This window comes from Pseudomonas sp. S12(2018) (assembly GCF_024355235.1).
In the GTDB taxonomy this organism is placed as follows: Bacteria; Pseudomonadota; Gammaproteobacteria; order Pseudomonadales; family Pseudomonadaceae; genus Aquipseudomonas; species Aquipseudomonas palmensis.
This window is the reverse complement of the sequence record NZ_QLAD01000002.1, coordinates 682237-738734: the sequence shown is the minus strand read 5'-3', so window position 1 is coordinate 738734 and position 56498 is coordinate 682237. Positions and strand designations below refer to the sequence as shown.

General features: G+C 64.6%; 51 protein-coding genes, 1 tRNA gene and 1 pseudogene (1 of these 53 running past the window's edge). 32 read left to right on the top strand and 21 right to left on the bottom strand.

The genetic code is table 11. The features are described from left to right. From DN388_RS07230 to gdhA, 9 genes and pseudogenes are all read left to right on the top strand, one after another. A pseudogene (locus tag DN388_RS07230) lies at positions 1–854 on the top strand (DUF2345 domain-containing protein); the annotation flags it as partial. Next, a complete protein-coding gene (locus DN388_RS07225) occupies positions 851–5536 on the top strand; it encodes an RHS repeat-associated core domain-containing protein (RefSeq protein WP_254998099.1) in 4686 nt (1561 codons plus the stop codon). The pseudogene DN388_RS07230 and the gene DN388_RS07225, both read left to right, overlap by 4 nt. Next, positions 5537–5887: a hypothetical protein gene (locus tag DN388_RS07220; RefSeq protein ID WP_146095045.1), complete on the top strand. Its 351-nt coding sequence runs from the start codon at positions 5537–5539 to the stop codon at positions 5885–5887. Positions 5888–5913: 26 nt separating this feature from the next. Next, positions 5914–6522, top strand: coding sequence for a hypothetical protein (locus tag DN388_RS07215; protein WP_254998096.1), 609 nt, complete (start codon positions 5914–5916; stop codon positions 6520–6522). A 14-nt stretch (positions 6523–6536) separates the two neighbouring features. Further along, complete coding sequence (locus DN388_RS07210) at positions 6537–6794, top strand: hypothetical protein (protein ID WP_253086770.1); 258 nt, start codon at positions 6537–6539, stop codon at positions 6792–6794. 110 nt (positions 6795–6904) lie between these two features. Beyond that, on the top strand, positions 6905–7543 hold the full coding sequence (locus DN388_RS07205) for an SMI1/KNR4 family protein (protein WP_254998092.1): 639 nt from the start codon (positions 6905–6907) through the stop codon (positions 7541–7543). Positions 7544–7760: 217 nt separating this feature from the next. Continuing rightward, complete coding sequence (locus DN388_RS07200) at positions 7761–8024, top strand: PAAR domain-containing protein (protein ID WP_054916267.1); 264 nt, start codon at positions 7761–7763, stop codon at positions 8022–8024. A gap of 120 nt (positions 8025–8144) precedes the next feature. Then, positions 8145–9809, top strand: coding sequence for an energy-dependent translational throttle protein EttA (ettA, locus tag DN388_RS07195; RefSeq protein WP_043860207.1), 1665 nt, complete (start codon positions 8145–8147; stop codon positions 9807–9809). Positions 9810–10074: 265 nt separating this feature from the next. Next, the gene (gene gdhA, locus DN388_RS07190) at positions 10075–11412 is read left to right on the top strand and encodes an NADP-specific glutamate dehydrogenase (protein ID WP_043860208.1); all 1338 of its coding nucleotides are present in this window, start codon (positions 10075–10077) and stop codon (positions 11410–11412) included. Here gdhA and DN388_RS07185 read toward each other — a convergent pair. The 4 genes from DN388_RS07185 to DN388_RS07170 all read right to left on the bottom strand — a co-directional run bounded on the left by DN388_RS07185 (position 11409) and on the right by DN388_RS07170 (position 14892). Beyond that, positions 11409–11897, bottom strand: coding sequence for a GreA/GreB family elongation factor (locus DN388_RS07185; protein ID WP_254998088.1), 489 nt, complete (start codon positions 11895–11897; stop codon positions 11409–11411). The two genes, gdhA and DN388_RS07185, sit on opposite strands and share 4 nt — an antisense overlap. Positions 11898–11964: 67 nt before the next feature. Next, positions 11965–12315, bottom strand: a complete 351-nt coding sequence (locus DN388_RS07180; protein WP_043860210.1) for a hypothetical protein — start codon at positions 12313–12315, stop codon at positions 11965–11967. A 155-nt stretch (positions 12316–12470) separates the two neighbouring features. Next, the gene (locus tag DN388_RS07175; RefSeq protein ID WP_054916264.1) at positions 12471–14324 is read right to left on the bottom strand and encodes a DUF4105 domain-containing protein; all 1854 of its coding nucleotides are present in this window, start codon (positions 14322–14324) and stop codon (positions 12471–12473) included. A 79-nt stretch (positions 14325–14403) separates the two neighbouring features. Then, positions 14404–14892: a DUF3015 domain-containing protein gene (locus DN388_RS07170; protein WP_043860212.1), complete on the bottom strand. Its 489-nt coding sequence runs from the start codon at positions 14890–14892 to the stop codon at positions 14404–14406. Between the two features lie 276 nt (positions 14893–15168). Between DN388_RS07170 and DN388_RS07165 the strand changes: the two genes are divergently transcribed. The 5 genes from DN388_RS07165 to DN388_RS07145 all read left to right on the top strand — a co-directional run bounded on the left by DN388_RS07165 (position 15169) and on the right by DN388_RS07145 (position 19909). Further along, positions 15169–17607: a Lon protease family protein gene (locus tag DN388_RS07165; RefSeq protein WP_043860213.1), complete on the top strand. Its 2439-nt coding sequence runs from the start codon at positions 15169–15171 to the stop codon at positions 17605–17607. Positions 17608–17823: 216 nt separating this feature from the next. Further along, positions 17824–18165 (top strand): hypothetical protein, encoded by a 342-nt coding sequence (locus DN388_RS07160; RefSeq protein WP_043860214.1) that lies wholly within the window; start codon positions 17824–17826, stop codon positions 18163–18165. A 109-nt stretch (positions 18166–18274) separates the two neighbouring features. Beyond that, a complete protein-coding gene (locus DN388_RS07155) occupies positions 18275–18763 on the top strand; it encodes a TIGR00645 family protein (protein WP_043860215.1) in 489 nt (162 codons plus the stop codon). Between the two features lie 136 nt (positions 18764–18899). Then, on the top strand, positions 18900–19205 hold the full coding sequence (locus DN388_RS07150; protein WP_043860216.1) for a DUF6482 family protein: 306 nt from the start codon (positions 18900–18902) through the stop codon (positions 19203–19205). Between the two features lie 86 nt (positions 19206–19291). Then, positions 19292–19909 (top strand): FKBP-type peptidyl-prolyl cis-trans isomerase, encoded by a 618-nt coding sequence (locus DN388_RS07145; protein WP_043860217.1) that lies wholly within the window; start codon positions 19292–19294, stop codon positions 19907–19909. Positions 19910–19988: 79 nt separating this feature from the next. Here the strand turns inward: DN388_RS07145 and DN388_RS07140 are convergent, their stop codons facing one another. The 3 genes from DN388_RS07140 to DN388_RS07130 all read right to left on the bottom strand — a co-directional run bounded on the left by DN388_RS07140 (position 19989) and on the right by DN388_RS07130 (position 21780). After that, the gene (locus tag DN388_RS07140) at positions 19989–20237 is read right to left on the bottom strand and encodes a hypothetical protein (protein ID WP_043860218.1); all 249 of its coding nucleotides are present in this window, start codon (positions 20235–20237) and stop codon (positions 19989–19991) included. 133 nt (positions 20238–20370) lie between these two features. Further along, entirely contained in the window at positions 20371–20712 is a 342-nt protein-coding gene (locus tag DN388_RS07135; RefSeq protein ID WP_043860219.1) for a zinc ribbon domain-containing protein YjdM, read from the bottom strand. A 99-nt stretch (positions 20713–20811) separates the two neighbouring features. Continuing rightward, positions 20812–21780, bottom strand: a complete 969-nt coding sequence (locus tag DN388_RS07130) for a polyprenyl synthetase family protein (RefSeq protein WP_043860220.1) — start codon at positions 21778–21780, stop codon at positions 20812–20814. A 253-nt stretch (positions 21781–22033) separates the two neighbouring features. Here DN388_RS07130 and rplU point away from each other — a divergent pair, with 253 nt between their 5' ends. From rplU to DN388_RS07105, 5 genes are all read left to right on the top strand, one after another. Continuing rightward, complete coding sequence (rplU, locus tag DN388_RS07125; protein ID WP_038614793.1) at positions 22034–22345, top strand: 50S ribosomal protein L21; 312 nt, start codon at positions 22034–22036, stop codon at positions 22343–22345. Positions 22346–22378: 33 nt separating this feature from the next. Continuing rightward, positions 22379–22636, top strand: a complete 258-nt coding sequence (rpmA, locus tag DN388_RS07120; RefSeq protein WP_010225698.1) for a 50S ribosomal protein L27 — start codon at positions 22379–22381, stop codon at positions 22634–22636. A 191-nt stretch (positions 22637–22827) separates the two neighbouring features. Next, positions 22828–24051, top strand: coding sequence for an Obg family GTPase CgtA (gene cgtA / locus DN388_RS07115; RefSeq protein WP_043860221.1), 1224 nt, complete (start codon positions 22828–22830; stop codon positions 24049–24051). A gap of 75 nt (positions 24052–24126) precedes the next feature. Continuing rightward, a complete protein-coding gene (proB, locus tag DN388_RS07110) occupies positions 24127–25245 on the top strand; it encodes a glutamate 5-kinase (RefSeq protein WP_043860222.1) in 1119 nt (372 codons plus the stop codon). Positions 25246–25249: 4 nt separating this feature from the next. Further along, positions 25250–25711, top strand: a complete 462-nt coding sequence (locus tag DN388_RS07105) for a CreA family protein (protein ID WP_043860223.1) — start codon at positions 25250–25252, stop codon at positions 25709–25711. Between the two features lie 107 nt (positions 25712–25818). Here DN388_RS07105 and mksF read toward each other — a convergent pair whose 3' ends face one another. Genes mksF through mksB form a run of 3 tightly spaced genes read right to left on the bottom strand, consistent with a single transcriptional unit; the run spans position 25819 to position 30618 of the window. Continuing rightward, entirely contained in the window at positions 25819–28653 is a 2835-nt protein-coding gene (mksF, locus tag DN388_RS07100; protein WP_054916262.1) for an Mks condensin complex protein MksF, read from the bottom strand. After that, positions 28650–29351: an Mks condensin complex protein MksE gene (gene mksE, locus DN388_RS07095; RefSeq protein WP_043859813.1), complete on the bottom strand. Its 702-nt coding sequence runs from the start codon at positions 29349–29351 to the stop codon at positions 28650–28652. Before mksE ends, mksF begins: the two co-directional genes overlap by 4 nt. Then, positions 29341–30618, bottom strand: coding sequence for an Mks condensin complex protein MksB (gene mksB, locus DN388_RS07090; protein WP_043859814.1), 1278 nt, complete (start codon positions 30616–30618; stop codon positions 29341–29343). The genes mksE and mksB overlap by 11 nt, the downstream gene beginning before the upstream one ends. A 166-nt stretch (positions 30619–30784) precedes the next feature. On the opposite strand from mksB, the gene DN388_RS07085 reads away from it, so the two are divergent. Together DN388_RS07085 and rimI are read left to right on the top strand one after the other, a co-directional pair. Continuing rightward, positions 30785–31567 (top strand): hypothetical protein, encoded by a 783-nt coding sequence (locus DN388_RS07085; RefSeq protein ID WP_043859815.1) that lies wholly within the window; start codon positions 30785–30787, stop codon positions 31565–31567. Then, entirely contained in the window at positions 31560–32015 is a 456-nt protein-coding gene (gene rimI / locus DN388_RS07080; protein WP_116052767.1) for a ribosomal protein S18-alanine N-acetyltransferase, read from the top strand. Before DN388_RS07085 ends, rimI begins: the two co-directional genes overlap by 8 nt. A 4-nt stretch (positions 32016–32019) precedes the next feature. Here the strand turns inward: rimI and DN388_RS07075 are convergent, their stop codons facing one another. After that, positions 32020–32343: a hypothetical protein gene (locus tag DN388_RS07075; RefSeq protein WP_043859817.1), complete on the bottom strand. Its 324-nt coding sequence runs from the start codon at positions 32341–32343 to the stop codon at positions 32020–32022. A 118-nt stretch (positions 32344–32461) separates the two neighbouring features. Here DN388_RS07075 and can point away from each other — a divergent pair, with 118 nt between their 5' ends. Next, positions 32462–33100: a carbonate dehydratase gene (can, locus tag DN388_RS07070; RefSeq protein ID WP_043859818.1), complete on the top strand. Its 639-nt coding sequence runs from the start codon at positions 32462–32464 to the stop codon at positions 33098–33100. Positions 33101–33188: 88 nt separating this feature from the next. Here can and DN388_RS07065 read toward each other — a convergent pair whose 3' ends face one another. Then, the gene (locus tag DN388_RS07065; RefSeq protein ID WP_043859819.1) at positions 33189–34313 is read right to left on the bottom strand and encodes a hypothetical protein; all 1125 of its coding nucleotides are present in this window, start codon (positions 34311–34313) and stop codon (positions 33189–33191) included. A gap of 87 nt (positions 34314–34400) precedes the next feature. Here DN388_RS07065 and DN388_RS07060 point away from each other — a divergent pair, with 87 nt between their 5' ends. Both DN388_RS07060 and DN388_RS07055 read left to right on the top strand, forming a co-directional pair. Beyond that, a complete protein-coding gene (locus DN388_RS07060; protein WP_054916259.1) occupies positions 34401–34994 on the top strand; it encodes a D-Ala-D-Ala carboxypeptidase family metallohydrolase in 594 nt (197 codons plus the stop codon). 96 nt (positions 34995–35090) lie between these two features. Then, positions 35091–36734 carry an AarF/ABC1/UbiB kinase family protein gene (locus DN388_RS07055; RefSeq protein ID WP_254998022.1) on the top strand — a complete coding sequence of 548 codons (1644 nt, stop codon included), beginning with the start codon at positions 35091–35093 and terminating at the stop codon, positions 36732–36734. On the opposite strand, the gene DN388_RS07050 is transcribed toward DN388_RS07055, so the two are convergent. Further along, positions 36721–37569, bottom strand: coding sequence for a LysR substrate-binding domain-containing protein (locus DN388_RS07050; RefSeq protein ID WP_043859822.1), 849 nt, complete (start codon positions 37567–37569; stop codon positions 36721–36723). The two genes, DN388_RS07055 and DN388_RS07050, sit on opposite strands and share 14 nt — an antisense overlap. Before the next feature lie 115 nt (positions 37570–37684). Between DN388_RS07050 and DN388_RS07045 the strand changes: the two genes are divergently transcribed. From DN388_RS07045 to DN388_RS07030, 4 genes are all read left to right on the top strand, one after another. Then, a complete protein-coding gene (locus tag DN388_RS07045) occupies positions 37685–38302 on the top strand; it encodes a LysE family translocator (protein ID WP_254998016.1) in 618 nt (205 codons plus the stop codon). Between the two features lie 112 nt (positions 38303–38414). Further along, positions 38415–38930: a sigma-70 family RNA polymerase sigma factor gene (locus DN388_RS07040; protein WP_043864306.1), complete on the top strand. Its 516-nt coding sequence runs from the start codon at positions 38415–38417 to the stop codon at positions 38928–38930. Beyond that, positions 38927–39868: a FecR family protein gene (locus tag DN388_RS07035; RefSeq protein ID WP_052504321.1), complete on the top strand. Its 942-nt coding sequence runs from the start codon at positions 38927–38929 to the stop codon at positions 39866–39868. The genes DN388_RS07040 and DN388_RS07035 overlap by 4 nt, the downstream gene beginning before the upstream one ends. Positions 39869–39944: 76 nt before the next feature. After that, on the top strand, positions 39945–42401 hold the full coding sequence (locus DN388_RS07030; protein ID WP_254998004.1) for a TonB-dependent receptor: 2457 nt from the start codon (positions 39945–39947) through the stop codon (positions 42399–42401). 116 nt (positions 42402–42517) lie between these two features. Here the strand turns inward: DN388_RS07030 and DN388_RS07025 are convergent. The 4 genes from DN388_RS07025 to DN388_RS07010 all read right to left on the bottom strand — a co-directional run bounded on the left by DN388_RS07025 (position 42518) and on the right by DN388_RS07010 (position 46638). Continuing rightward, positions 42518–42594: transfer RNA gene (locus DN388_RS07025), tRNA-Met, on the bottom strand. Positions 42595–42686: 92 nt separating this feature from the next. After that, positions 42687–45098 (bottom strand): TonB-dependent receptor, encoded by a 2412-nt coding sequence (locus DN388_RS07020; protein ID WP_229589128.1) that lies wholly within the window; start codon positions 45096–45098, stop codon positions 42687–42689. A gap of 95 nt (positions 45099–45193) precedes the next feature. Next, positions 45194–46120 carry a FecR domain-containing protein gene (locus tag DN388_RS07015; protein WP_254997989.1) on the bottom strand — a complete coding sequence of 309 codons (927 nt, stop codon included), beginning with the start codon at positions 46118–46120 and terminating at the stop codon, positions 45194–45196. Further along, positions 46117–46638, bottom strand: coding sequence for an RNA polymerase sigma factor (locus DN388_RS07010; protein ID WP_054916253.1), 522 nt, complete (start codon positions 46636–46638; stop codon positions 46117–46119). The genes DN388_RS07015 and DN388_RS07010 overlap by 4 nt, the downstream gene beginning before the upstream one ends. Before the next feature lie 234 nt (positions 46639–46872). On the opposite strand from DN388_RS07010, the gene DN388_RS07005 reads away from it, so the two are divergent. Further along, a complete protein-coding gene (locus DN388_RS07005) occupies positions 46873–48093 on the top strand; it encodes an MFS transporter (RefSeq protein WP_254997987.1) in 1221 nt (406 codons plus the stop codon). Positions 48094–48393: 300 nt separating this feature from the next. Beyond that, positions 48394–49551: an MFS transporter gene (locus tag DN388_RS07000; RefSeq protein ID WP_043864312.1), complete on the top strand. Its 1158-nt coding sequence runs from the start codon at positions 48394–48396 to the stop codon at positions 49549–49551. A 9-nt stretch (positions 49552–49560) separates the two neighbouring features. On the opposite strand, the gene DN388_RS06995 is transcribed toward DN388_RS07000, so the two are convergent. From DN388_RS06995 to DN388_RS06980, 4 genes are all read right to left on the bottom strand, one after another. Then, the gene (locus DN388_RS06995) at positions 49561–52017 is read right to left on the bottom strand and encodes a TonB-dependent receptor (protein ID WP_254997984.1); all 2457 of its coding nucleotides are present in this window, start codon (positions 52015–52017) and stop codon (positions 49561–49563) included. Positions 52018–52108: 91 nt separating this feature from the next. After that, on the bottom strand, positions 52109–53065 hold the full coding sequence (locus tag DN388_RS06990) for a FecR domain-containing protein (RefSeq protein WP_254997982.1): 957 nt from the start codon (positions 53063–53065) through the stop codon (positions 52109–52111). Next, a complete protein-coding gene (locus DN388_RS06985; protein ID WP_254997979.1) occupies positions 53052–53567 on the bottom strand; it encodes a sigma-70 family RNA polymerase sigma factor in 516 nt (171 codons plus the stop codon). Before DN388_RS06985 ends, DN388_RS06990 begins: the two co-directional genes overlap by 14 nt. Positions 53568–53677: 110 nt before the next feature. Continuing rightward, positions 53678–54676, bottom strand: coding sequence for a LacI family DNA-binding transcriptional regulator (locus DN388_RS06980; RefSeq protein WP_229589130.1), 999 nt, complete (start codon positions 54674–54676; stop codon positions 53678–53680). Positions 54677–54923: 247 nt separating this feature from the next. Between DN388_RS06980 and DN388_RS06975 the strand changes: the two genes are divergently transcribed. Then, the gene (locus DN388_RS06975; RefSeq protein WP_043864317.1) at positions 54924–56255 is read left to right on the top strand and encodes an MFS transporter; all 1332 of its coding nucleotides are present in this window, start codon (positions 54924–54926) and stop codon (positions 56253–56255) included. 13 nt (positions 56256–56268) lie between these two features. Next, positions 56269–56498: the beginning of an amidase gene (locus tag DN388_RS06970; RefSeq protein WP_058540628.1), read on the top strand. It continues 1126 nt past the right edge of the window; only the first 230 of its 1356 coding nucleotides appear in the window; the start codon lies at positions 56269–56271; its stop codon lies beyond the right edge, outside the window.

The window sequence follows — 56498 nt, the reverse complement described above, 5'->3', positions numbered from 1 at the left end:
CGGCCAAGACCGAACTGGTACTCCAAGGCGGCGGCAGCGCCAGTACCTACAACGCGGGCGGCATCACTCACGTAACTACCGGGCCATACACTGCGCACGCGGCGAACTTCGCCCATGTGGGGCCCAAGAGCCTGGCCGGGACCTTCCCCGAGCCGCCCAAGCCGGGCAAGGGCGATCTGGAGTTGCTGTACCAGTACGCCAACAGCAAAGGCGTGAAAACCGGCGACTACAACGTGACCGACGCACTGGGCAAATCGATCAAGGGCACGCTCGACGCCGACGGCTTCAACCTCGCCAGCGGTGCCGCCCTCGGCCCGCTGTGGGCCGACTTCGGCCTGGACCCGGCTGACACCTGGGCCGAAGCCAGCCACTTTGGCGCCAGCACGTGGCCGCTCAGCCCCTCACTCGACGATATCGCACCCGGCCAGCAATCAGTGGTCGGCGAGGTGCTGGGCGCGGCCAGGGATGGCCTGGAGAACGGCAAGGCACTGGTGCAGCAAGGCATGGACAAGGGCAAAGGACTGGTACAGGACGTTATGGCACAAGGAAAGACAATGGCCCAGGGCCTCATGGGCCCCGGTGGCTCTGCAGTGATGGACGATGGCAAGGCGCTTGCGGGCAGCGGGCTGCAACTGGCCAGAAGTGGCCAGGCGGCCTTGCAGCAGGCACAGCAGGTGGGCGCTGCACTCAAGGGCGAGCCTGCCGCGATGGCCGGCCTGGCCAGTAGCGTGGTGCCCGGCGCAGCGGCGTCGCTGGAAGCGGCAAGGGCGCTCAACACCTTGCCCGGTCTGGCCCAGCCGACCTTGCCGAGCAGCCCGGCCAAGGCTCTGGCCAGCCGCGAGGTGCTGGCATGAGCGAGTCCGCCAAACCCCGCGAACCCCAGGTCGCGGTCGCCCCGCTCAACACCATCGACGCCAAGGACGTGGGCCGCGGCGCCGCCGAATTCGACGCCTGGCTGCAATCGATCAGTGGTGGCACCGTCACCCTGGAACGCATCAAGTCCGTGGCCGGCGCCTTGCCGGTGGTGGGCAACATCATGGCCCTGGTGGATGCACTGGGGGACGTGGTCACCCTGGTCAAGAGCAAGCAGCGCGAGGTGCTGGACTGGGTCAGCCTGGGCATCAACCTGATAGGCGTACTGCCGGCACCGCCGACCATGGCGGCCGCGCGCATGAGCCTGCGCCCGACGTTGTTCCTGGTGCGCCAGGAACTGCGCAACAGCGCCAAGATGCTGCTGGGCGATTCGCTGATCCAGGTGCTGATCGGCCATTTGAACGCCACCATCGCCGGCACCATCGACGACTTCGTCACCCAGGCCAAGCCCAGGCTGGCCGAGATTCTTGACGCGGCGGGTGCGAAGGGCACCCAGATGTTCGGCGAAATCGCCGATGGCCTGGACGCCGTGGCCACCGGCCAGCTCGATGCCAGGAGCGACCGCACGGCGATGAGCCAGCAGTTGTCTGCGGCTGGCGACCAGCTCACGCACAGCCCCAGGGCGGCGATCAGGAATATCTTCGGTGCGATGCACAGTGCCTGCAAGGCTGCGGGCAAGGGGGTGGTGAACAGCGCCGTGAGCAAGCTGGTGTCGGATGACATCAAGGCTCAGGTACTGGCCCAGACCGGGCAGTTGCGCAAGCTGGGGCCGGAGTTGGCGCGCCAGTTGAACAGGCTGGCGGACCCGTCGCTGGCGATGAGCATCGGTTCGATGCTCAATGTGCTGGACGGCGCCGTGAAGGGCTTTCGCAAGCGCAACAAGAACGGGCAGTCGGGCGTGAGCAAGCCGGGCACCGTGACCCAGGTGGAACGGGAGAAACCCAAGGGGGAGCTGGGGGCGACGGCCAGGCAGCATGAGGCCGTGGCTTCGACCAGCCCGCTTCCAGATACCTGCCCGATCCCGCGCCCAGCGCCCAAGGCGCACTCAGGCAACCACATCAGCTTTGCCCTGGGTTCGGAATTCATCATCCATACCGACTTCAGCCTGCCGGGTGCATTTCCCATCGAGTGGCAGCGTATCTACCACTCGCGCCTGGCCGAGTACGACCAAGGCAACCTGGGCGCTCGCTGGGTCACGCCGTTCACCACCTGCATCGATGTGGTCGGCACGGGTCTACTGTTTCACGACTACGATGGCCGTAGCCATGCGTTCGACCTGCTCAAGGTCGAGAAGGCGCAGTACAACGCTATCGAAGACCTGCTGCTGGTTCGCAGTCGTGAAGACGAACTGGTGATCTGCCGCGGCTTCGTGCGCAAGGAACACTATCTGCGCGTGGGCGAGCGCTACTACCTGCAGAAGATCCTGTTGCAGAACGATGCCGGCTGCATGCTGCATTACGAGCATCGGCACGAGGGCCGGCCGGTACTGTCCGACATCATCACCTTTCAAGGCGACATGAGTGACGTGCTGCGTCACCTAGGCACCCTGATCGATGACCATGGCCGTATCACCGGCCTGTGGGAAATGCGTGACGGCCAACCGCTACGCCAACTGTGTGCCTATCACTACGATGCCCATGGCGACCTGGTCGCCGCGCAGGATGAACACGCAGGCACCTGGCACTACCACTATCAAAATCACCTGGTGACCCGTTACACCGACCGTACCGGCCGGGGCATGAACCTGGAGTGGAAGGGCAGTGCGTTCGATGCCAAGGCCATCCGCGAATGGGCCGATGACGGCAGCTACGAGTTGCACCTGGAGTGGGACAGCAACATTCGCCTCACCTACGTCACCGACGCCCATGGCCAGGAGACCTGGTACTACTACGACATCCTTGGACATCTGTACCGTGTGCGTTACCCCGACGAGCGCTCGGAGTGGATCTTTCGCGACGAGCGCAAGCACATCGTTCGGCATGTCCACGTCGATGGCAGCGAAGACCGTTACGACTACGACGAGCAAGGCAGCGTGGTGCGGCATATCCGTGCCGACCACAGCCAGGTTCACTTTGCCTACGACGACCGCCGTCGCCCGATCAGGATCCGCGACGCCGAGGCCGGTGTGTGGGAACGCCAGTACGACCTCAAGGGCAACCTCAGCGAAACCGTCGACCCGCTGGGCAACAAGACCGAGTTCGCCTACACACCCTCCGGTCTGGTCAAGGCGATCAAGGACGCCAACGGCAACGAAAAGGCGCTGGTGTACAACGACGCCGGGCAACTGGTCGAGTACACCGACTGCTCGGGCAAGACCAGCAAATGGGCCTATGACGATATCGGGCAGTTGGTGCAGTTCACCGATGCCGCCGGCAACAAGACCCAGTACACGTACAAGGCCGGCCAGCTCGCCCTGGTCATCCATCCGGACAAGACCGAAGAGCGCTTCGAGCGCGATGCCGAGAGTCGCCTGCTGGCCCACGTCGATGCCCTCGACCGCTGTACCACATGGACCTACACCGTCGCTGGCTTGCTGGCCGAGCGTGTGGATGCGGCCGAGAACACCCTGCGTTATCGCTGGGACAAACTGGGCCGCCTCACGGGCCTGGAAAACGAAAACGAAAGCCACGCCAGTTTCCGCTACGACCCGGTCGGCCGTCTGCTGGAAGAGAGCGGCTTCGACGGCCTCACCACGCGCTACCAGTACGACACGAACACTGGGCGCCTGACCTCCACCCACGTCGGGCAACGCCGCCTCGACGTCACCTTCGATCCCGTCGGCCGTCTCATTTCCCGCGTGGCCAGCCAGGGTGACCAGCGCGAGGAAGAAACCTTTGCCTACGACGGCAACGGCAGGCTGATCCAGGCCATCAACGCCGCGAGCAAACTGCAGTGGTTCCATGACGAGGCCGGCAACCTCGTTCGTGAACACCAGCACTACCTGGCCACCGGCACCCCGATGGTCGCGGTGTGGCAGCACGAGTACGACGCCCTCAACCTGCGTACCTCCACCACTCGTCCGGACGGGCACAAGGTCAGCTGGCTGACCTACGGTAGCGGTCATCTGTTGGGCATGACGGTCGATCAGCATGAACTGCTGGCCTACGAGCGCGATGACCTGCACCGCGAGGTTGTGCGGCATCAGGGCAACAGGTTGAGCCAGACTCAGGCCTGGGACCCGGCGGGGCGCCTGCAGGAACAGCTGCTGGGTAGCCAGGACGGCAAAGCGACCCTGCTCAAGCGCGAGTACCAGTACGACGCGGTAGGCCAGCTGACCGACATCCATGACACCCGGCGTGGTCATCTGGCCTACCAGTACGACCCGATTGGCCGCCTGTTGCAGGCCACCAGCCGCCTGGGAGTGGAGACCTTCGCCTTCGACCCGGCCGGCAACCTGCTGGATGACAAGCACCACGAGCCGACGCGGCCGCTGGAGCGTGCGCCCAGGCGTAACCGGTTGATGGACAACCTGCTGCGCGAGTATGCGGGCACGCATTACACCTATGACGAGCGGGGCAACCTGAGCCACCGGTTGCACAACGGTGTGCAGGCCCGGTTCACCTGGGACCTGTTCGACCGTTTGCAGGCTTACAGCGACGACAAGCTCAAGGTCGAGTACAGCTATGACGCCCTTGGGCGACGGTTGCACAAGCACTCGACGGCGCATTACTGGAACAAACCTGAAGCCGGTACTGGCTGGAACCAGCTGGAGCGAGCCAAGCGCCAGCGCGAACTGAACTGCGGCTTCACCCTGTTCGGCTGGGACGGCGACACCCTCGCCTGGGAAAGCTCGCCTGCGCAGGATGAAGGTGACACCGGGCGCACGGTGCACTACCTGTACGAACCCGGCAGCTTTGTGCCGGTGGCGCAGGCTCTGCGCAAGGCCCCGATACGGTTGTACAAGGAGCCGGACTGGAGCAACCGCCCCTACGACATCGACCAAGACCCGCTCTGGCAGCAAGCGGCCTCGCCACAACCCTTTGATGCGATTGCCTGGTACCAGTGTGACCACCTGGGCACGCCGATGGAGCTGACCGACCACAACGGCGACGTGGCGTGGTCGGCGCAGTACAAGGCGTGGGGTGAGGTGAAACAAGAACGTTCGGCCTGGGCGAAACAGGTGGGGTTGAACAACCCGATCCGCTTTCAGGGCCAGTATCACGACCATGAGACGGGTCTGCACTACAACCGGTATCGGTACTATGATCCGGCGGTTGGGCGGTTTGTTGGGCAGGATCCGATCAGCTATGCGGGTGGGTTGAACTTATTCGTATACGCACCAAACCCTATTGATTGGATCGACCCTTGGGGGCTGGCGCGGATCAAAAACGCAGTTGAGGGAGATAGGCGGCATCAGGAGTTTAATGCGGAAATGAGAATTAAGCATCCAAATGCCACTATTCAAAGTGAATGCTACTTACGGGACTCGAATGGCAGATCTGTGAAGGATCCTGAGACGGGAGAGCGACGTAGAGTTGATACTGCAATCATTGAAGGCGGCGCTGCCACAACTCATGAGGTTACTAGTATGAGCGCAGATAAACGCGATCAAATTGATAAGGAACGTCGGATTCGCGAAGCCGGTGGGGTGTTTGTCAAAGATCGAAGTACGGGGGAATTGGTCCCTGTATTAGGAATTTCAACAGTTGAAAGGAGAATCTAAATGTATTCGGATTATACAGTCTGGGATATTGACGGCGTGTTGGAGGCGTATCGTGAAGTTCCTGAGTGGAGAGAAAGTGTAGAGATTGGTTATAAGTCACTTTTTTTGTTTATGGAGAGAAATGGTCTTCTTAATTGTAAGGTGAGTAATGAACTGGGTGAAGTGGTTAAGCGCTCTATTAAAGCAAGCGAAATAACTGAAGAGGGGCGACTCCTAACACGAGGGCCAAAAAATCCAGTGGGGAAATGGATGAGATCTAAGGGGGGGCAGAAAAATCCTCCCGACATGAAAATTCTAGAAAAAGCACTAGCAGAAATACGCGCTAGTAAGGCTGCTGAAAAAAAATCTTGACTTTATGAGGTTTCGAGAGGGGCGGAATGCGGTTACTAAGAAATGATGTTAGGTCGGGTGATGTTTTTTATATTCCGGCCATGTCAAAAGATGGGCGTGTAGGCTTTGTTCTGGCACGGTTTATTGAACACGTTGAGTGCAATCTGGGTGCTCTGATAGAAGTATTCAAGAACTTCTATTTGAAACCACCGAAAAATATTCATGAGGTTGATTTATCAGAGAGATTGTTTCGCCCTATCTTATGCTCACTTCGGTTTTCCGAAATACCGAGGTGGAAGATTTTGTTCAGTGATCCAGAGTATGTAAGAGAGGATTCAAATTATAAGGATATAGTTATCGAGCTCCATTTAGAATGTTGGGTTGGTGGAAAGAGTGTTCCTAAAGCAATCGGGGATCGTGGTTTCTCTCGTTCTGCTAGTTGTGAGGGAGCGACTTGTTGGAGAATGCACCATATTATTTTTCGTGTGAATGCGCATCTGTCAGGAATTCTAGGTGGCCAAGATCAATTTTTGATGGAAAAACTTCCTGAAAATATGAGGATTGGTAACAGCGAAGCTGAGCAGAAAGTTATTGGCTTAGCTAACGAGGTGGGCACTTTGTTTAGGTCGTGGTCAACCAGGAAGAGAACTAAATAGAAGGATGAGTGCATTTGCTGGGCAGCCAGGACGGCAAATCGACCCTGCTCAAGCGTGAGTATCAGTGCGACCCGATTGGCCGCCTGTTGCAGGCTACCAGCCGGCTGGGGGTGGAGACCTTCGCCTTCGACCCGGCCGGCAATCTGCTGGACGACAAGTGCCACGAACTGACGCGGCCGCTTGAGCGTGCGCCCAGGCGCAACCGGTTGATGGACACCTGCTGCGCGAATATGCGGACACGCATTACACCTATGACGAGCGGGGCAACCTGAGCCACCGGTTGCACAACGGTGTGCAGGTCCGAAAGCAGTTACTGGCATGTGAACGAAAATACGAGCGACCTCATGCGGCGTGATCGACCAGGCCATAGCGTGCCAAGGAGTTGGATCTCAAATTCTGTTACATGATGGAGCCGTTTCAGGGTGTTACCGATCTGGCGTATTCGCAGGACAGCGCAGTGTCCTCAGACGTGTTGAAAACCTGCTTGAATCACTACTTGCTGCACGATGATCTTCTGGACGTGAGTCAGGGCCACCAATACAGTGCTCAACGCGGGATTCTTGTAGCCTCCAGTGATGGATTTCGAAACCGAATGTCAAAAACGCGTGTCATCGGCACAACGCTTTCTGCAATCGCTTCTGCAGAGAAGGAACTGAACAGAACGTTCCCCACATCCTTTTCCCGCTGGCTGCTTGCCAACAATGGACGGTCACTGGGTGGCCTGGTGGTGTTCCCCGTGTTCGACAGCCGAGACCCGAGGAAGACCTGGGACTCGATCGTCCGAAATTACACCGCAGGGTGGCAGGCGTGGCTGGAAAATTTCTCGCAATCGCCTGAGCGTTTTGCACCGCTGTTGCCCTTCGCAGAGTTTGGAACAGGTGATTATTATTGCTTCGATTATGACGCGCAAGGCGCCTCAGGCGAGCCTGCCGTGGTGTTGTGGGATCATGAAACGGGCAGTGCCCGCCGTGTTGCGGATGACTTTGAGCAGTGGCTGAGTAGCGTTGATCCTGCTCCTTAACGATCATCAGTAGCCCTGGATGGCTTGAATGTTTGACAGCGACTATGAGGATCTGGGCTGCCCAGCGTGATACCCGCTCGATGACGCCCGCGTTCCCACGACATGCAACGGCATGTTGATGTTCAGCCCTCTTCCAATCAGGCACCATCGGACGTGAGTGCAAAGGCCTGCACCTCCACACGTAATACATCCCATCACACAAGGACGGACCCACCTCATGAAAGACATTGTTCGCCTGGGCGATGCCACCACCCACGGTGGCGTGGTACTCGAAGCCTTTTCCAACACCAACCTCAATGGCAAGCCGATTGCCGGGGTAGGGCACAGCGTCAGTTGCCCCCTGTGCAAAGGGGTATTTCCCATTGCCGAGGGCAGCAGCACCTACAGCGTCGGCGGTACGCCCGTGGCGCTGGATGGCATGAAGACCGCCTGCGGCGCCGCGCTGATCGCCAGTGGCCCCAAGGGCGCAGTCATCAGCTAGGCATTGCCCGCAACGTGCACTTTCCCCCCCGGCCGCACCGCCAGTCGCGACGATGGCCGGGGTACCCAATTGTGTCTACAATCAGCTCCTTTGATTGACCTACTTACTGGAGCTCACGTTTTGGCTCAATACGTCTACACCATGCATCGGCTGAGCAAAGTTGTGCCGCCGAAGCGGGAAATCCTCAAGAACATTTCGCTGTCCTTTTTCCCCGGCGCCAAGATCGGCGTGCTCGGCCTCAACGGTTCGGGTAAATCCACCCTGCTGAAAATCATGGCCGGCGTCGACACCGAGTTCGACGGCGAAGCGCGTCCGATGCCCGATCTGAATGTCGGCTACCTGCCGCAAGAGCCGCAACTGGACCCCACCAAGACCGTGCGTGAGGTGGTCGAAGAGGCCGTCAGCGTGATCAAGGACGCCCAGGCCCGCCTGGACGAGGTCTACGCCGCCTATGCCGACCCGGACGCCGACTTCGACAAGCTGGCCGCCGAACAGGCCAAGCTGGAAGCGATCCTGCAGGCCAGCGACGGTCACAACCTCGAGCGCCAGCTGGAAGTCGCCGCCGACGCGCTGCGCCTGCCGGCCTGGGACGCCAAGGTCGAACACCTGTCCGGTGGCGAGAAGCGCCGCGTGGCCCTGTGCCGCCTGCTGCTGTCGGCCCCCGACATGCTGCTGCTCGACGAACCGACCAACCACCTGGATGCCGACTCGGTCGCCTGGCTGGAGCACTTCCTGCACGACTTCCCGGGCACCGTGGTCGCGATTACCCACGACCGTTACTTCCTGGACAACGTCGCCGGCTGGATTCTGGAACTCGACCGCGGCGCCGGTATTCCTTACGAGGGCAACTATTCGGGTTGGCTGGAAGCCAAGTCGGACCGCCTGGCCCAGGAGTCCAAGCAGCAGTCGGCCCATGAAAAGGCCATGAAGGAAGAACTGGAATGGGTGCGCAAAGGCGCCAAGGCCCGCCAGTCCAAATCCAAGGCGCGTCTGCAACGCTTCGAAGAAATGCAGTCGCAGGAATTCCAGAAGCGCAGCGAAACCAACGAGATCTACATCCCGGCCGGCCCGCGTCTGGGTGACAAGGTCATCGAGTTCAAGAACGTCACCAAGGGCTACGGCGACCGCGTTCTGATCGACAACCTGTCGTTCAGCATGCCAAAAGGCGCCATCGTCGGTGTGATCGGCGGTAACGGTGCCGGTAAATCGACCCTGTTCCGCATGCTGATGGGCAAGGAGCAACCGGACTCGGGCAGCATCGAGATCGGTGAAACCGTGCAACTGGCCTGCGTCGACCAGAGCCGCGAAGACCTGGACGGCGGCAAGACCGTGTTCCAGCAGATCTCCGACGGTTCCGACCAGATCCGCATCGGCAACTACGAGATTCCGGCGCGTACCTACGTGGGGCGCTTCAACTTCAAGGGCGGCGACCAGCAGAAGTTCGTCAAGGACCTCTCCGGTGGTGAGCGTGGCCGTCTGCACCTGGCGTTGACGCTCAAAGAGGGCGGCAACGTGCTGCTGCTCGACGAACCGTCCAACGACCTCGACGTCGAAACCCTGCGTTCGCTGGAGGAAGCCCTGCTGGACTTCCCGGGCGCCGCTATCGTGATCTCTCACGATCGGTGGTTCCTTGACCGTGTGGCTACCCACATCCTGGCCTACGAAGACGATTCGCAGGCGGTGTTCTTCGAAGGCAACTACACCGAGTACGAAGCCGATCGCAAGAAGCGCCTGGGTGAAGCCGCTGCCCAGCCGCACCGGGTACGGCACAAGAAACTGGCATGACCTTCACGGTCTTGCACTGAAACGGGGCCTTCGGGCCCCGTTATTTTTGCCTGGAATCCGGGTGAATCCTTCGCCGGCAAGGCCGGCTCCTACAGGGTTGTGCGGCCTGCTGTAGGAGCAGGCTTTGCCGGCGAAGGTGTATACATTTATAGAAATGCACCATTTATTTCCATAAAAACGACATTTTGCCCTGTTGCGGTGCGAGCGGTTCTTGGTAAAGTCCTGAAAAAACTAATAAGTCCAACTCTATCTGGTGAATGTCTAAATGATCGAATCCGTCGAAGACTTCCTCGCACGCCTGCAAAAACGCGACCCTGCCCAGCCCGAATTCCATCAGGCCGTGGAAGAGGTACTGCGCAGCCTATGGCCCTTCCTCGAAGCCAACCCGCACTACCTGCAGGCCGGTATTCTCGAACGCATGGTCGAGCCGGAGCGGGCCATTCTGTTCCGTGTGTCGTGGGTCGACGACAAGGGCAGGGTGCGTGTCAACCGCGGCTACCGCATCCAGATGAGCAGCGCCATCGGCCCATACAAGGGCGGCCTGCGTTTCCACCCTTCGGTGAACCTCGGCGTGCTGAAGTTCCTGGCCTTCGAACAGGTACTCAAGAATTCCCTCACCTCGCTGCCCATGGGCGGCGGCAAGGGCGGCTCGGACTTCGACCCCAAGGGCAAGAGCGACGCCGAAGTCATGCGCTTCTGCCAGGCATTCATGAGCGAGCTGTACCGCCACATCGGCGCCGACCTCGACGTGCCGGCCGGTGACATCGGCGTAGGTGGTCGCGAAATCGGCTTCCTGTTCGGCCAGTACAAGCGCCTGGCCAACCAGTTCACCTCGGTGCTGACCGGCAAGGGCATGAACTACGGCGGCAGCCTGATTCGCCCCGAAGCCACCGGCTACGGCTGCGTGTACTTCGCCGAAGAAATGCTCAAGCGCGACGGCCTGCGCATTGACGGTCGCCGTGTGGCCATCTCCGGCTCCGGCAACGTGGCGCAATATGCCGCGCGCAAGGTCATGGACCTGGGCGGCAAGGTCATCTCGCTGTCCGACTCCGAGGGTACCCTGTACTGCGAAGCCGGCCTGAACGATGCGCAGTGGGATGCGCTGATGGAGCTCAAGAACGTCAAGCGCGGCCGCCTGAGCGAGCTGGGCGGCGAGTTCGGCCTGGAGTTCCGCGCCGGCCAGCGCCCTTGGAGCCTGGCCTGCGACATCGCCCTGCCGTGCGCCACCCAGAACGAGCTGGACGCCGAAGACGCACGCACCCTGCTGCGCAACGGCTGCATCTGCGTGGCCGAAGGCGCCAACATGCCGACCACCCTGGACGCCGTGGACCTCTTCATCGAAGCCGGCATCCTGTTCGCCCCGGGCAAGGCCTCCAACGCCGGCGGCGTGGCCGTCAGCGGCCTGGAGATGTCGCAGAACGCCATGCGCCTGCTGTGGACGGCCGGCGAGGTGGACAGCAAGCTGCACAACATCATGCAGTCGATCCACCATGCCTGCGTGTACTACGGCGAAGAGAACGGCCGCATCAACTACGTCAAGGGCGCCAACATCGCCGGCTTCGTCAAGGTTGCCGACGCCATGCTGGCCCAGGGCGTGGTCTAGGGCTGCGGCTCGATGGCGACGACCTCGATCAGTTGATCACCCGCCGGTCGTCGCCACAGCACCTCGTCACCGGGCGCTGCCCCCAGCAGTGCCCGGCCCAGGGGTGACCCCCAGTTGATCAGGCCACTGGCGGCATAGGCCTGGTCTTCGCCGACCAGTTGCACTTCATGCTGGCGGCCTTCTTCATCGACAAACACCACCCGGCTACCGATCTGCACCTTGCTCTGCGAGGTGGCGGGTGCGGCCACCTGGGCGCTCTGCACGCGGGCGCTGAAGTAGCGCAGGTCGCGCTCGACCTCGGCCAGGCGTTGTTTGTCGGGGTCGCCCAGCAGCGTGCTGCGCAGGGTCTCCAGTTCGCTGACCCGCTGCTTGAGCAGGGTCAGGCCCTGGGCGGTGACGTGGTTGGGTTGTTCGCTGATGCGCCGCTCTACCGGTTGATTGGCCTGATCGGCGGCCTGGTCTTCGTTGACGAATGCTCGGCTCATGGTTGGCCTCCTTTGTAGGAAGACCATGATGCGCGGTCACCGGTTGCATCGAATGTTCGAGGGCGACCTATTGGCGTCGATAGGCGCGGGCGGCGTCGCGGTCCTTTTCCTGCTGCCACTGCTGGTCGCGCTCGTCCCAGTGGCGGCTGCGGTAGGTGTCCTGGTCCTGGCTCTGCTGCATGGCCTGGCACTGGCGAAAACCGTCGTCCCAGCCGGTCTCGTACTGGCGGTCGTGCAGATAGCGCGGCACGTCCTTGCGAAACTCGCCCATCATCACGCCTGCGGCCTGGTGGCCGCTGCTGCAACCGGCCTGGAAGCCGTCGGCGTAGGGGGCAGGGTAGCCTTGCTCGATCAGTTGATCGTGGGTGCTGGCGCAACCGCCCAGCATCATTGCCACCAGTACCCAGTGCCCGCGCATGTTCGAACTCTCCACCTGTTGGGGGGAAGTCTAGGTGCTGGTGTGTGCAAGAGAGGTCAAAAAGATGTCAGACAATTGGATCGCATCGCGGGTCAAGCCCGCTCCCACAAGGTTTCTCACTGCCCTTGTGGGAGCGGGCTTGACCCGCGATGACTTCAGTAGTTGTACCACTTCACCTCGAGCATCACCTCGTTCTGCGCCGTCGCCAGCTGGCTGAACTCGCGCCTGGCACTCAGGCGCAGGCCCAGGTTGCGCGACAGTTCCCACTGCTGGTTGAGGCTCAGGCTGCGGCGGACCTCGCCATTGGTGAAGTAGTCGCCCTTGGCCTCCAGGCTCAGGTTGCCCAGCCCGTTGCGCCACAGCACGCCGGTGTTGAACCCTGCCGCGGGTGCGATGAACCCGGCAAAGTCATTGTTGTGCTCCACCCGCACCGTGCCCAGGGCAAACCCGAGCATGTCCTGGCCCAACTGCCAGGTGCCCCCGGCGCCGCCATTCACATGGCTGACCAGCACCTCGTTCTCATGCTTGCCCAGCACCCGTTCCAACCCGCCGGCCACCTGCCACGACCACGGCTTGAGCAGGTCGTTGCGCGGCGTCAGCGAGCGGATCGTTGCCAGGTCCAGGCGCTGCACCTGCCAGTCGTTGTGTTCGTACTGGCGCACCTTCAGCTGCAGGATCTCGATCTGCGCGCCCAGCGGGAAGCCGTAGGCGTTGTCGTTGAGGTCGTGATAGGCCATGCGCAGCCCGTACTCGGCAAAGGCCCGGTCTTCTCGGGTACCCACGCCCAGCTGCCAGGTGCGCGACTCGTGGCCGTCCTCCGGCAGCCCGGGGCGTTCGATCTGCAACGGCGGTGGCGGGTTGCGGTTGATCGCGCGCAGCAACTCGAAGCTGCGCCTGGCCCGCTCCGGGTCGCGCTCCAGGCCATTGGCGCGGTAGCGCTCCAGGCGATAGGCGGCGTCCTGCACCAGCGCCTGGCGCTCGCGCGGCAGCTCGGTGAAGGCGGGGCTCTGCAGTTGCGCGGTGTCGGCGCTCACGGCCAGCACCTGCTGCTGTTCGGCATGGTCCAGCGGTTTGGCCCGCTCCAGCAGCTCGCGCTCGCGCGATGGACGGTAGTCGGTACGCGCCACCAGCCCGGACTGTTTCACCGCCTTGACCGTGTCGGTGGGGATCGCCGTGAGCGGGAACTGCGAGGTCAGGTCCAGGCTCGGCCGTGCCACCTGCAGCAGTTCGAGCAGGCGATACGAGCAGTTTTCGTCGAAGAAGAAATAGTCGAACTGGATCTGCTTGAGTTCCCAGATGTGCTCGACCATGCGCCCGGTTTCCTCGGGCGTGAGGTTCAGCCGGTACTCCCACAGGTCGCGGTTTTCCAGGCTGCGGTACTCGGACAGCTTCTCCTGGTAGGGCACCAGCGCGAACAGGCCGGGGTAGCCGCCCATCAGGCCCTTCCAGGCATACAGGATGCTGTTGTCGTTGCCCTCGATGTAGGCGCCGAAGTTGATCGCGTAGCTCAGCAGTGCGGTGTTGTCGCTCTGCACGTCGGCCTGGTCGATACGCAGCAGCGTGTGCCCGAACATCGACGAGGGGCTGTTCAGGTAGGCGGCCGGGAAGATCATCACCGCGCTGTGCGGCGACACGTCCGAGTACCACTGGGTGTAGGCCTTGCAGTCCGGCGCCGGCAGGTCGGTGAGCTGCAACTGCTCGCGCAGCCAGCGGGTGCGCGCCGGGAATACGCATTGCGCGTGCTGGTCGCCCAGGCTGGCCGGGGCGTACAGCGCCTCATAGGTGGCGCGCAGTTCCTGGTCAGGGTGGTGCGCACCGTCCTTGGCCAGGAAGAATTTGGGGTCGTCCACGTAGCTGCGCCATCCGCCGAGCTTGGCGGTTTCGTAATGGCCCAGGGAGATCCAGTAGCGGTCGTTGGCCAGTGCGTGCAGACGAGCATCGTCCAGCACGGTAGCAGCGTGCAGCGGGGCGCAGGCACAGAGCGCCAGGTAGGCAAGGCGTTTGAGCATGTCGGGCAACTACGTCTGAATGATGCCGATAGAGGCGGGCAAACAAACCCGCCCCGTGGTCGGGGCGGGTGTGCCGAGCTTAGGCCGGGGTTGCGTATTTGGCCAGACGGGCGTCGCTTTTCAGGACGGCGAGGGTGTTGGTGTGAACATCTTCAGCGGTAGCGTCGGCTGTGGTGAAGATTTCCTGGAAGTGCTGGTGGGTCACGGCCGCGAAGTGCGCACGGTCTTCCGGTGCGACGCCCAGTACCACCGCGTAGGTGGTCAGTGCTTCGCCCTGGCCTTGCGCCATGTCTTCGGACAGCTCGTTCATCATGCCATTCATGGCGAACCAGGATTTGCCGCCATAGGTCAGCGACGCATTGGTGGAGCAGCCGTTGGTGCCCGAGGTCATGCCGAAGGTGGCGTTGCCCGAGGTACCGTTGGTGGTGGATGCGAGGAAGTGAGCCGGCGTGCCGCGTTGGCCCTCGAACAGCATGTTGCCCCAGCCGCAGTCCGGGCCGCCTGGCGCCTGGGCCATGGCGTTGAGCGAAACCGCGGTGAACAGAGTACCCAGAAGAATCCGTTTCATAGCATTGTTCTCTTTCTGATGTTCAAACCAAAGGTCAGGGTTATCTGGCATGTCTGTAGGACTAGTTGCCAGGACGGGTCGGTTGTTTACCCAGCCGCGCAGTTTGGAGTTTAGGCACGATCTAAGGGTTCCGTGATTAATTGCAAAAGATTGCTTGAAATAATTGACGCGGAGCAGGTTTTCGACCCTGCGCGCTAAAGCGTTGAAGAGCCTTGCAAGCCGGGCGCAGGCGGCGCCAGAATGCCGTCATCCGCCCCGCCGAAGTAAGGAAGCCCGATGCCCGATCCTGTTGCTGCGAGCCTGCGTCTTGCGCCCGAAGCCCTGACCCGGCCGTTTTCCGCTGAACAGTTCGATTTTTCCACCACCAATGATCTGGAGCCCTTTCGCGGTGTGCTAGGCCAGGAACGTGCAGTCGAAGCCTTGCAGTTCGGCGTCGCCATGCCACGCCCCGGTTACAACGTGTTTGTCATGGGCGAGCCGGGCACCGGCCGCTTCTCGTTCGTCAAGCGCTACCTCAAGGCAGAAGGCAAGCGCCTGCAGACGCCGTCCGACTGGCTGTACGTCAACAACTTCGACGAGCCCCGCGAGCCCAAGGCGTTCGAGCTGCCGGCCGGCAGTGCCGGGGCCTTCATCGCCGATATCGGGGGCCTGATCGACAACCTGCTGGCGACCTTTCCGGCGGTGTTCGAGCACCCGTCCTATCAGCAGAAGAAAAGCGCCATCGACCGCGCCTTCAACCAGCGCTACGACCGTGCCCTGGATGTGATCGAGCGCGCCTCGCTGGAAAAGGACGTGGCCCTGTACCGCGACAGCAGCAACGTCGCCTTCACCCCCATGGCCGATGGCAAGGCGCTGGATGAGGCCGAGTTCGCCCAGTTGCCTGAGGCCGAGCGCGAGCGCTTCCACGAGGACATCGCCGCGCTGGAAGAGCGCCTCAACGAAGAGCTCGCCAGCCTGCCGCAGTGGAAGCGCGAGTCGAACAACCAGCTGCGCCAGCTCAACGAAGAAACCATCACCCTGGCCCTGCAGCCCTTGCTGGCCCCGCTGTCGGAGAAATACGCCGAGAACGCCGCGGTGTGCGCCTACCTGCAGGCCATGCAGGTCAACCTGCTGCGCACCGTGGTCGAGCAACTGGTCGACGACAGCAAGACCGACGCCGTGGCGCGCAAGATGCTCGAAGAGCAGTACGCCCCCAGCCTGGTGGTCGGCCATCACGCCAGCGGCGGTGCGCCCGTGGTGTTCGAGCCGCACCCTACCTACGACAACCTGTTCGGCCGCATCGAATACGGCAACGACCAGGGCGCGCTGTACACCACCTATCGCCAGTTGCGCCCGGGGGCGCTGCACCGCGCCAATGGCGGGTTCCTGATTCTGGAAGCCGAGAAGATGCTCGGCGAGCCGTTCGTGTGGGATGCGCTCAAGCGCGCCCTGCAATCGCGCAAGCTGAAGATGGAGTCGCCGCTGGGCGAGTTCGGTCGCCTGGCCACCGTGACCCTCACCCCGCAGATGATCCCGCTGCAGGTCAAGGTGATCATCATCGGCGCCCGCCAGCTGTACTACGCGCTGCAGGACCACGACCCGGACTTCCAGGAGATGTTCCGGGTGCTGGTGGACTTCGACGAAGACATTCCCATGGTCGAGGAGAGCCTGGAGCAGTTCGCCCAGTTGCTCAAGACCCGCACCAGCGAGGAGGGCATGGCCCCGCTGACCGCCGATGCGGTGGCGCGCCTGGCCACCTACAGCGCCCGCCTGGCCGAGCACCAGGGGCGCCTGTCGGCGCGCATCGGCGACCTGTTCCAGCTGGTCAGCGAGGCGGATTTCATTCGCCACCTGGCCAACGACGAGATGACCGACGCCGGGCACATCGAGCGGGCGCTCAAGGCCAAGGCCACGCGTACCGGGCGGGTATCGGCGCGGATTCTCGACGACATGCTGGCCGGGATCATCCTGATCGACACCGAAGGCGCGGCGGTGGGCAAGTGCAACGGCCTGACCGTGCTGGAGGTGGGCGATTCGGCGTTCGGCGTGCCGGCGCGGATTTCCGCCACGGTGTACCCGGGCGGCAGCGGCATCGTCGACATCGAGCGTGAGGTCAACCTGGGCCAGCCGATCCACTCCAAGGGCGTGATGATCCTCACCGGGTACCTGGGCAGCCGCTATGCCCAGGAGTTCCCCCTGGCCATTTCGGCCAGCATCGCGCTGGAGCAGTCCTACGGCTATGTGGATGGCGACAGCGCATCGCTGGGCGAGGCCTGCACGCTGATCTCGGCCCTGTCGAAAACCCCGCTCAAGCAGTGCTTTGCGATCACCGGCTCGATCAACCAGTTCGGTGAAGTGCAGGCGGTGGGCGGGGTCAACGAGAAGATCGAGGGCTTCTTCCGCCTGTGCGAGGCTCGTGGCCTGACCGGTGAGCAGGGCGCGATCATCCCGCGGGCCAACGTGGCCACGCTGATGCTCGACGAGCGCGTGCTGCAGGCGGTGCGCGCCGGGCAATTCCATGTGTACGCAGTCAGCCAGGCCGACGAGGCCCTGAGCCTGCTGGTGGGCGAGCCGGCCGGGCAGCCGAACGAGGAGGGCGAGTTCCCCGAAGGCAGCATCAATGCGCGGGTAGTCGAGCGGTTGCGGGTGATTGCCGAGATGATCAGCGAAGAGGACCTCAAGGAAGCCGAGAAGGAGCAGGCCGAAGAGGCGCTGGCGCAGGTGAAGCCTTCCTGACCGCGGTGGGTTCTTCGCCCGTAATGCCGGCTCCCACACGTGGGAGTCGGCATTACGGGCGAAGGGGGCAGTTCGGCGCACGGCACATGACCGCTCGGCGCCGACCGCTTGTCGCCGGCGGATTTCTTCTATCCTCAAGGCATGGACCGTCGTGCGCAAAAGGATCGAAACCAGCCTGGCCACAGGCTACGCAACGCCTCACCGAGGACCGTCGCCATGCCGCGTACCCTCAGCCTTACCCGTCAATGCCTGGGCCTGGTGACCCGCATTGAGTGCCGTATCCGCCCGCTGGCCGGTGACACCGGCATGTGGACACTGCTGTTCGCCGCCGGCATGGCCGGCGAGCAACCCTCCGCGATCAAGGCCCAGGGGCCGTTTCACGGGCCGTTCGTGGCCGAGTCGGTGCTCAGCGCGATTGTCGACAGCCTGACCCTGCACGGCTACCAGGTGGCCGACGACCCGCAGATCTGGTGCGTGCACCTGCAGGCGCAGCTGCGTCGCATCAACGGCGAACGGGTTCACCATGTGGGTGACCTGCAGTCCAACCCCGACACCTGAGCCGACCGGATCATCCACTGGCCTGTGGCAGCGTGTCGCGGGCTTTTCCTGTCACAGGTGGCTGCTATACTCGCGCTCGTTTTTTTCCAGCCACCTGGTGATCTGCTCAATGGAACGCTTTATCGAAAATGCGATGTACGCCTCGCGCTGGCTGCTCGCACCCATCTATTTTGGCCTGTCCCTGGGGCTGCTGGCGTTGGCGCTGAAGTTCTTTCAGGAGATCTTCCATGTGCTGCCCAACGTCTTCTCGCTGGCCGAGTCCGACCTCATCCTGGTACTGCTGTCGCTGATCGACATGGCCCTGGTGGGCGGCCTGCTGGTGATGGTGATGATCTCGGGCTATGAGAACTTCGTGTCGCAGCTGGATATCGCCGAAGGCACCGAAAAGCTCAACTGGCTGGGCAAGATGGACTCTTCCTCGCTGAAGATGAAGGTGGCCGCCTCGATCGTGGCGATCTCCTCCATCCACCTGCTGCGGGTGTTCATGGACGCGCGCAACATCGAGACCCAGTACCTGATGTGGTACGTGATCATCCACATGACCTTCGTGGTCTCGGCGTTCGCCATGGGCTACCTGGACAAGATGACCAAGCACTGACCTGCGGGGTATCACGCCTTGTCAGCCGCCCGTCCGTTGCATAACGGACGGGCGGTTGCGTTTCTGGCTTGTGCTTTGGTCGATGCTGTACAAAAAATGAACGGCCTGTGGAATGTTCCAGTAGCGAGGTATCGCAATGAACCTGCATGAACTGAACAGCGAGGCCAGGGCCGGCCGGGTGGACGAACTGAACCTGATCGCCATCGAAGGGGGGGACTTCGTGCTCGAGGCCCGGGTCAAGGGCAAGGCGCACCCGTTGCTGGATGCCAAGGGTGTACGTCTCAAGGTGCACTCGGTGGTCGATGGCCAGCGCCTGCTCAATGGCTTGCCCGCCGTGCCGCTGCACCTGGTGCACTGGTCGGTGCAGGACGAGATGTGCGGCCTGCACGGCACCCCCGAAGAAGACCTCAAGGTGCCGATGCCGCGACGTACTGCCTGGTAGCTGAACTGCTTTGCCGCAGTGTGCTAGGCTGCTTGCCCTTTTCACAGCGGGCGCGGCTTTTGTGCGCCCTGTAGCGGAGCAGAAACATGTCCGAACTCAACCTGTCCACCGACGAAACCCGCGTCAGCTACGGCATTGGCCGTCAGCTGGGTGGCCAGCTGCGTGACAACCCGCCACCGGGCGTCAACCTGGACGCGATCCTGGCCGGTCTGACCGACGCCTTCAATGGCCAGGCCAGCCGCGTCAGCGAAGAAGACCTGTCGGCCAGCTTCAAGGTCATCCGTGAAATCATGCAGGCCGAAGCGGCTGCCAAGGCCGAAGCGGCCGCTGGCGAAGGCAAGGCCTTCCTGGCCGAGAACGCCAAGCGTGACGGCATCACCACCCTGGCCTCGGGCCTGCAGTTCGAAGTACTGACTGCCGGTGAAGGCGCCAAGCCAAGCCGTGAAGACAGCGTGCGCACCCACTACCACGGCACCCTGATCGACGGCACCGTGTTCGACAGCTCCTACGAGCGTGGCCAGCCGGCAGAATTCCCGGTCGGCGGCGTGATCGCTGGCTGGACCGAGGCCCTGCAACTGATGAACGCGGGCAGCAAATGGCGCCTGTACGTACCGAGCGAGCTGGCTTACGGCGCCCAGGGCGTTGGCAGCATCCCGCCGCACAGCGTGCTGGTGTTCGACGTCGAGCTGCTGGACGTACTGTAATACCTCTTCGCCGGCAAGGCCGGCTCCTACAGGGTCAGCGCGTACCCGTGTAGGAGCCGGCCTTGCCGGCGAAGCGTTTTCAGTTCCACTGCGCGCCACCCCCAGGGCGCAACGCCCGGGCATAGCAGAACAGGAACAGATTCCTCACCAGCTCCTTGAGCACCACAGGCTCGCTCGAGTTCAACCCGTGAAGATCCAGGTCGCCCTGGTCGCGCAGTTCGCCCAGCGCGTCTTCTTCGAGCACGGCGCATACCTCGCCGGTTTCGCGGTGCAGGATGCGCAGGTACGGATGGGGGCGGTCAAGCCAGGCGTCTATCAGATAAGTCATGGCTATTCTCCTTGAAAGCGTTCAATGAGAATAATTCTTATTATCAAAATAGCAAGTGACTATTGGATTTTTCTTGCGATTACCGCCGGGCGGTAGGGTCGAGGCTGCGAGTGCAGCCCCGGGCAGGCAGGGGTCAGACCTTGCGCACGAATTCCGATTTCAGCTTCATCGGGCCGATGCCGTCGATCTTGCAGTCGATGTCGTGGTCGCCGTCGCACAGGCGGATGTTCTTGACCTTGGTGCCGACCTTGACCACCAGCGAGGTGCCCTTGACCTTGAGGTCCTTGATCACGGTGATGGTGTCGCCGTCCTGCAGGACGTTGCCCACCGAATCCTTCTTCACCGCTTCGTCGCTGGCCGCTTCGGCTTCACCGCTGGCCGACCACTCGTGGGCGCACTCGGGGCAGATCAGCTGGCTGGCGTCTTCGTAGGTGTATTCGGAGTTGCATTTGGGGCAGGGTGGCAAAGTGCTCACTACGGTTCCTCAGGACTACGTGCAGAAAACCCACATTGTATAGGGTTTTGCCGGCCAGAGGAAAAGCAGGCCCATCGAGCGATGGGCCGGGGCAGGGGATCAGTGCGTGCGGGCGACGGCGAATTCGCTGAGTTCGACCAGCGCATCGCGGTATTCGCTGGCCGGCAGCACGTCCAGGCAGGCGATGGCACGGGCCACGTAGTCACGCGCCATCTGTGCGGTGTACTCCAGCGCGCCGGCGGCCTCCACTGCGTTGCGGATGCTCTCCAGGTCTTCAAGGCCACCTTTCTGGATGGCCTGGCGCACCAGCGCCGCCTGCTCGGGGGTGCCTTCGCGCATGGTGTAGATCAGCGGCAGGGTCGGCTTGCCTTCGGCCAGGTCGTCACCGACGTTCTTGCCCAGGGTCTCTGCGTCGCCCTTGTAGTCGAGCAGGTCGTCGACCAGCTGGAAGGCCACGCCCAGGTGGTCGCCGAAGGTACGCAGGGCTTCGCGCTGTTCGTCGCTGGCGCCGGCCAGTGCGGCGGCGCTGTGGGTGGAGGCTTCGAACAGCATGGCGGTCTTGCCGCGGATGACGTCCATGTAGACTTCCTCGGTGGTGCTGGCGTCGCGAATGCGCGACAGCTGCAGCACTTCACCCTCGGCAATCACGCGGGTGGCCTTGGAGAGGATCTGCATGACCGGCATCGAGCCCAGCTCGACCATCATCTCGAACGAGCGCGAGTACAGGAAGTCGCCCACCAGCACGCTTGGCGCGTTGCCCCACAGGGCATTGGCGGTGGAGCGGCCACGGCGCATGCCCGACATGTCGACCACGTCGTCATGCAGCAGGGTGGCGGTGTGCAGGAACTCGATGGTGGCTGCCAGCAGGCGCAGGTCGTCGCCTTCGCGGCCCAGTGACTTGCCGCACAGCAACACCAGCAGCGGGCGCAGACGCTTGCCCCCGGCCGAGGTAATATAGTCGCCGATTTTCGATACCAGCGGCACACGCGAAGTCAGCTGCTTCTTGATGATCTCGTCAACGGCGCTGAAGTCGTCCGCTACCGCACGGTAGAAAGCTTGGGGTTGCATCGGCCACAGGTGCTCCATAAGGGTTGCGCGGCATGCTAGGTTGCGGGTCCCGGCGTGTCAAGGCGCACTGCCCGTGGGGTCAATGGCCACACTTGCAAGGCAAAGCTGGCTTGCGTACAATCGCGCACCCTGAACTTCCTGGGCAGCACCTGCCTTACGCAATTGCACTGGGCCGTTCCAGCCCTATGCAGCCATGCCAGCCAATACTCTTCCTATAAAGAGCTGGGTGAGCAGGATTATCGGAGAAATACCCATGTACGCAGTAATTGTTACCGGTGGCAAGCAGTACAAAGTCGCCGAAGGTGAATACCTGAAAATCGAAAAACTGGAAGTCGCCACTGGCGAATCCGTGACTTTCGACCGCGTTCTGTTGGTTGCCAATGGCGACGACGTGAACATCGGCGCTCCAGTCGTTGCTGGTGCCAAGGTTGTTGCTGAAGTGATCTCGCAAGGTCGTCACGACAAAGTGCGCATCATCAAGTTCCGCCGCCGTAAGCACCACATGAAGCGTATGGGCCACCGCCAGTGGTTCACCGAAATCAAGATCACCGGTATTTCGGCTTAATCGCCCAAATCCCCATTTCTGGAGAATTGAACCATGGCACACAAAAAAGCTGGTGGTAGTACCCGTAACGGTCGCGACTCAGAAGCCAAACGCCTTGGCGTGAAGATGTATGGCGGCCAGGCTATCATCCCGGGCAACATCATCGTGCGTCAGCGCGGCACCCAATTCCACGCTGGCTACGGCGTTGGCATGGGCAAGGATCACACCCTGTTCGCCAAGATCGCGGGTAAGATCAAGTTCGAAGTAAAAGGCGCCTTCGGTCGTCGTTACGTGAGCGTCGTTGCCGAGTAATCGCGCGATCGCTGGAAAAGCCCTGTCTCGCGACGGGGCTTTTTCGTTTGTGGGGTGAGTCTCTTGCAAAGCTGTTTGTATGGGCTGCCGGCGCTGGTGTTCTGGCCGTATCGGGGCCGCCGCGCTCACTTTTGCAAGAGCCTTATGTCTTTGTGTCACTCAGCTCGTCCAACTGACGAGAGGCGGTTTTTATGAAGTTTGTTGACGAAGTATCGATCAAGGTCAAGGCCGGTGACGGCGGTAACGGTTGCATGAGCTTCCGCCGCGAGAAGTTCATCGAGAACGGTGGCCCCAACGGTGGCGATGGTGGCGACGGCGGCTCGGTGTACATGGTTGCCGACGAAAACCTCAACACCCTGGTCGACTACCGCTACACCCGCCACTTCGAGGCCCAGCGCGGCTCCAATGGCGGCAGCACCGACTGCACCGGCAAGAAGGGCGACGACCTGATCCTGCGCGTGCCGGTCGGCACCACCGTGATCGACGCGGGCACCCAGGAAGTGATCGGCGACCTGGTCAAGGCCGGGCAGAAACTGATGGTGGTGCAGGGCGGCTGGCACGGCCTGGGCAATACCCGTTTCAAGTCCAGCACCAACCGTGCGCCACGCCAGACCACCCCGGGCAAGCCCGGCGAGCAGCGTGACCTGAAACTGGAAATGAAAGTGCTGGCCGACGTCGGCCTGCTGGGCTTGCCCAATGCCGGCAAATCCACCTTCATCCGTTCGGTGTCGGCCGCCAAGCCGAAAGTCGCCGACTACCCGTTCACCACCCTGGTGCCGAACCTGGGCGTGGTCAGCGTCGACCGCTGGAAGAGCTTCGTCATCGCCGACATCCCCGGCCTGATCGAAGGCGCTTCGGAAGGCGCCGGCCTGGGTATCCGCTTCCTCAAGCACCTGGCGCGTACCCGCCTGCTGCTGCACCTCGTCGACCTGGCCCCGCTGGATGAAAGCAGCAGCGCCGACGCCGCCGAAGTCATCGTCAACGAGCTGACCCGCTTCAGCCCGTCGCTGGCCGAGCGTGACCGCTGGCTGGTGCTGAACAAGACCGACATGCTGATGGACGACGAGCGCGACGAGCGCGTCAAGGAAGTGGTCGAGCGCCTGCAGTGGGAAGGCCCGGTGTACGTGATCTCGGCGATCTCCAAGCAGGGCACCGAGCAGCTCAGCCGCGACATCATGCGCTACCTCGAAGACCGTGCCGACCGCCTGGCGGCCGACCCGGCCTACCGCGACGAGCTGGCCGACCTCGACCAGCGCATCGAAGACGAGGCCCGTGCCCAGCTGCAGGCCCTGGACGACGCGCGCGCCCTGCGCCGTACCGGCGTCAAGAGCGTGCACGACATCGGCGACGATGATGACGATGACGACTGGGAAGACGACGAAGACGGCCCGGAAATCATTTACGTGCGCGACTGATTCGTTGCAGTACACTAAACGCCGCTTTTTCAAGCGGCGTTTTGGTATCTAAAGATCTCTATAGGTTGGAAGAAGATGCGGAGCAAGGTGACGGGTGCGCAGCGCTGGGTCGTGAAAATCGGCAGCGCGTTGCTGACGGCGGATGGCAAGGGCCTGGACCGCGCGGCGATGGGCGTGTGGGTCGAGCAGATGGTGGCCCTGCATGAGGCAGGGGTCGAGTTGGTGCTGGTCTCTTCGGGGGCCGTGGCTGCCGGCATGAGCCGCCTGGGCTGGAGCAAGCGACCGAGTGCGATGAACGAGCTGCAGGCTGCCGCCTCCATCGGCCAGATGGGCCTGGTGCAGGCCTGGGAGTCGAGCTTTGCCGAGCATGGCCGGCACACCGCGCAGATCCTGCTGACCCACGACGACCTCTCCGACCGCAAGCGTTACCTCAACGCCCGCAGCACCCTGCGTACCCTGGTGGAGCTGGGCGTGGTACCGGTGATCAACGAGAACGACACCGTGGTCACCGACGAGATCCGCTTCGGCGACAACGACACCCTGGCCGCACTGGTGGCCAACCTGGTGGAAGCCGACCTGCTGGTGATCCTCACCGACCGCGACGGCATGTTCGATGCCGACCCGCGCAACAACCCCGAAGCCCAGCTGATCTACGAGGCGCGCGCCGATGACCCGGCGCTGGACGCCGTGGCCGGCGGCACCGGTGGCGCACTGGGGCGTGGCGGTATGCAGACCAAGCTGCGTGCGGCGCGCCTGGCCGCGCGGTCGGGGGCGCACACCATCATCGTCGGCGGTCGCATCGAGCGCGTGCTCGACCGCCTCAAGGCCGGCGAGCGCCTGGGCACCTTGCTCTCGCCCGAGCGCGGCATGCTCGCGGCACGCAAGCAATGGCTGGCCGGGCACCTGCAGACCCGCGGCACCCTGGTGCTGGACGCCGGTGCGGTGCAGGCCTTGCGCCAGGCCAACAAGAGCCTGCTGCCGGTGGGCGTCAAGACCGTGCAGGGCAGTTTCCGGCGTGGCGAGATGGTCGTGTGCGTAGGGCCGGACGGCCTTGAGGTGGCCCGCGGCCTGGCCAACTATAGCGCGCTGGAAGCGCAGAAGATCATCGGCCAGTCATCCGAGGCCATCGAGGCCGTGCTGGGCTACAGCGCCGAGCCGGAACTGGTGCACCGCGACAACCTGATTCTGGTATGAGGAAATGAGCGTGATCAAAGGGATTTTTGCAGCCGCCTTGCTGGCCTTGCCGATGCTGGCCGGTGCGGAGGAAATCGGCCAGGTGTCGACGGTGTTCAAGTTCGTCGGGCCCAACGACCGCATCGTGGTCGAGGCGTTCGACGACCCCAAGGTGGAGGGCGTGACCTGCTACCTGTCGCGCGCCAAGACCGGCGGCGTGAAGGGTGGGCTGGGGTTGGCCGAAGACCGTGCCGAGGCGTCGATCGCCTGCCGTCAGGTGGGGCCGATTCGCTTCAAGGGCGAGCTCAAGGATGGCGATGAAGTGTTCAAGGAGCGCACCTCGCTGGTGTTCAAGACCATGCAGGTGGTGCGCTTTCTGGACAAGAAGCGCAACACGCTGGTGTACCTGGTGTACAGCGACCGCCTGATCGAAGGCAGCCCGCAGAACGCGGTGACAGCGATTCCGATTCTGCCTTGGGCAGAATAAGACCGCGTTTAATCCATCGCGGGTCGAGCCCGCTCCCACAGGTTCAATGGTGCCCTCTGTGGGAGCGGGCTTGACCCGCGATGGGGCCCAAAGGGCCCCCAAGGCCGTCAGATCGACGCCGGCTCAACCTCCACTTCCCGCACCTCGACCTTCACCTGATCGCGACGGCTGATGTACTTCCAGTCCGCCTCGTCGATGTAGATCCCGTTCGGCCCGCTACCGCCCTCCAGGTCGATTGCAACGTGCGCCGATACCTGCGGCTTCACGCTCGCCAGAATCGGCACGAAGCCCAACTGCAGGCTGGTCTCCAGCAATGCCGCCTGGTTGCGTTCGTCGATGTCGGCCGCCTCGTCCAGGTAGTACGGCAGGCGCACGCGCCCGGCCTGGTCGCGGTCCATCAGGTGCAGCAACAGGTACATGTTGGTCAGCGCCTTGATGGTCATGGTGGTGCCGTTGGAGGCCGCGCCATCGATGTCGGTATGGATGATCGGCTGGCCGCCTACCTTGGTGATCTCGAACGCCAGCTCGAACAGGTCCTTCAGGCCCAGTTGGTTGTGGTTGGCTGCCACCAGCCGCGCCAGGTACTCCTTGGCCTCTTCGTTCTTGTTGTCCTGCTCGGCGCTCTGGCTCAGGTCGAACACCGACAGGGTCTCGCCTTCCTCGTACTGGCCGGCACTGTGGATGATCTGGTCGATGTGCTTGAGCGCTTCCTTGTTCGGCGCCAGCACGATGCGAAAGCTCTGCAGGTTGGATACCTGGCGCTTGTTGATCTCGCGGTTGAACAGTGCCAGCTGGTGCTCGAGGCTGTCGTAGTCGCTGCGGATGTTGCGCAGGGTACGCGCGATGTCGGTCACCGCCGCGCGCCGCGCCTTGCCCAGGGTCAGGGCTTCGTCGGTACGGTGCGCATAGGCGTTGATCAGCAGCTGCAGACGGCGCTCCATGTCGTCTTCGCTGTCGAACTTGGCCACGCCCTTGAGGCGTACCTGGGCGTACAGCGCCTCGATCTGGCCATCCACCCGCAGCAGGCCCTGCCAGCTGTCCTGGTAGTCGTTGAGCAGCGGCAGCAGGTTGTCCATGGAGTCGTCGACCGGGTCCATGAACGGCGTGCCGAACGGCAGGTCGGCCGGCAGCAGCTGGCGACGGCGCAGGGCGTCGTCGAGGGTGCGCTGCTTGGCCTCCATGTCGGCGATCTGGCGACCGACCAGTTGCAGCTTGGCCGACAGTTGCTGCACGCGCTCGGTGAACGCGTCGCTGGAGCGCTTGAGCTCGTCCTGGGCCGCCTCCATCTGCGCCAGCTGCTCCAGCTTGTCGCCTTCCTCGGCCGACAGGGTCTGGGTACGGCGGTAGTCTTCCAGGGCCTTTTGCGCATCCAGCACCTGCTGGTACAGCGCTTCGGTCTGGGTCTTGCTCGCGGCGCGGTCGGCGGCCACGGCTTGCTGGGTCTTGAGCTGCTTGAGCTCTTTTTCCAGGCGCTCCTTCTGGTCGCGCAGCGCGGCGCGGTCGGCCAGGGCCTGCAAGGCCGGCGGCTCGATATGGCTGAGGTCGATGGACAGCCCCGGCGCCTCGAAGCGCTCGCCCTTGAAGCCGTCGAGTACCGCTTCCAGAGACTTGACCCACACGTCGCTGTCATCCAGCTCGATGCCGCGCTCGCCCAGCGGCAGGCTGAACAGCGCACCGTTGAACAGGCGCATCAGGCGCTCGACGTCCTGCTGCGAGAACTCTTCGCGCAGGCGTGCATAGCTGTTGTTGTCGGCATGGTCGAGCTGCTGCTTGACCGACTTCAGGCGTTTCTCCAGGTCGCGCAGGCGCTCTTCCAGGTCCTCGGCGCTGAACTGGCGCGACTGCGCCAGGGCACCGGCCAGTTCGTCGTGGGCGTCCTTGGCGGCCAGCAGCTGCTGCTCCAGCACCTTGACGTCGTCCACCAGCGCGAAGCGGTGCTTGAGCACCGACAGTTCGCCCAGCCAGCGCTGGATACCGGTCATCTCGCGTTCCAGGCGCATCAGCTCCTGGGTGCCGCCGCGCTGGTTGTTCTGCAGCGCGTCCTGCTCGTGGCTGTAGTGCTCGGCCTGCAGCACCAGTTCTTCCTTGCGTGCGCCGGCGTAGTCCTGCCAGGTGCCGAGCAACTGGTCGAGCAGCGGTGACAGGCGGTGCAGCTTGCCGCGCAGGATGTCGCGCTGGGCCACGCCATTGGCCAGGGCCTCGACCAGCGGGCCGGCGGCTACCAGCGAGTTGTAGTCCTGTTCCATGCGCCGCACGTCGCGGAAGGCTTCTTCGCAGGCGGCGATGTAGTCGACGCTGCCCGAGCGCAGGCTGTGCTCGAACGCATCGAGGAACAGCTGCTTGAGCTTGGCCGCGGTAATCTCGCGCATGTGCAGCAGGTTGATGAACAGGGCGCGGAAGGTCTTCAGGCTCTGCTCGCTGGTGGAGCGCAGCGGAATCAGGGTCAGGTCCAGCGGCACCGAGGTGTGCCCGCCCACCAGCAGCCGGCGCAGTTCGTCGGGCTTGAGCTCGTAGGCTTTCAGGCCGTTGCGCTCCAGGTTGGTGAACAGCTCCTTCTGGCGCAGGCAGGTGTCGTTCTTCTGGTAGTGGCCCAGGTCCAGCTCGCCGGCATAGGCGAAGAACTGGTGGCCGAAGCCGCCGCCAGGGCCGCGCCCGACCACGCCGATCACGTGCGGGCCGTGGGGCAGGTTGACCTCGCAGAGGATGTAGCTGGTGTCGCTGGCGAAGTAGAAGCGGCGTGACTGCTCCAGGCTGTACTTGCCGAAGCTCATGTCCGACATGCGCGCCAGGATCGGGAACTGCAGGGCGTTGATCGACGCACTCTTGCCCAGGTTGTTGGCGCCGTACACCGACAGCGGGTGCTCCAGAGGGAACAGGCCCAGGCTGTAGCCGGCGGTGTTGAGCAATGCAAAGCGGCGAATGCCGTAGCGGTCCTGGCTCATGCGTCAATCTCCTGTTGCTCTTGGGCAATGGCACGGGCCAAGGCGTCTTCTTCGCTTTCCTCGAACGGGCTCAGGTCGAGCGGGTCGTCGGTCCTGTTCAGCTCTTCAGGGGTTTCTTCCACCACCAGCACCGGGGTCGGCAGCGGCAGGGCACTGTGCAGGCTGGCGGCCAGGTCGCGGTCCTGCTGCACCGACAGGCACACGTCGAGGAAGCGGTGCATCGGCGGCAGGAAGCGGTAGATGCCGTTGTCTTCGCTGGCAAAGCCGAGCTGGGTCATGCGGCGCATGATCTTCTCTTCCAGCTCGTCGGGGGTCTGCACCTCGGCCTGCAGGAACAGGTCGCGGTACTTTTCCAGCAGCGAGGGCAGCTCGTCGCGCCCCAGGCTGCCGCCGTCGAGCACCGACATCGGGTCGCGGCCCTGGTCGGCCAGGTGCTCCACCAGGATGAAGGTGAACAGCGACAGGCGCTGGGCGGTCTTGTTGACCTGGGCAGCGGCCAGTTCCGGCACGAAGTAGTAGAAGCCACGGGTGTCGCACACCAGTTCGAAGCCCAGAGCCTTGAACAGGCCGCGGTACTGGTCCTGGAAGTTCGACAGCTGGGCATACAGCTCCGGGTCGCGCCGGCTGATGTGGAAGCCCTTGAACAGCTCGCGGAAGATCGGTGCGAGCTGGGACAGTTCGGAAAGATCAAGATGCATGGGTAGGGCTCGCAGTAGGCTCGGGCGACGGTTCGCGGCTTGAAGTCAGGGCGAACGAGCGCAGGCTGACCAGGTGTTCCTGAGTGGTGTACTCGCGGCGCTCAAGGCGCGCGCGGGTAAAGCGTTTTTCCCGCGACAGGCGCGAGAACCAGTACAGCAGTTCGTCGGTGGCGCCTTCGGGCTCCTGCTCCAGCAGCCACACCATCAGGTCGGGCAGCGGCAGGGCGTCTTCGCAGCGTTCGAGCATTTCCTTGACCGTGCGCGGTGCGCGCGGCGCGGCGCCCTTGTGGCTCTTGTGCGCCTTGGGGAACTGCGCCGGCTTGGCTTCGAAGCGGGCCAGGGCATACACGTAGGCCTCGACCTGGCTGGCGCTGCCGAGGAAGGTGCTCTGCGGGCGGGTGAACAGCGGCATGGCCGCCTGCGGCACGGCGTCGATGCCCTTGCGCCGGATCACCGACAGCGCCAGTGCGGCGCCACGGGTCACGGCGTTGTGCCGGCGTGCCTCTTCACGCAGCGGCAGCAGCAGCTCGCGGGCGTGGCGCAGGGTCAGCTGGGCGCTGGTCTGCATCTCGAGGATGCGCGCGTGGGTGCGCAGCAGCATGTCGTCGTCGACCAGGTGGCCCAGTCGCGCCTGCTCGCCCAGCAGGCGCAGCAGCACGGTCTCGACCTTGCGCACGCCCTGTTCGAAGGCGCCGTCGGCGTTCACCAGCTGGATCATCGGCTCGACGTATTCGTCCCAGGTGGCCAGCACTTCGGCGTAGCGCTGGCGCAGCGGGATCTGCCGGTCGCTGGTCTTGGCCCGCTCGGCCACCGCCACCAGCGCCTGCTCGTCGTTGTCGAGTTTTTTCAGCACGTCACGCACGCGCATGTCGAGCAGACGCAGCTGGCGCGCCAGGTCGTTGCCGTCGCGGATGTCGAAGGCGTCCTGGATATGCCCGGCCAGGCGCTCGAGGTGGCGCAGGTAGGCTTCGATCTCCAGGCACAGGCCCAGGCGGTGCTCGCGCCGCAGGTAGGCCAGGAAGTCGTGGATCTGGGCGTTGAGCTCGAAGCGGTTCGGGCTCTTGGCCACCGGGACCAGGATGTCCAGGCGAATCCACACGTCCAGCAGGTTGGTGATGTCCTGGGGCGTACTGTCGAGCTGTTGTGCGGCCAGTTGCCCGCGCAGCTCGGCCAGGCTCAGGGTGCCCCCGTCGAAGCGCTCGCACAACGGCTCGAGCAGGGCCCAGTGTTCGGCTAGGGCGCGCAGGACGCGCTTGGGTTCGATCATTGGCGGGTCGACTCGCTGCCAAGTAAAAGCGCCGATTGTACTGCATCAGGGGGGGATCGATTCACCCCCTGATCGTTTGCCGGTGTTGTCGAGCGGTTTTGTGCCTGCAACGGCGGCGTAACGGCGGTAGAATGCTCGCCCCGACTTATCCACAGATGGCCGCCCTTTGCTTACCGAGTCCCGCCGCCGCGCCTACCTGAACGCCATGCAAGTGGTGCACTGGCTGCCGCGCGCCGAACTGCCGTTCGCCGCGCCATCGCGCCCCGAGCTGCTGCGGGTACCCGAACCGCTGGTCGAGGCGCCGGTGGTGCTGCCGGCAGTGGTGGCCAAGGCGTCTGCACCGGCTGCCAAGCCGGCCGAGCGGCCAAAAATCGAGATTCCGCGACCGACGGTCAGCGCCAAGCCGGCCAGCAAGCCGGTGCTCGATGCCGAAGAAACCGCCGCCGTGGTCAAGCCAGCGCTGGTACCGCCGCCCCGCTTTGCCTTGCAGTTGCTGCGTGCCGGCGATTGCCTGGTGCTGGTGGAGCTGGTCACCGGCCAGCCGTTCCAGAGCCGCGACCCGTCCTACCTGCTGCTCAAGGACATGCTGCGCGCCGCCGGCCTGCCCGACAGCCCGCAGATCATCGGCGAGCCGGTACGCTGGCCGTTGCTGGTGCGCGGCACTCTCGACCAGGGCCCGCTGGCGGCGCGTGATTTTGTCCAGGGTTTCATCCAGGCCCGCCTTGAAGAGGCGCCCTGCAGCTGCCTGTGGCTGGTCGGCCTGCCGGCGGTGCGCTTTGCCGGTGAAGCCGACGAGCAGGCGTACTACCGCGAATTGCCGGTGGAGGGCCTGGGCAACTGCTGGGCCTTGCCTGGCCTTGAACTGTTGATGGACGAGCCCGCCCGCAAGGCGCACGTCTGGCAAGCCATGCGCCGGCTGATGGCGCGCTGGAAACCACGCAATGAGTGACAACATCAGTTTTCGCCGCATGACCGAGGCGGATCTGGATGCCGTGCTGAAGATCGAATACGCCGCCTTCAGCCACCCGTGGACCCGGGGGATCTTTCTCGACGGGCTGAAGAACTACGAAATCTGGCTGATGTTCGAAGGCCAGCAGCAGGTGGGCCACGGCGTGATCAACGTGATCATCGACGAGGCGCACCTGCTCAACATCACCGTCAAGCCCGAAAGCCAGGGCCGTGGCCTGGGCCTGCGCCTGCTCGAAGAGCTGATGAGGCGCGCCTACGCCAGCAACGGCCGCGAGTGCTTCCTCGAAGTGCGCGCCAGCAACCAGTCGGCGTATCGCCTGTACGAGCGCTTCGGCTTCAACGAGATCGGCCGACGACGCGACTACTACCCGGTGGCGGGTGGCCGCGAAGATGCGCTGGTGATGGCCTGCACGCTGTTCGAAGAATAACCCTTCAGCGCTCGCGCTTGCCGTCCAGCGGGTCGCGGCGCGCCAGTTCGGCCTCGTCCAGGCCGTTGCCGCCGCCAATGTCATCTTCGTCGACTACGCTCAGGTCCCAGTCGGCCGGGTGGTCGCCGCCGACTTCATCGGCTGAGCGGGCGCCGTCTTCGGGGATCAGGGTTTCCGGCGTCAGGTCATCGTCGCTGGGGTCGTAGTGCGTGTCGGTCACCGGTGGGTCTTGATCGAAGTCCAGCGGCTGCACCGAGCCCATCTGGTCCTCGATGGTATCGATCGGTGGGGGTTCCGGGGCATGCGGCGGGCGATGTGATTCGGTCATGTCTATTCTCCTCCGGGTGGCCTGTAAGGGGTGGACCGGCCACGGGCGGGAAGATTCAAAGGCGTGACCCGAACGGGGTGGCGCCAGTCACACATGCGCATTCCCATGAGGCTTGACCATGCACGATCTACAAGAACTGATTGATAACAACGCGCGCTGGGCCGATGCGATCAAGCAGGAAGATCCGGACTTCTTCGCCAAGCTGGCGCGTCAGCAGACTCCGGAATTCCTCTGGATCGGCTGTTCGGATGCGCGGGTGCCGGCCAACGAGATCGTCGGCATGCTGCCGGGCGACCTGTTCGTGCACCGCAACGTGGCGAACGTGGTGCTGCACACCGACCTCAACTGCCTGTCGGTGATCCAGTACGCGGTGGACGTACTCAAGGTCAAGCACATCCTGGTGACCGGGCACTACGGTTGCGGCGGCGTGCGGGCCTCGATGCAGGACCGTCAGCTGGGCCTGATCGACGGCTGGCTTCGGGCGATTCGCGACGTTTACTACGAGCATCGTGTGGAATTGTCCAAGCTGGCGACCGAGGAAGAGCAGGTCGACCGCCTGTGCGAGCTGAACGTGATCCAGCAGGTGGCGAACGTGGGGCACACCAGCATCGTGCAGAACGCCTGGCATCGCGGGCAGAGCCTGTCGATCCATGGGTGCATCTACGGGATCAAGGACGGCCTGTGGAAAAGCCTGAACACCACCATCAGCGGGTTCGAGCAGCTGCCGCCGCAGTACCGGTTGCGTCCGCAGGACTGACCGCCCATTGGCTGTTGCAGGAGCCAGCCTGGCTGGCGAAGGGCGTGCTACCTGTCCGTGGTGCGGCCTTCGCCGGCAACGCCGGCTCCTACAGGTTGCGTAACGCCCGCGTCATAACCCCCGTATTGCACTTGGCATGGGCCTGCTCCGGCGTCATCTGGCGTACCGTGCGGAAAAACAGCCCGCAGGTCTGCTTCTTCTCCTTCACCTGCCATTTTTGCGTGCATGCCCCCAGCGTGGCACTTGCATCAGCCTTCGGGTTGCGCCCCATTCCCGCCTGCCAGCACGCCGCGCTCAAGTCCTGCCCCATCATCCGCAAACCGGCCGCATCGGCCTTGTCCGGGTCGTTGTCGTTGTTCTTCGGGTCGGCGGCGTACCAGATCGCGCTCGGGTGATTCGCGCCCAGCACCGGCACGTTGCGCCCAGGCACCGGGCTGATGCTCACCAGCCCCAGTACCTTCACCTCTGGCCCGTACTGCTGCTGCACCCAGCTGCGCACCGGCGCACCGAACGCCACCATCGGCAGGCTGGCGCCGTCAGCGGCCGCAGTCATGTCCCTGACCATGCGCACCTGGTAGTCGGTGAAATACCCGTACACCCCTTCAAGGTCCTTGCCGGCACTGGCTGGCGCGGCAATCGGCGCGATGTCCACGATGGTCTGGTAGGCCGGGGTGTGTTGCGCCGGCACGCCGTTGAAGGTCAGCAGCTGGGCCCAGCGGTCGGTGGTGTTGGAGCGCAGGTAGTCCTGGGCCTGGGTCAGCGAGTAGTCCGGCGGAAAGTGCAGCAGCTCGATGCTGCGCCGGTTCTCCAGGGCCATGCCCAACGGCAGGAACAACGCCCAGTTGTACGCCCACTTGCCCTCGCGATTGAGCCGGTCGGCACCTGCATAGGCCAGTTCGCCGCTGTCGAGCAGGGCCTTGAGCGGGGCAGCGTAGGTGGTCGGTACGCCGCTGATGTCGGCATGCAGCTGGTCGTGCTCGCGACGCACCGTCACCGTGGCGGTCGGGTAGCCATCGCGCTGCACGCTCTGGGTCAGGTAGTGCTCCACGGTGCGCTCCAGCGACCAGTCGCGAAAGCAGATCACCCCGCAGTTGTTGGGGTAGGCGAATAGGCGGGTCACGCGCTGCGCATCGCCCAGCGGTACGCGGGCGTCGGCCAGCACGGCGCTGCTGGCGGCAAGGGCGATCAGGCCCAGGGCAAAAGGTGTACGCATGTTCAACTCCTTGTCGATGAACTCCCGATGTGCGGAAGGCTTGCCATACTGGGGTAGTTCTCAGGACGAGGGGAAGGGGGCAGGACCATGAAGGGGTATCCGGGCATTGCACTGTTCGCCGGGCTGTTGAGCGTGTTGCCGGCCCACGCCGACGAGCGCGACCTGTGGTCGTTCGCGCAGTGGACGGGCAGCCACGATACGCGCGCGTTTCGCGAAATGCTGGTGCAGGCGCGGCTGTATGGGGTAGTGCCGTTGTACCAGCTGCTGCGCTCGGCCAGCGACTGGCGTCTGTGCAACGCCGAGCCGTTCGCCGTGGCGCCGCCCGACCAGTGGCCGGCGGTACGCTCGACCCTGCACTTGCTCAAGACCCTGGGCGAGCAGCAGCGCCTGAAAACCTACGAAGTGGTCTCGGCCTATCGCAACCCCACCCTCAACCGCTGCGCCGGTGGTGCCCGCGACAGTGCGCATACCCGCGCCTTCGCGGTCGACCTGCTGCTGCCGGCGTGGGCCGATCCGCGACCATTGTGCGAGTTCTGGCAGACCCAGGGCCAGGCCTGGAACATGGGGCTTGGCCGCTACCCGTCGGGGCGCATCCATATCGACACCGCCGGCTACCGCACCTGGGGCGGCGACCTGAGTGCCGACTCGTCGTTTTGCCCGCGCCTGGCGCCCAGCTCCTGAACAGCTCGGCGATGGCGGGGCGAGGAACTCCTGGGCCCCGCAAGGTACGGAAGTAGTTCACCCCCTGCACATCAACCCGCCCCGAGGAACCGCCCAATGCTCGAATCGACCTGGACTGCGCTCAAGCATCATCAGCGTGTGCGCGAGATTGTCGTGGTGCTGGCCAACTTCGGCGCCCAGGACGTGCTGTTCCGCCTGGGGCTGGGCAGGCTGCTGGGGGAGGCCGAAACGGTGGCCGGCCTGCCCGCCGACGAAGGCACCCCGCAACGCGTGCGGCGGGCGCTGGAGGCGCTGGGCCCGACCTTCGTCAAGCTCGGGCAGATCCTCTCCAGCCGCAGCGACATTTTGCCTGCGGCATGGATCGACGAGTTGCAGGCCCTGCACAGCAGCGCCGCTACCTTGCCCTGGGCGCAGCTGCAGGCCCAGGTGCTCGAAGACCTGGGCGCCGAACTGGACCAGGTGTTCGCCGAGTTCGACACCACCCCGCTGGCGGCGGCGTCCATGGCCCAGGTGTATCGGGCACGCCTGCTCGGGGGCGAGGAGGTGGTGGTCAAGGTTCAGCGTCCGGGGCTGCGGCGCAAGATGACCGCCGACCTGCAACTGCTCGAAAGCGTTGCGCAACTGGTCGAGCAAAACACCGCCCTGGCCGACTACCAGCCGCGCAAGATGGTGCGGCAACTGGCCCGGGCCATGCTCGAAGAGCTGGACTTCACCCAGGAAGGCAGCCACTGCGACGCGGTGGCTGCCAATTTCGCCAGCCAGCCGTACATCGTCATTCCGCGCATCTACTGGGCCCACAGCAGCGAGCGGCTGCTGGTGCAGCAGTACCTGCCCAGCCATACCCCGCTGGAGCGCGAGGCGCTGATCGAGCAGGGCCTGGACCCGAGCCTGCTGGCCAGCCGCGGCGCCGCCGCGTTCATCAAGATGCTGCTGGAGGACGGGCTGTTCCATGGCGACCCGCACCCGGGCAACCTCAAGGCCATGGACGACAACCGCGTGGGCTTCATCGACTTCGGCATGGTCGGGCGCCTTGGCGAGCGCCGTCGGCTGGAGGTGATGACGTTCATGCGCGCCCTGACCGAGGGCAACAGCGATGCACTGGTGACGGTGCTGGTGGACTGGAACGACGACGGCGTGCGCAACATGCCCGCCATCGAGCAGGCGGCCGGCGAGTACATGGCGCGTCACGGCGGCAAGGCGCTGAAGATGGGCGCGCTGATCGAGGATTTTCTGGGGCTGATGCGCGAATACCGCCTGCTGCTGCCGCCCGACCTGCTGGTGCTGTTCAAGGCCCTGGTGACCGCCGACGGCGTACTGACCCGGCTGGACCCGCAACTGGACCTGGTGGCCACCGCCAGACCGGCGATCAGGGCTCAGCTCAAGGCGCAGCTGAGCTGGAAGATCGCCAGGCGCCTGGGGCTCGATGGCCTGGAACTGGGACGCGGCCTGCTCGGCGAATTGCCGCAGCTGACGCGGCTGCTGGTGAACCGCTTCAAGCATGGTGTGCTGGAGATGCGCGTCGATGTGCCGGGGCTGGAGCGCCTGGAGCGTTCGTTGCGCCTGGCCTCGACGCGGCTGTCGCTGGCGTTGCTGATCAGTGCGCTGGTGATTGCCTTCGGCCCGCAGATCGCCGCTGCCGGGCCGGTGTGGCTGGGCTTGCCCGCCGTCAGCTGGCTGGCGGCTATCGCCACCCTGGGCGGCTTGCTGGCGTTTTTGCGCAGCCTGTTCAAGAGCCCGTGAGCCAGTCGGCAAAGCGCCGCTGCGCCGTGCCGGCAGCGAAGGGCTCGGGGCTCAGCAGGTAGTAGGCCGAACCGTCCTCGGTGAACCCGTAGGGTGCCACCAACTGCCCGCTGTCGAGCTCGTCCTGCACCATCATGCGCGAGGCCAGCGCCACGCCCAGCCCGGCCAGGGCTGCCTGGATGCACAGGTAGAAGTGTTCGTAGCCGGCGCGGCTGCTGCCCCTGGCCGACTGGCCGCTCAGGCGCAGCCAGTGCTTCCAGGCGTCGGGACGGGTGGCGCTGTGCAGCAGGCGGGTACCGGCAAAGCCCTTGTCGGGCAGTGCCAGGTCGGCGCGACACACCGGCCCTACTGCCTCGTTGCAGAGCTTGAGGCTGTGCAGGCTGGCATCCCAGTGGAAGTCGTCGCGGCGCAGCGCCAGGTCGATGCCGCTGCGGGCAAAGTCCACCGGCCCTCCGGCGGCCACCAGGTGCAGCTGGATGTCCGGGTGCGCGGCATGGAACGCCGGCAGCCGCGGGATCAGCCACTTCATCGCGATGGTCGGCTCGCATGACAGCACCAGCACGTTGTCGCGGGCCTGCTGCAGGCGTTGCACGCTGGCGTGCAGCTGCTCGAACACCGACAGGGTGGTGTCGTGCAGGGCGCGCCCGGCCGGCGTGAGGAAAATGGCGCGGTTGCGCCGCTCGAACAACTGCACCCCCAGGGATTCTTCCAGCAGACGCACCTGACGGCTCACCGCACCGTGGGTGACGTTGAGCTGTTGGGCGGCGCGCACGAAGCTTTCGGTCTGGGCGGCGACGTCGAAATAGCGAAAGGCGGCGAGGGCGGGCAGTTTCATATGTGTGAGGAAAACTAGCGGATTTGCGCCACTATAAATCGCTTTTTTGCCGTGCTGAAGCTTTCGATAATGGCGCTGCGCAGAATCATCTGCGTCATTTCATGGAGTATCGACGGTGGGTGAATTGCTGGCGGTGGCCTTGATTACCGTGTTGGCGGTGATCAGCCCGGGGGCGGACTTTGCCATGGTGACACGCAGCAGCTATGCGTTTGGCAGGCGCAGCGGATTGCTCGCCGCCCTGGGGATTGCCTGCGGCGTGCAGGTGCATGTGGTGTACACGGTGCTGGGGGTGGCAGTGCTGATCAGCCAGTCGCCGGGGCTGTTCATGGCCATGAAGGTGGTGGGGGCAGGGTACCTGATCTACCTGGGATATCGGTCGCTGCGCACTCGTGCGCCGGTGGCCCTGGAGGGCGCGGCGGGGGTGACGGGGCACGGTGCATGGGGGGCGTTCGCATCGGGCTTTCTGACCAATGCGCTGAACCCCAAGACCATGCTGTTCGTGGTCAGCGCGTACAGCCAGGTGGTGCAGCCGGGGGCCTCGCTGGGGCTCAACTTTGCCTATGGGGCGTTCATGTCGCTGGCGCATTGGGTGTGGTTCAGCCTGGTGGCGCTGTTCTTTTCGCGGGAGGCGTTGCGCCAGGCGATGCTGCGCCGCCAGCGCATGGTGGACCGGGTGATCGGGGTGGCGTTGATCGGCCTGGGGGTGGCGGTGGTGTTCGTGAATGTGCGCTGAGCGCCTGGCCGCTGCGCTGGCTTGCCAGCGAAAGGCGCACCACCGATCCCGCCATTGCATCTCCCACCAGCGGCGCCATAAGATATAACCATTCTCATTTAGTGCCGCCGACATGAAAGCCACCCCACCCGCCGACAGTCTCGCTTCGTTGTACAAGGGCTACCACGGCTGGCTGCTGGTGTGGCTGCGCCAACGCCTGGACTGCCCGCACAACGCTGCCGACACGGCCCAGGACACTTTCATGCGCCTGCTCAGCGCCGGCAGCTATGTGGCCCCGCGCGAGCCGCGGGCGTTCCTGGCCACCGTGGCGCGGCGTCTGCTGATCGACCGCGGGCGCCGGCAGAAGCTCGAACAGGCCTACCGCGAAGCGCTCGCCCGGCACGTCGAGTACCTCGACCAGGCACCTTCTCCCGAGCAGATGCTGGCCGCCCTCCAGGCCCTGGAGCACATCGCCCGCGCCCTCGACCTGATGAGCGTGCGTGCCCGCGAAGTGTTCATCCTGCGTCACCTCGAAGGGCTCAGCCATGCCGAGATCGCCGCACGCCTGAACGTCTCGACCAAGACGGTGCAGAACCACCTGGTGCAGGCCCTGCTGCACTGCCACGCTGCCACAGATCCTGCCCTGTGAACCTGCCTGCGGCCACGCTGCGCAAGGCTGCCGAATGGCTGGTGCGCCTGGACGACAGCGCCAGTGCCGGCGACCAGCAGGCCTTCGAGGCATGGCTGGCCAGCGACCCGCAGCACCTGGAGGCCGTGCGCCAGTTGCAGGGCAGCCTCGCGCCACTGCGTGAGCTGCCCCGTGCGCCGGCCCGCGCGGCGCTCAAGCGCATTGCGCCGCAACCCCGTGGCAAGCGCGCGCTCAAGGCGCTGGCAATCAGCCTGGGCCTGCTGCTGCCGGCCGGCCTGGTGCTGCAGCACTATCCGCCGGCTTATCTGATGGCCGATATCCGTACCGGCAGCGGCCAGTGGACTACACAGCAATTGCCGGACGGCAGCCGCATCAGCCTGGATGGCCGGTCGGCGGTCGACCTGCAGTTCGACGCCCAATCGCGCACCCTGCGCCTGCTCAGCGGCGAGATCCTGCTGGATGTGGCCAAGGACGCCAGTCGCCCGTTCCGCGTGGTCACCGAACACGGCAGCATCCGTGCCCTGGGCACCCGCTTCATGGTCGAGCGCAGCGAGCACAGCACACGCCTGGCCATGCTCGAGTCGAGCACCGAGGTCAAGAGCGCCGGCAGCAGCCGCACGGTCAGCGCCGGCCAGCAGGTGCGCTTCGACGCCACTGGCATCCAGCCACTCCAGGCGGTCGACGCCGCCGGGCTGGAGCAGGCCTGGGCCAGCCACCAGATGATGGTCAAGGAGCAGCCGCTGGGCGAGGTGCTGGAGCGCCTGGCACGCAATCACGGCGGCTACCTGCTGTTCGATGCCAAGGCGCTGGCGCACCTGAACGTGACCGCCGTGTTGCCCGCCGACGACAGCGAGCGGGCGTTGCGCCTGCTGGCGCGCAGCTTCCCGATCCGGGTGCAGCACTACACCCCGTGGGTCACGCGAGTCACTCTTGAATAGAAATCCTTATCAAACGCTTCCAGTTCCCGTTACCTGTGCGTCCTTGTATTAGCCAATACATCGGAGAGTCGGGAACATGCCTTCACACAAGCCCCTCAAGCCCAGCCGCGCCCTGGCGCTGGCGGTTCATCTAGCCCTCGGCACGCTGCCGCTGCTGGCCCTGCAGCCGGCGCATGCGCAACAGCAGGTGCAGCGCTATGCCATCCCGGCCGGGGCGCTGGGCGACGTGCTGAGCCGTTATGCCCGCGAGTCGGGGGTGGCCATTTCGTTCAATGCCGGCCAGGTCGCCAACCTGTCCAGCGCCGGGCTGCAGGGCAACTATGCCCTGCAGGACGGCTTCGCCGTGCTGCTGTACGGCCACGGCCTGCAGGCCCAGGCCAGCAGTGACGGCTACGTGCTGGTGGCGCTGCCGGCGGCCAACGGCGCGGTGGAGCTGGGCGCCACCAGTATCAACGGGCAGGTGCTGGGGAGCACCACCGAGGGTACCGGCTCCTACACCACCGGGCCGATGCAGACGGCCACCAAGCTGCCCCTGAGCATCCGCGAAACCCCGCAGTCGGTGAGTGTGATCACCCGCCAGCGCATGGACGACCAGGACATGCAGAGCCTGGAAGATGTGCTCAAGAACACCCCCGGCATGTCCATGACCAAGGACGGCCCGCAGCGCCCGACCTTCTATGCTCGCGGCTTCACCGTCGAGAACCTGATGAACGACGGGCTCTCCAACGACCTGTCGCATTACCTCTCGCGGGACATGAACTCCACGCCCGACATGGCGATCTACGACCACGTCGAGGTGGTGCGCGGCGCCACCGGCCTGATGCAGGGCTCGGGCACGCCGTCGGCGGCGATCAACATGGTGCGCAAGCGCCCCACGGCCGACCCGCGCCTGAGCATCACCGGCAGTGCCGGCAGCTGGGACAACTACCGTACCGAGGTCGACGGCTCCGGCGCGCTCAACGACAGCGGCACCCTGCGCGGCCGGATGGTCACCGCCTACCAGACCCGCAACAGCTTCCAGGACGTGGCCGATACCGAGCGCTCGGTGTTCTATGCCATCGGCGAGGCCGACCTGAGCGACAACAGCACCTTCACCCTGGGGCTGTCGAACCAGAGCGTCAACAACACCTCCACCTGGGGCGGCCTGCCCACTGGCATCGACGGCAGCGACCTGCACCTTTCGCACTCCACCTACCTGGGCAACGACTGGGAATACTGGGACCAGGACAACACCACCCTGTTCAGCCGCCTGGACTATCGCCTGGACAACGACTGGAAGCTGCTGCTGGCGGCGAGCCGCACCTGGTCGAAGCTCAAGATGCTCGGCAGCATGACCGAGCGCATGGGCGATGAGGGCGAGGTGTTCGGCCAGTACCTGGGGCAGTATCACTACGACGACGAGCAGAGCAGCTATGACGCCTATGCCACCGGGCCGTACCAGTTGCTGGGGCGTACACACGAACTGGTGGTGGGGGCCAGCCGCCGCGAGCTGACCTTCGAGGGCAAGGGCAACTACAGCGACGACCTGATCGGCATGAACATCCATGCCTGGGACCCCGGCAGCCTGCCCAAGCGTCGCCTGGACCTGAACTACTGGCACCAGGACCGCGAAACCTCGCAGACCGGCACCTACGTCACGTCGCGCTTCAACCTGGCCGACGACCTGAAGCTGATCGTGGGCGGGCGCCTGGACTGGTACGACAGCGAATCCCAGACCCGCAACGGCACGCGCCTGGGCAAGCCTGTCAACGTGAGCGTCACGCGCAACCTGACCCGCTACGCCGGGGTGATCTACGACCTGGATGCGCAGCATTCGGTGTACGTGAGCTACACCGACATCTTCAAGCCGCAGTCCGAGCAGGACGCCAGCGGCAGCGAACTCAAGCCGATAGAGGGCAAGAACTACGAGGTGGGGATCAAGGGCGAGTACTTCGACGGCGCATTGAATGCCAGTGCCGCGGTGTTTCGCATCGACCAGGAGAATCGCGCCAAGACCCTGGAGCGCTACCAGTGCTCCGACCTGGTGCCCAGCTGCTCCGAGGCGGCGGGCAAGTTGCGCAGCGAGGGTATCGAGTTGGAAGTGAACGGCACCGTGCTGCCGGGCTGGGAACTGGGCGCGGGCTACACCTTCGCCCAGGTCAAGTACGTGAAGGACGGCGACCCGGCCAACGAGGGACGGCTGTTCGACACCGACATCCCGCGGCACGTGTTCAAGGCGTTCACCACCTACCAGCTGCCGGGCGAGCTCGAGCGCTGGAAGGTCGGCGGCGGGGTGTACCGGCAGAATGCGATCTACAACAAGGGTGACAACTGGTACGCCACCGACAGCACCTACCGCATCGAGCAGGATGCCTACACCTTGGTCGACCTGATGCTCAGCTACAAGGCCTCCGAGCACCTGGACGTGCGCCTGAACGTGAACAACGTGTTCGACACCAGGTACTACCAGAGCATTGCCACCAACACGGTGTATGGCGGCAACTTCTACGGTGACCCCCGCAATGCGATGCTGACGTTGCGCTGGTCGCTCTGAAAGGATCAGGCCGGCTCCTGCGGGCGTGCAGGGGCCGGCCTTGCCGGCGAAGCGGCCGGCACTTTTCTTCAGGCATGAAAAAAGGGCCTACCTTTCGGTAAGCCCTTTTTAGTACTTGGTGGCTACACAGGGACTTGAACCCCGGACCCCAGCATTATGAATGCTATGCTCTAACCAACTGAGCTATGTAGCCAAGTGGCGCGCATTATTCGCTCGAAACGATGTTGTGTCAACACCCAATTTCAAAAAATTTAACGCCCGATCAACCGCTTAGCCAAAAACCCCTCAGAACCTGTAGGTGAAGTTGGTCATCACGTTGCGTGGTGCGCCGTAGGTGCCGTACAGGCCGGCCATGCTGTAGTACTCGCGGTCGAACAGGTTGTTCAGGTTCACCGAGGCTTCCAGGTGCTCGTTGATGTCGTAGCGCGCCATCAGGTTGGCGATGGCATAGCTGCCCTGGGTGAAGGTGTGCAGGTCGTTGCCCACCTTGCTCTGCCAGTTCACGCCACCGCCCACGGTCACCTTGTCCAGCACCCCCGGCAGGCGATAGCTGGTGAAGGTCTTGAGGCTGTGACGCGGCAGCACGGTGTTGATGCGCTCGTCCTGGTTGTCGGTGGTCAGGGTATAGGCATACCCCGCCGACGCCTGCCAACCCTCGGCCAGCTCGCCGTTGATCTCCATCTCGATGCCTTTGGAAGTGGTGTCCTGCTTGGCCTCGTACACGTTGTCGTGCTGCCAGATCGCCAGGTTGTCCTGTTCGAGCTTGAACACCGCCACGCTGGAGTTCAGCTTGCCGTCGAAGTGGCTGCCCTTGATGCCCATCTCGTAGCCGATGCCCTGCATCGGGTCGATGGGCTTGAATTGCGCGTCCTGCACCCACGACCCCTGCGGGTTGAAGATCTTGGTGTAGCTGGCATACAGCGACCAGGTGTCGTTCAGGTCGTACACCACCCCGGCATAGGGGATGAACACGCCGGTTTCCTTGCGGTCGGTGTTGCTGCTGGCCGCGCCATAGGGGCGGTCCTCGGTCTTGCGCTCCCAGTCGATCAGGCGGCTGCCCAGGATCAGGTTCAGGTCGTCGCTCAGGTGCAGGCGGGTGGTGAGGTAGGCAGCGTACTGGTTTTCTTCCTGTGACGACTTGCCGCTTTCGGTAAACGCCGGCTTGGGCTGCTTGCCGTCCCAGTCGAAGATGTTGTCGATCGACGCACCCGGGGTGGCGTTGTAGTCGTAGCGCCAGCCGCCCCACTCGGGCACGCTCTGGCTGAACTGCGACAGGGTCACGCCGCCGATCAGTTCGTGCTCGCGCTCGAACAGGCTGAACGGGCCGGTCACGTACAGGTCCAGGTTGTCCTGGCGCGGGGTGCCCGAGAAGCGCACCGGCAGCTGGCTCATGCCGCTGCCGTCCGGGTTCAGATCGCCCATGACGAAGCCGAACAGCTCATCGAACTTGTTTTCCGAGTGGCTGTACTCGAGCTTGCCGCTCCAGCCGTTGCCCAGTTGCTGCTCCACCGAGGCGAAGTAGCTGGTCTGTTCGTGGTCGTTGTACGACCAGGTGGGTGCGCTGTTGATCGAGCGGCTGAGGTTGCTGCGCTCACCGTTGCTGAACCGGGTGGGCAGGCCGCTGCGCAGCGGCGAGTCGACGTCGGTGCGCAGGTAGCTCAAGCCCAGGGTCAGCAGGGTGTCTTCGCTCAGGTCGAATTCGGTGATGCCGTACAGCAGCTGGGTGTCCTGCTTGTAGCGGTCGACCCAGGCCTTTTCGGTCTTGTAGTCGGCCACCAGGCGGCCGCGCACGTTGCCGCTTTCGGTCAGCGGGCCGGACACGTCGAAGCCGCTGCCGTAGCGGTCCCAGGTGCCGGCCGACCCGGTGATGCTGGCCTGGCCCTCGTAGGTGGGGCGCTTGCGGATCAGGTTGATGGTCGCCGACGGGCTGCCCATGCCGCTGATCAGGCCGCTGGCGCCGCGCACGATCTCCACCCGGTCGTACATCGCCATGCTCTGGGTGTAGTTGTCCATGCGCGTGGTGGTAGGCACGCCGTCCACTTCGTAGTTCTGGATCACGAAGCCGCGCGAATAGTAGCTGTCGCTCTCGGCGCCCAGGCCGTCACGGGTGACGATGATGCCCGGGGTGGCTTCCAGGGTATCGGTCAGGGTGCTCAGGCGCTGGTCGTCCAGGCGCTGGCGGGTCATCACGGTCAGCGCCTGCGGGGTTTCCCTGGGCGTGAGGTTCAGGCGCGTCGAACTGCTGGAGGAGTAGGTGGTGTACAGCCCGGTGCCTTCGGTGGTCGAGCCTGGCGCCTTGCCCGAAATGCTCACGGCATCCAGTTGCAGGCCGCTGCCCAGATCCACCGGCAGCTCGATCAGGAAGCTGTTGGGGTTGGGCTGGCTCAGCCGTGCGCTGCTGCCGGTGAGGGTGCGCAGCGCCTGTTCGGCGGTGTACTGGCCCTGTACCTCGGGGGACACGATGCCCGCTACCTGGTTGGCGTCATAGATCACCTGGTAGCCGCTTTGCGCGCTGAACAACTCGATGGCATCGACCAGCGACTGCGTCGAGATATGGAAATCGATGCGTTGCGTCTGTGCCTGAGTGGCCTCGGCGGCCTGCACGGCGGCGCCTGGCAGCAGCGCCAGCAGGCTGGCGGCCAGGATCGCGCTAGCCAAGGGTCGACGGGTGAATGCGACGTCACGTGGGTACTGCATGGTTCCTCCCCCAAGAAGGTGCAAATGGTAATGCTTCTTATGTTGGGGTGTGACGCAGCAGAAACGGGAATTACCGCGCCGCCGGCAAAATATTTTCAGCGCACGATCAGCCAGTGCCCCAACACGGCATCGGCACGCAGTTTATGGCTGCTGAGCAGGGCATCGAGGGCGCTGTCGGCCTGGTCCAGGTTGAAGCTGCCGCTGACCCGTCGCTGGCCGGCGGCCTCGTTGAGCAGCACCAGGCGGGTGCCCTTGTAGGTGGCCAGTTGTTCGAGCACCTGCTGCAACGGCACATCGCGCACCCGCAGCTGACCGTCGCGCCAGGCCAGCAGGCGTTCGGCATCCACCGTCTGCGGCGCATCGAGCCGTTCGCCGTGCAGGGTCAGGCGCTGGCCGGGGCTCAGGCGCTGGCGCTGGCTGGCGGTGCTGACCTCGACGCTGCCGCTGAGCAGCACTACGTCATCGTGCTCGCCACGGCTGACCGAAAAGCGCGTGCCCAGCACCTGCACCCGGGCCTGGTCGACCTCCACCACGAAGGGCCTGCCGTCGTGCACCACGTCGGCGAACACCCGGCCCTGGCGCAGGCGCACGGTGCGGGTGTCGCCGTCGAGGTCGATGTCCACCGCGCTGGCGCTGTCCAGGCGCAGGCGCGAACCGTCGGCCAGTTGCACCTCGCGGCGCTCGCCGGCGGCGGTGGCGTAGTCGCTGCCCAGTGTGTGCAGCGAGGGCACCAGCAACCCGCTCAGGCCGGCGCCCAGCAGCAGGCTGGCGGCGGCCGCATACAGCGGCCAACGGCTTTTCTTGGCGCGGTGCCGGTCGGCCTTGCGCACCCGGTGGGCGGGCAGCTCCAGGGTCTGCCAGAGCTGTTCGACGGCGGCCAGCGCGGCGGCGTTCTGTGCGTCGTGCACCCAGGCGTCGAAGGCGTCGCGTTCAGTGGGCGTGAGGTCATCGGCACGGCGCCGGGTAAACCAGTGCAAGGCCTGCTGTTCGCGTTCAGCGCTGGGGGAGTGATCGGGCGTCATTCGGCTTCGTTCGGCTGGCGCGCGTGCAGGGCGGCGGCCGCGCAGTGGCTCAGGGCTTTGTTCAGGTGGCGCTCCACGGCGCGGGGCTCCAGGCCCAGGCGTGCGGCGATGTCCTTGTAGCTCATTTGCTCGACCCGGGCCAGCAGAAACACCTCGCGGGTGGGTGAGGGCAGGCCGTCGATCAGGCGCTCCAGATGGTCGAGGGTATTGCCGGCCACGGCGCTGCGCTCGGGGCTGGTGTCGGTGAGCAACTGGTCGAGGGCCTGCTCGTCGCTGACCCCGCGCACCTGGTTGCGGCGCGCGTGGTCGATGCTCAGGTTGCTGGCGATGCGGTAGAGGAAGGCGCGCAGGTTGCCGACCTCGCTGCGCTCGCTGTGCATCAGGCGCACGAAGGCGTCCTGCAAGAGGTCGCGCGCGGTCTCCCGGCAGCGCACCCGACGGGTGAGAAAGGCCAGCAGCTCGTTGCGGTGACGCTGGTAGAGCAGCGTCAGGCTTCGGTCTTCCTGATTGTCGGGCATGGAGTGGTCGGGGCTCGCTATTGGTGTGGGAGCGGGCTTGACCCGCGATGCAGTCACCGCGCATGTGCCTGGCTCCGCGGCGATGCAATCGCGGGTCAAGCCCGCTCCCACAAGTGCTCGCGATGCTAGCGTTACTGAGAATTATTAACAAGTAGCCCACTCACTGAAAAGAATAGTGCGCTTGCTAACGAATTCTGGATAATTGGATCCCGACCACCCGATGGACGTTTTCCCATGGCCTTGAGCACCGCCCCGTCAAGTACGCACGCCAGCACCGCCGCGCCCAGCCAGAGCAGCCCGCTGGTGATGCGCATCATCGCTGCCTGTGCGCTGGCGCACCTGATCAACGACCTCATCCAGGCGGTGCTGCCGTCGATCTACCCGCTGCTCAAGGCCAACTACGGGCTGAGCTTCACCCAGGTGGGGCTGATTACCCTGACCTTCCAGATCACCGCCTCGCTGCTGCAACCGGCCGTCGGTTTCTATACCGACCGCAAGCCGATGCCCAACCTGCTGCCCCTGGGCACCCTGTGCACCCTGGTGGGCATCGTGATGCTGGCGTATGTCGGCAGCTTCCCGATGATTCTGCTGGCTGCGGCACTGGTGGGCATCGGCTCCTCGACCTTCCACCCGGAAACCTCGCGCATCGCGCGCCTGGCCTCGGGCGGGCGCTTCGGCCTGGCGCAGTCGACCTTCCAGGTCGGCGGCAATGCCGGCTCGGCGTTCGGGCCGCTGCTGGCTGCCGCCATCATCATCCCGTTCGGCCAGGGCAACGTGGTGTGGTTCGGCCTGTTCGCGCTGTTTGCAGTGATCGTCACCTACGGCCTGAGCCGCTGGTACCGCGGCCACCTGGCGCTGTTCAAGGCCAAGGCCGGCCAGGCCGCCACCCACGGCCTGAGCCGCAACCGGGTGATCGGCGCGCTGGTGGTGCTGGGCCTGCTGGTGTTCTCCAAGTACTTCTACATGGCCAGCCTGACCAGCTACTTCACCTTCTACCTGATCGAGAAGTTCGACCTGTCGGTGGCCAGTTCGCAGCTGTACCTGTTCCTGTTCCTGGGGGCGGTGGCTGCCGGGACCTTCTTCGGCGGGCCGATCGGCGATCGCATCGGGCGCAAGGCGGTGATCTGGTTCTCGATTCTGGGCGTGGCGCCGTTCACCCTGGCGCTGCCGTATGCCGACCTGTTCTGGACCAGCGTGCTCAGCGTGATCATCGGCTTCATCCTGGCTTCGGCGTTCTCGGCCATCGTGGTGTACGCGCAGGAGCTGGTGCCGGGCAACGTGGGCATGATCGCGGGGATCTTCTTCGGCCTGATGTTCGGCTTTGGCGGTATCGGCGCGGCGCTGCTGGGCTACCTGGCAGACATTCACGGCATCGAGTACGTGTACACGTTGTGTTCGTACCTGCCGCTGTTCGGGCTGCTGGCGATTCTGCTGCCGTCCACGCGCAAGCGCTGACAGCGCGCCGGCCAGGCGTCGATGCGATTGACGCCTGGCCGGGGTTTCACCTAGAGTGCCGGCCTTCCTTTTCCTGTAGTCGACCCATGAAACGTTTCTCCCGTCCTTGCGCAGCAAAGCCGCCGGTAGTCCAGGCCCTGCTGTGCGACTGGCCGTGCGATACGGTGCTCAAGCGTCGGCGCAGCGTCCTGTTCGCCTTCACCTTTTCTCCTCCGCGCGCCTGAACTGACCGTCGCTTTCAGAACACAGTCATGTTGATGCCTGCGCGCATGTGCGCGTCGGCGGGTTTCGGAGTTGTAGATGAACACGCGTTTGCTGGCGGGCCTTCTGTTCGCCGTTTCGATCGTAGGGTTGAGCCTGGGCGCCACCCTGCCACTGGTTTCCCTGCGCCTGCTCGATGCCGGGGCCAGCACCCTGCACATTGGCATCCTGTCGGCCGCGCCCGCTGCCGGCATGATGCTCTCGGCGTTCCTGGTGGACGCCTGCTGCCGCCACCTCACCCGGCGCACCATCTACCTGCTCAGCTTCGGCCTGTGCGCCCTGAGCGTGGGGCTGATCGAGTGGGCGTTCGACTCCACCTGGCTGCTCGGCCTGCTGCGCCTGGGCATGGGCGTGGGCATGGGGATCGCGATCATCCTGGGCGAATCCTGGGTCAACGAACTGAGCGAAGAGCACAACCGCGGCAAGGTCATGGCGCTGTACGCCACCGCCTTCACCGGTTGCCAGATGCTCGGCCCGACCATGCTTGCGCTGTTCGGCACCCATAGCCCTTGGGTGATCATCGTGGTCAGCGGCTGCTATGCCCTGGCCCTGGCGAGCATCGTGTGGACAGTGCCCAACGACTATGTGGAGCACGGTGACGACGGCGAGAAGAGTTTTACGCTGGGCGGCTTCTTTCGTGTGGCACCGGCCCTGTGCATGGGCGTGCTGTTCTTCTCGTTCTTCGATGCGGTGATTCTCTCGCTGCTGCCGGTGTACGCCACCAACCACGCCTATGCGGTGGGCGTGGCGGCGCTGATGGTCACGGTGATCCTGACCGGCGACATGCTGTTCCAGTTGCCGCTGGGCTGGCTGGCCGACCGCTGCGAGCGCACCACGGTGCACCTGGTGTGCGGCGTGGTGGCGATGCTGATCGGCCTGGCGCTGCCGTGGCTGATCCAGGTGCAGTGGCTGCTGTGGCCGGCGCTGGTGCTGCTGGGGGCGGTGGCGGGCGGGGTGTATACCCTGGCGCTGGTGCTGATCGGCCAGCAGTTCAAGGGCCAGGACCTGGTCACGGCCAATGCCAGCGTCGGCCTGTTGTGGGGTGTGGGCAGCCTGGTGGGGCCGCTGGTCAGTGGCGCGGCCATGGACGTCGCCCCCCATGGCCTGCCGATGGCACTGGCGGCGATGGCCGCGCTGTTCGTGTGCTTTGCCCGTAGCTCGCGGCGCAAGGCCTATGCGGCCCGCACCGCGCAGTAGCGGCCGGCCTCAGAAGCTTGCGCGCAGGGTCAGCGAGACGTTGCGCGGGTCGCCGTAGTAGTACCCCGTGGCCGTGGCGCCCACCTTCTTGTAGTAGTGCTTGTCGAACAGGTTGTTGGCGTTGACCTGCAGCGAATAGTGCTGGTTGAAGCGGTAGCCCAGCAGCGCGCTGTACACCGCATAGCCGCTTTGCGAGGCCACGGCATTGCCGTTGCGCGAGTAGATGTCGCTTTGCGCACTGACCCCGCCACCCACGGTCCAGGCGTCGTATGCCCCCGGCAGGCGGTAGCTGGTGAACAGCTTCAACTGGCGCTTGGGGTCGGTGGGGCGCAGCACGTTGCCGGTGTTGCTGAGGGTGTCCTTGAGGTACTCGGTGGTGGTGTAGGTGTAGCCCCCCGACACCTGCCAGCCGGGCAGCACTTCGCCGGTCACTTCCAGTTCGAACCCTTCGCTGCGGTTCTTGCCGGCGGCCACCTTGCAGTGGCCGCTGGTGTAGTTGGGCAGGCACGGGTCGGGGCTGCCCAGGTCATCCAGGGCGTTGCCCACCTGGTAGATGCGGAACACCGCCAGCGAGGTGTTGAGCCTGCCATCGTAGAACTCGCCCTTCACGCCCAGCTCGTAGGCTTCGCCAGTGACCGGGTCGAGCACCGCGTTGGACGCATCGGTGGCGCTTTGCGGGTTGAAGATCTCGGTGTAGCTGCCGTACAGGCTCAGGTTGCTGTTCAGGTCGTAGATCAGCGCCGCATACGGCACGATCTCGCGGTCGACGCTGTACTTGCCTGAGGTCTTGAGGTTGTTTTCCTGCTTGTAGTCGTACCAGTTGATGCGCGCGCCGATCACCGCGGTCAGCGGGTCGGCCAGCGAGATGCGCCAGGTGGCGTGCGCCGCCTGCTGGGTGGTGCGGGTCATCACCGGCTTTGCGCTGATGTTGATCGACGGCTCGGGCAGGCTGGTCTTGGGGTCCCATTCGCGAATGTCGAACACCCCGGAGGCCGTGAAGTTGGTGGCCGAGGCAGTGGAGTCGTTGCGGATGCGCTCCACGCCCACCATCAGTTCGTGCTCGCGGCCCAGCAGCTGGAAGGGGCCGTTGAGGGTGGCGCTGAGGTTGGTCTGCTCGCTTTCGCCGCCGTCGCCCTCGGTCACCTGGTAGTTCATCAGGTAGGGGTTGGTGGTGCTGGCGCGGGTGAAGTAGGTCTGCTTGAAGCCGTGGTCGTCGAGGCGAAACTGCGTGCGGGTGCCCGATACCTTGAGCGTCCAGTCGTTGTCGAACACATGCTCGAGCTCGGCGAAGGTCTGCAGGTTGCTGCGGTTCCAGCGGTTCCAGTCGGCGCCCAGGTAGGTGCTGCGCGAGAGCTTCAGCGGCGAGCCATCGAAGTTGGCTGGCAGGCCGCCCCACGAGCCGGTGGCCTCCAGCTCGGTATATTCGATGCCACCGGTGAGTGTGGTGCGTTCGCCCAGGTCGGCGGCCAGCACGCCGTAGAACACGTTCTTGCGCTCCATGCGGCTGTCCTGGAACGAGTCCTTGTTATCGTGCACGGCGATCATGCGGCCACGGATCGCGCCGTTGTCGGTCAGCGCGCCTGACAGGTCGGCCACATAGCGCTGCGCATCCCAGGAGCCGGCGGTGACGCTGGCCGAGGCCTGGAAGTCCCGGGTAGGGCGCTTGCGCACCAGGTTGACGGTGCCCGAGGGGTTGCCCGCGCCGCGCAGCATGCCGGTGGCGCCGCGCAGGATCTCGGCGCGGTCGATGATCGCCGAGTCACTCTGGATGAACGAGCCGCCGCCACTGCCTTGCACCACGGTGGCGCCGTCATACTGGATGGCGTCGATCTGGTAGCCGCGCGAGTAGTAGGTGACGCGCTCGCTGTCGACGTAGTCGACCACCACACCCGGGGTCTGCTCCATCAGGGTGGTGAGGTTGGTGATGTTCTGGTCGTCCAGGCGCTGGCGGGTCAGCACCGACACCGATTGCGGCGTGTGGCGCAGGGTCTGGGGCATCTTGCCGATGGTCACCGCACCGGTGGTGTACGAGCCGCTGTGCTCGGTGGTTTCGCCCAGGCGGTCGCTGGAGATGCTGGTGGCGCCCAGCTCCAGGGCGTCGCCGATGTCCACCGCCGGCAGCAGCAGGAAGCTGTTGGCCGACTTCTGCTGCACCTGCACGCCGCTGCCCTGCAACAGCAGCGCCAGGGCCTGGGCGTTGTCGTGGCTGCCGGACACGCCGGCGGTGGTCTTGCCCTGCAGGCTGGCGGCGTCATACGACAGGTTCAGCCCACCCTGGCGGGCCATCTGCTCAAGCGCTGCGTCCAGGGGCCCTGCGGGAATGTTCCAGCGTTGCACCTGCTGGGTGGCCGCAGGTGCGGCAGCGCCCAGCAACGGCGCAGCGGCGGCGCTCAGGGCCAGGCCGAGCAAGGCGCCACGCACGGCGCGCTGAAGGGGATCGGGGCGGGCAACACTGGGGTGGATCATTCGGGGCTCCTGAGAAGAGACAGACGTTTCGCCTTTATCCCTACAGGCCGAAGCTGAATGAGAAACCACCTCATTTATTTTTCAAACAGATTCAAGCCGGGCTGACACTGACCCAGTAGCGGGTGCGGTAGTCGATGCGAATCGGCAGTGCTTCGGCCACCAGCGCCAGGATCTGGTCGGTGTCGGCCAGCTGATAGGTGCCGAACACCTTCAACCCGGCCACCGCCTCGGCGCAGCGCAGCACGCCGGGGCGGTAGCGCGACAGCTCGGCGATGAACTCGCCCAGGGGCATCCGCTGCACGCTGAGCACGCCTTCGCGCCAGCCCCACGGGTCGGCGTGAGTCACGGCCGGGCCGACCTGGCCGCTGGCGCTGAACAGCAGTTGCTCGCCGGGGCGGGCGATGCGCGGCGCGGTGCCGTTGCCGGGGTACAGCGTCACACTGCCCTGGCGCACCGCCAGCAGGGTGCCGTCGGTACGTTCGCGTACCAGCAATTGCGAGCCTTGCGTTTGCAGTACACCGTCACGGGTGGTCACGCGCAGTGGGCGTGGGTCGTTGCCGGTATCGATGGACACCTCGCCCTGGATCAGGCTCAGCGCGCGCAGGTCGGCCGCGAAGCGCAGGTCGATGGCGCTGGCGGTGTTGAGCTGGATCACGCTGCCGTCGTTGTTGTGGAAGGTGCGCCGCTCACCGGTGGCGGTGTGCTTGTCGGCCAGCAGGGTGGGCAGCCCGAGCGGCTCGCGACCGACCCAGCCCAGGGCGCCGGCGGCGCCGAGCAGGCCCAGCAGCTTGAGGCTGTCGCGCCGGCTGATGCTGCGTCGCTGCGTGCCCTCCAGGGTGCGCCGACTGAGCTCGCGGGGCAGGCTGCTGAACTCCTCGCTCATGGCCTGGACCTGGGCCCAGGCCAGGGCGTTGCGCGGGTGCTGGTCGAGCCAGCGACCAAAGGCCTGTTCGGCCTGTACGGTGGGCGTGTTGTAGCGCAGTTGCACCAGCCATTCGATGGCCTGGTCGACGTGGGCCTGGCCCGGTGCTGGCTCAGCCCCGGGCATGGCGCAACCGATAGCAGACGCCCATGGCCTTGGCCAGGTCGCGCTCCACCGTGGCGCGGGACACACCCAGCTGTTCGGCGATTTTCGGGCAGCTCATGTCGTCCAGTTGCGCGTGCAGAAACACCTGGCGCACCCGTGGCTTGAGCTGCATCAGCAGGCGGTCGAGGCGTTGCAGGGTATCGAGGATCATCCAGCGCTGTTCTTCGCTGGGCGCGTGCGCGGCGGGCAGGTGGGCCAGGCTTTCGAGGTAGGCCTGTTCCAGCGCGCGGCGGCGGAACTGGTCGATCAACAGGCCGCGGGCGATGCTGCTCAGGTAGGCACGCGGCTGCTTGAGCGGGTGCGCGTGGCGAGCCTTGAGCAGGCGCACGAAGGTGTCCTGGGCCAGGTCGGCGGCGTGGGCGTGACAGCCAACGCGGCGCTGCAGCCAGGTGTTGAGCCAGGAGTGGTGGGTACGGTAGAGCAGGTCGACCTCGGACGGAGGGAGCGTGTCGCTGGTGGGCATCGTCGGTCGGGGCCTGCGCGAAAGAAGTGATTGTGAATCGTTCGCATTCTATGCGGGGAGCAGGGCGCGATGCAATTGGTGGGCGTGCGGGCCTCTTCGCCAGCCGTTCTTCAGCCAGCCACCCGCAATCCCGAGCTCGCCCGCACCTGCAACTGCGGCGCCAGAATGATCGACTCCACCGCTTCACCCTTGATGCGCTTGAGCAGCAACTCCACCGCATGCCGACCCATCTCGGCCAGCGGCAGGCGCACGCTGGTCAGCGGCACGATCAGTTCGTTGGCCAATGGTGTGTCGTTGAAGCCCACCACGGCGATGTCCTTGCCCGGCTCCAGGCCCTTGTCCCGCGCGGCGCCCATCAGGCCGATGGCCAGAAAGTCGTTCACCGCGAAAAACGCCTGGGGGCGCGGGTTCAACCCCAGCAGGTACTCGCCCTGCTTGTGCCCGGTGAGGCTGTCGAACGGGCCATTGAGCGTCCATTCCGGGCGCAGGGTAATGCCCTGTTCGCGGTAGTACCGGGTAAAGCCGCGGGTGCGGTCGGCACCGGTGGAGGCGTGCCGCTCGCCCGCCAGGATCGCCACGTCGCGACAGCCCAGGCGGTACAGGTGCTCGGCCGCCAGCCAGCCGCCCAACTCGTCATCGCTGCCCGCCGTGAGGTGCCCGGCAATCTGCCGGCTGACCAGCACGTAGGGTATGTGCTTGCGCCCCAGCAGCTCCAGCAGTGGCTGCTGCTCGCCCACGTGCGAGTCGCCCACGATCAACCCCGCCACCGAGCGGCGCAGGGCATGCTCGGCCCGCGCCAGCTGGCGGGGTTGCTGATCGTCGGTATTGGACACGAAGGTCAGGTAGCCAGCCTGTTCGGCGGCGGCGTCGATGCTGTCGTAGATGGTCGCCATCACTAGGTCGGTAAGGCGCGGCATGAGCACGCAGATCTCCTGGCTTTTGCGCAACTTCAGGTTGGATGCCTGCGTGTTCGGCCGATAATCCAGCTCTTTCGCCAACGCGCGAATACGCGCCACCACCTCGGCCGATGCCGCGCGCTCGACCCCGGCAGGGTCGCCATTGAGCACCCGCGACACGGTGGAAACGTGCACCCCGAGGGCGGTTGCCATGGACTTCAAGGTGGCAGGGCGTGATGGAGTGGGCATGTTCGAGGGGCTTCCAACCGTGGCTGATTTCGGGGCGCGATTCTAACCCAATCGACGGCTTGTCTCGGCAAACAACCTTTACCCAAACGATTGACTAAATGTTTTTGTGTGAATAAATTCGCTCAACCCAAACGTTTGGGCAACACAATAAAAATACGCCGGACGCGGCCGCATTTTTGACTTCTGCCATCACTTGAAGAGTCAGATCCCTATGAACAACCCACCCGTTCCGCGCTTTCGCTACCAGATTTTCTTCCTCATCATGCTGATGGCGCTGCTCAACTACATCGATCGTGGTGCCATTTCGTATGCCTCGGCCAGCATTCTCCCCGAGTACGGTTTCGACAAGGCCGACTGGGGCAACGTGCTGGGCTATTTCGGCTACGGCTACATCGTCGGTGCGTTGATCGGCGGCATCCTGGCCGACCGTTTCGGCGCCAAGCGCGTATGGCTGATCGCCGGCGGCACCTGGTCGATCTTCGAGATCGCCACCGCCTTTGCCGGCGACATGGGCTTGGCCTTCATGGGCGGTTCGGCCATGGCCGGCTTTGCCACCATCCGCGTGCTGTTCGGCTTTGCCGAAGGCCCGGCGTACTCGGTGATCAACAAGAGCGTGGCCAACTGGGCCACGCCCAAGGAGCGCGGCTTCGTGGTCTCGGTGGGCCTGCTCAGCACACCGCTGGGCGCCTTGCTCACCGCCCCGGTGGCGGTCGGCCTGCAGACCCTGACCGGCGACTGGCGCAGCATGTTCGTGGTACTGGGCGTGGTCAGCCTGGCGCTGCTGATCTTCTTCATGACCCGCTTCACCAACACCCCGGATGAAAACCCGCGGGTGTCCGAGGCCGAGCGCGAGTTCCTGCGCCAGGAGCGCGCCGCTGCCGCCAACGCCAGCACCCCGACCACCAGCGTCGCGCCGATCTGGCACTTCTTCAAGAACAAGGACCTGCTGCTCAATGCGGTGGGCTACTTCTCGTTCGTGTACGTCACCTTCCTGCTGCTGACCTGGACCCCCAAGTACCTGCAGGACGAGTTCCACTACAACCTGTCGTCGCTGTGGTACATGGGCATGATCCCGTGGACCGGCGCCTGCTTCACCGTGCTGCTGGGCGGCAAGATCTCCGACCTGCTGCTGCGTCGCACCGGCAACCTGAAGGTGGCGCGCAGCTGGCTGGCCGCAACCTGCCTGCTGCTGACCACGCTGTGTTTCATGCTGGTGTCGCAGGCCCAGACCGTATGGGGCGTGATCGCCCTGATGACCCTGGCCAACGCCCTCAACGCGCTGCCCAACTCGGTCTACTGGGCGGTGGTGATCGACACCGCGCCATCCAACCGCGTCGGTGCCTACAGCGGCATGACCCACTTCATCGCCAACACCGCCTCGTTCATCGCGCCGATGCTCACCGGCTACCTGACCGTGCGCTATGGCTACTCGTCGATGTTCGTGGCCGCCGCCGTGGCCACGGCCCTGGGCATGAGCGCGATGCTGATGGTGCGCCCCGGCAGCCGGCAGGTTGTCCCTTCCCCTACACCTGCAACGGTTTGATGGAGTTGCCTGTATGAACCTGGCCAAGCCAACCCACACTGGATACTTTTTTGGCCTGTCGGTCGGCGACCTGGCGCGGCGCCTGCGCGCCGGCAGCCTGACGAGTGTCGAGCTGACCCAGGCCGCGCTCGACAGCATCGAGCGCCTGAACCCGGCACTGAATGCCTTTGTCGCCGTGGATGCCGAGGTGTCGCTGGCGCAGGCGCGCAAGGCCGACGAACTGTTTGCCCAGGGCCTGGACCT

Excerpts from the sequence above, each read along its gene's own strand:
- DN388_RS07225 (WP_254998099.1), top strand. The coding sequence starts at position 851 with ATGAGCGAGTCCGCCAAACCCCGCGAACCCCAGGTCGCGGTCGCCCCG.
- DN388_RS07220 (WP_146095045.1), top strand. The coding sequence starts at position 5,537 with ATGTATTCGGATTATACAGTCTGGGATATTGACGGCGTGTTGGAGGCG.
- DN388_RS07215 (WP_254998096.1), top strand. The coding sequence starts at position 5,914 with ATGCGGTTACTAAGAAATGATGTTAGGTCGGGTGATGTTTTTTATATT.
- DN388_RS07200 (WP_054916267.1), top strand. The coding sequence starts at position 7,761 with ATGAAAGACATTGTTCGCCTGGGCGATGCCACCACCCACGGTGGCGTG.
- gdhA (WP_043860208.1), top strand. The coding sequence starts at position 10,075 with ATGATCGAATCCGTCGAAGACTTCCTCGCACGCCTGCAAAAACGCGAC.
- DN388_RS07185 (WP_254998088.1), bottom strand. The coding sequence starts at position 11,897 with ATGAGCCGAGCATTCGTCAACGAAGACCAGGCCGCCGATCAGGCCAAT.
- DN388_RS07180 (WP_043860210.1), bottom strand. The coding sequence starts at position 12,315 with ATGCGCGGGCACTGGGTACTGGTGGCAATGATGCTGGGCGGTTGCGCC.
- DN388_RS07175 (WP_054916264.1), bottom strand. The coding sequence starts at position 14,324 with ATGCTCAAACGCCTTGCCTACCTGGCGCTCTGTGCCTGCGCCCCGCTG.
- DN388_RS07170 (WP_043860212.1), bottom strand. The coding sequence starts at position 14,892 with ATGAAACGGATTCTTCTGGGTACTCTGTTCACCGCGGTTTCGCTCAAC.
- DN388_RS07165 (WP_043860213.1), top strand. The coding sequence starts at position 15,169 with ATGCCCGATCCTGTTGCTGCGAGCCTGCGTCTTGCGCCCGAAGCCCTG.
- DN388_RS07160 (WP_043860214.1), top strand. The coding sequence starts at position 17,824 with ATGCCGCGTACCCTCAGCCTTACCCGTCAATGCCTGGGCCTGGTGACC.
- DN388_RS07155 (WP_043860215.1), top strand. The coding sequence starts at position 18,275 with ATGGAACGCTTTATCGAAAATGCGATGTACGCCTCGCGCTGGCTGCTC.
- DN388_RS07150 (WP_043860216.1), top strand. The coding sequence starts at position 18,900 with ATGAACCTGCATGAACTGAACAGCGAGGCCAGGGCCGGCCGGGTGGAC.
- DN388_RS07145 (WP_043860217.1), top strand. The coding sequence starts at position 19,292 with ATGTCCGAACTCAACCTGTCCACCGACGAAACCCGCGTCAGCTACGGC.
- DN388_RS07140 (WP_043860218.1), bottom strand. The coding sequence starts at position 20,237 with ATGACTTATCTGATAGACGCCTGGCTTGACCGCCCCCATCCGTACCTG.
- DN388_RS07130 (WP_043860220.1), bottom strand. The coding sequence starts at position 21,780 with ATGCAACCCCAAGCTTTCTACCGTGCGGTAGCGGACGACTTCAGCGCC.
- rplU (WP_038614793.1), top strand. The coding sequence starts at position 22,034 with ATGTACGCAGTAATTGTTACCGGTGGCAAGCAGTACAAAGTCGCCGAA.
- rpmA (WP_010225698.1), top strand. The coding sequence starts at position 22,379 with ATGGCACACAAAAAAGCTGGTGGTAGTACCCGTAACGGTCGCGACTCA.
- cgtA (WP_043860221.1), top strand. The coding sequence starts at position 22,828 with ATGAAGTTTGTTGACGAAGTATCGATCAAGGTCAAGGCCGGTGACGGC.
- proB (WP_043860222.1), top strand. The coding sequence starts at position 24,127 with ATGCGGAGCAAGGTGACGGGTGCGCAGCGCTGGGTCGTGAAAATCGGC.
- DN388_RS07105 (WP_043860223.1), top strand. The coding sequence starts at position 25,250 with ATGAGCGTGATCAAAGGGATTTTTGCAGCCGCCTTGCTGGCCTTGCCG.
- mksF (WP_054916262.1), bottom strand. The coding sequence starts at position 28,653 with ATGAGCCAGGACCGCTACGGCATTCGCCGCTTTGCATTGCTCAACACC.
- mksE (WP_043859813.1), bottom strand. The coding sequence starts at position 29,351 with ATGCATCTTGATCTTTCCGAACTGTCCCAGCTCGCACCGATCTTCCGC.
- mksB (WP_043859814.1), bottom strand. The coding sequence starts at position 30,618 with ATGATCGAACCCAAGCGCGTCCTGCGCGCCCTAGCCGAACACTGGGCC.
- rimI (WP_116052767.1), top strand. The coding sequence starts at position 31,560 with ATGAGTGACAACATCAGTTTTCGCCGCATGACCGAGGCGGATCTGGAT.
- DN388_RS07075 (WP_043859817.1), bottom strand. The coding sequence starts at position 32,343 with ATGACCGAATCACATCGCCCGCCGCATGCCCCGGAACCCCCACCGATC.
- can (WP_043859818.1), top strand. The coding sequence starts at position 32,462 with ATGCACGATCTACAAGAACTGATTGATAACAACGCGCGCTGGGCCGAT.
- DN388_RS07065 (WP_043859819.1), bottom strand. The coding sequence starts at position 34,313 with ATGCGTACACCTTTTGCCCTGGGCCTGATCGCCCTTGCCGCCAGCAGC.
- DN388_RS07060 (WP_054916259.1), top strand. The coding sequence starts at position 34,401 with ATGAAGGGGTATCCGGGCATTGCACTGTTCGCCGGGCTGTTGAGCGTG.
- DN388_RS07055 (WP_254998022.1), top strand. The coding sequence starts at position 35,091 with ATGCTCGAATCGACCTGGACTGCGCTCAAGCATCATCAGCGTGTGCGC.
- DN388_RS07050 (WP_043859822.1), bottom strand. The coding sequence starts at position 37,569 with ATGAAACTGCCCGCCCTCGCCGCCTTTCGCTATTTCGACGTCGCCGCC.
- DN388_RS07040 (WP_043864306.1), top strand. The coding sequence starts at position 38,415 with ATGAAAGCCACCCCACCCGCCGACAGTCTCGCTTCGTTGTACAAGGGC.
- DN388_RS07030 (WP_254998004.1), top strand. The coding sequence starts at position 39,945 with ATGCCTTCACACAAGCCCCTCAAGCCCAGCCGCGCCCTGGCGCTGGCG.
- DN388_RS07020 (WP_229589128.1), bottom strand. The coding sequence starts at position 45,098 with ATGCAGTACCCACGTGACGTCGCATTCACCCGTCGACCCTTGGCTAGC.
- DN388_RS07015 (WP_254997989.1), bottom strand. The coding sequence starts at position 46,120 with ATGACGCCCGATCACTCCCCCAGCGCTGAACGCGAACAGCAGGCCTTG.
- DN388_RS07010 (WP_054916253.1), bottom strand. The coding sequence starts at position 46,638 with ATGCCCGACAATCAGGAAGACCGAAGCCTGACGCTGCTCTACCAGCGT.
- DN388_RS07005 (WP_254997987.1), top strand. The coding sequence starts at position 46,873 with ATGGCCTTGAGCACCGCCCCGTCAAGTACGCACGCCAGCACCGCCGCG.
- DN388_RS07000 (WP_043864312.1), top strand. The coding sequence starts at position 48,394 with ATGAACACGCGTTTGCTGGCGGGCCTTCTGTTCGCCGTTTCGATCGTA.
- DN388_RS06995 (WP_254997984.1), bottom strand. The coding sequence starts at position 52,017 with ATGATCCACCCCAGTGTTGCCCGCCCCGATCCCCTTCAGCGCGCCGTG.
- DN388_RS06990 (WP_254997982.1), bottom strand. The coding sequence starts at position 53,065 with ATGCCCGGGGCTGAGCCAGCACCGGGCCAGGCCCACGTCGACCAGGCC.
- DN388_RS06985 (WP_254997979.1), bottom strand. The coding sequence starts at position 53,567 with ATGCCCACCAGCGACACGCTCCCTCCGTCCGAGGTCGACCTGCTCTAC.
- DN388_RS06980 (WP_229589130.1), bottom strand. The coding sequence starts at position 54,676 with ATGGCAACCGCCCTCGGGGTGCACGTTTCCACCGTGTCGCGGGTGCTC.
- DN388_RS06975 (WP_043864317.1), top strand. The coding sequence starts at position 54,924 with ATGAACAACCCACCCGTTCCGCGCTTTCGCTACCAGATTTTCTTCCTC.